Source organism: Sphingomonas sp. S2-65, assembly GCF_021513175.1.
Lineage (GTDB): Bacteria > Pseudomonadota > Alphaproteobacteria > Sphingomonadales > Sphingomonadaceae > Sphingomonas.
The window spans coordinates 1,154,863-1,211,247 of the sequence record NZ_CP090953.1 but is presented as its reverse complement, the minus strand read 5'-3'; the positions used below and the strand labels follow the sequence as shown (position 1 = coordinate 1,211,247).

General features: G+C 67.1%; 57 protein-coding genes and 1 pseudogene (2 of these 58 cut by a window edge). 46 read left to right on the top strand and 12 right to left on the bottom strand.

Annotation, left to right across the window (positions count from 1 at the left end):
* A protein-coding gene (locus tag LZ586_RS05660; protein ID WP_235078692.1) for a putative bifunctional diguanylate cyclase/phosphodiesterase crosses the window boundary here: on the bottom strand, positions 1–886 show its start. Its footprint begins 1,472 nt before the window's first position; the window shows 886 of its 2,358 coding nt (coding positions 1–886); the start codon lies at positions 884–886; its stop codon lies beyond the left edge, outside the window.
* 103 nt (positions 887–989) lie between these two features.
* Positions 990–2,759, bottom strand: coding sequence for a fatty acyl-AMP ligase (locus LZ586_RS05655; RefSeq protein WP_413777319.1), 1,770 nt, complete (start codon positions 2,757–2,759; stop codon positions 990–992).
* Between the two features lie 118 nt (positions 2,760–2,877).
* On the opposite strand from LZ586_RS05655, the gene LZ586_RS05650 reads away from it, so the two are divergent.
* From LZ586_RS05650 to LZ586_RS18225, 5 genes and pseudogenes are all read left to right on the top strand, one after another.
* Positions 2,878–3,420, top strand: a complete 543-nt coding sequence (locus LZ586_RS05650) for a regulatory protein RecX (protein ID WP_235078691.1) — start codon at positions 2,878–2,880, stop codon at positions 3,418–3,420.
* Between the two features lie 141 nt (positions 3,421–3,561).
* A complete protein-coding gene (locus LZ586_RS05645; RefSeq protein ID WP_235078690.1) occupies positions 3,562–4,086 on the top strand; it encodes a cold-shock protein in 525 nt (174 codons plus the stop codon).
* Between the two features lie 124 nt (positions 4,087–4,210).
* Positions 4,211–4,588, top strand: coding sequence for a DUF192 domain-containing protein (locus tag LZ586_RS05640; RefSeq protein WP_413777318.1), 378 nt, complete (start codon positions 4,211–4,213; stop codon positions 4,586–4,588).
* Between the two features lie 79 nt (positions 4,589–4,667).
* Complete coding sequence (locus LZ586_RS05635; RefSeq protein ID WP_235078689.1) at positions 4,668–5,060, top strand: NADH:ubiquinone oxidoreductase subunit NDUFA12; 393 nt, start codon at positions 4,668–4,670, stop codon at positions 5,058–5,060.
* Positions 5,057–5,491 (top strand): annotated as a pseudogene (locus LZ586_RS18225) (DUF2155 domain-containing protein); the annotation flags it as partial. The gene LZ586_RS05635 and the pseudogene LZ586_RS18225, both read left to right, overlap by 4 nt.
* Before the next feature lie 35 nt (positions 5,492–5,526).
* Here the strand turns inward: LZ586_RS18225 and aat are convergent.
* The 4 genes from aat to LZ586_RS05610 form a co-directional block, all read right to left on the bottom strand.
* Positions 5,527–6,279 carry a leucyl/phenylalanyl-tRNA--protein transferase gene (aat, locus tag LZ586_RS05625; protein ID WP_235078688.1) on the bottom strand — a complete coding sequence of 251 codons (753 nt, stop codon included), beginning with the start codon at positions 6,277–6,279 and terminating at the stop codon, positions 5,527–5,529.
* A gap of 96 nt (positions 6,280–6,375) precedes the next feature.
* Complete coding sequence (locus tag LZ586_RS05620) at positions 6,376–6,759, bottom strand: hypothetical protein (protein WP_235078687.1); 384 nt, start codon at positions 6,757–6,759, stop codon at positions 6,376–6,378.
* Between the two features lie 176 nt (positions 6,760–6,935).
* Positions 6,936–8,267 (bottom strand): GAF domain-containing sensor histidine kinase, encoded by a 1,332-nt coding sequence (locus LZ586_RS05615; RefSeq protein WP_235078686.1) that lies wholly within the window; start codon positions 8,265–8,267, stop codon positions 6,936–6,938.
* Between the two features lie 95 nt (positions 8,268–8,362).
* Complete coding sequence (locus LZ586_RS05610; protein WP_235078685.1) at positions 8,363–8,863, bottom strand: DNA-deoxyinosine glycosylase; 501 nt, start codon at positions 8,861–8,863, stop codon at positions 8,363–8,365.
* A 21-nt stretch (positions 8,864–8,884) separates the two neighbouring features.
* Here LZ586_RS05610 and LZ586_RS05605 point away from each other — a divergent pair, with 21 nt between their 5' ends.
* The 21 genes from LZ586_RS05605 (at position 8,885) to LZ586_RS05505 (ending at position 32,809) form a co-directional block, all read left to right on the top strand.
* A complete protein-coding gene (locus tag LZ586_RS05605; protein ID WP_235078684.1) occupies positions 8,885–9,214 on the top strand; it encodes a DUF962 domain-containing protein in 330 nt (109 codons plus the stop codon).
* Between the two features lie 46 nt (positions 9,215–9,260).
* The gene (locus tag LZ586_RS05600; protein WP_235078683.1) at positions 9,261–10,253 is read left to right on the top strand and encodes a cysteine synthase A; all 993 of its coding nucleotides are present in this window, start codon (positions 9,261–9,263) and stop codon (positions 10,251–10,253) included.
* Between the two features lie 87 nt (positions 10,254–10,340).
* Positions 10,341–10,607, top strand: coding sequence for a hypothetical protein (locus tag LZ586_RS05595; RefSeq protein WP_235078682.1), 267 nt, complete (start codon positions 10,341–10,343; stop codon positions 10,605–10,607).
* 321 nt (positions 10,608–10,928) lie between these two features.
* On the top strand, positions 10,929–11,414 hold the full coding sequence (locus tag LZ586_RS05590) for a division/cell wall cluster transcriptional repressor MraZ (protein ID WP_235078681.1): 486 nt from the start codon (positions 10,929–10,931) through the stop codon (positions 11,412–11,414).
* On the top strand, positions 11,411–12,364 hold the full coding sequence (rsmH, locus tag LZ586_RS05585; RefSeq protein ID WP_235078680.1) for a 16S rRNA (cytosine(1402)-N(4))-methyltransferase RsmH: 954 nt from the start codon (positions 11,411–11,413) through the stop codon (positions 12,362–12,364). The genes LZ586_RS05590 and rsmH overlap by 4 nt, the downstream gene beginning before the upstream one ends.
* Positions 12,364–12,936 (top strand): hypothetical protein, encoded by a 573-nt coding sequence (locus tag LZ586_RS05580; RefSeq protein ID WP_235078679.1) that lies wholly within the window; start codon positions 12,364–12,366, stop codon positions 12,934–12,936. Before rsmH ends, LZ586_RS05580 begins: the two co-directional genes overlap by 1 nt.
* The gene (locus LZ586_RS05575; protein ID WP_235078678.1) at positions 12,933–14,639 is read left to right on the top strand and encodes a peptidoglycan D,D-transpeptidase FtsI family protein; all 1,707 of its coding nucleotides are present in this window, start codon (positions 12,933–12,935) and stop codon (positions 14,637–14,639) included. Before LZ586_RS05580 ends, LZ586_RS05575 begins: the two co-directional genes overlap by 4 nt.
* Positions 14,636–16,051 (top strand): UDP-N-acetylmuramoyl-L-alanyl-D-glutamate--2,6-diaminopimelate ligase, encoded by a 1,416-nt coding sequence (locus LZ586_RS05570; RefSeq protein WP_235078677.1) that lies wholly within the window; start codon positions 14,636–14,638, stop codon positions 16,049–16,051. Before LZ586_RS05575 ends, LZ586_RS05570 begins: the two co-directional genes overlap by 4 nt.
* Before the next feature lie 193 nt (positions 16,052–16,244).
* Positions 16,245–17,621, top strand: coding sequence for a UDP-N-acetylmuramoyl-tripeptide--D-alanyl-D-alanine ligase (locus LZ586_RS05565; RefSeq protein ID WP_235078676.1), 1,377 nt, complete (start codon positions 16,245–16,247; stop codon positions 17,619–17,621).
* Positions 17,621–18,691 carry a phospho-N-acetylmuramoyl-pentapeptide-transferase gene (mraY, locus tag LZ586_RS05560; RefSeq protein ID WP_235078675.1) on the top strand — a complete coding sequence of 357 codons (1,071 nt, stop codon included), beginning with the start codon at positions 17,621–17,623 and terminating at the stop codon, positions 18,689–18,691. The genes LZ586_RS05565 and mraY overlap by 1 nt, the downstream gene beginning before the upstream one ends.
* Positions 18,688–20,010: a UDP-N-acetylmuramoyl-L-alanine--D-glutamate ligase gene (gene murD, locus LZ586_RS05555; RefSeq protein ID WP_235078674.1), complete on the top strand. Its 1,323-nt coding sequence runs from the start codon at positions 18,688–18,690 to the stop codon at positions 20,008–20,010. Before mraY ends, murD begins: the two co-directional genes overlap by 4 nt.
* Positions 20,007–21,236, top strand: a complete 1,230-nt coding sequence (locus tag LZ586_RS05550; protein WP_235078673.1) for an FtsW/RodA/SpoVE family cell cycle protein — start codon at positions 20,007–20,009, stop codon at positions 21,234–21,236. The genes murD and LZ586_RS05550 overlap by 4 nt, the downstream gene beginning before the upstream one ends.
* Positions 21,233–22,384, top strand: coding sequence for an undecaprenyldiphospho-muramoylpentapeptide beta-N-acetylglucosaminyltransferase (gene murG, locus LZ586_RS05545; RefSeq protein ID WP_235078672.1), 1,152 nt, complete (start codon positions 21,233–21,235; stop codon positions 22,382–22,384). Before LZ586_RS05550 ends, murG begins: the two co-directional genes overlap by 4 nt.
* A 13-nt stretch (positions 22,385–22,397) precedes the next feature.
* The gene (gene murC, locus LZ586_RS05540) at positions 22,398–23,816 is read left to right on the top strand and encodes a UDP-N-acetylmuramate--L-alanine ligase (RefSeq protein WP_235078671.1); all 1,419 of its coding nucleotides are present in this window, start codon (positions 22,398–22,400) and stop codon (positions 23,814–23,816) included.
* Complete coding sequence (gene murB, locus LZ586_RS05535; RefSeq protein WP_235078670.1) at positions 23,813–24,712, top strand: UDP-N-acetylmuramate dehydrogenase; 900 nt, start codon at positions 23,813–23,815, stop codon at positions 24,710–24,712. The genes murC and murB overlap by 4 nt, the downstream gene beginning before the upstream one ends.
* A 5-nt stretch (positions 24,713–24,717) precedes the next feature.
* The gene (locus LZ586_RS05530) at positions 24,718–25,638 is read left to right on the top strand and encodes a D-alanine--D-alanine ligase (protein WP_413777329.1); all 921 of its coding nucleotides are present in this window, start codon (positions 24,718–24,720) and stop codon (positions 25,636–25,638) included.
* Positions 25,635–26,549, top strand: a complete 915-nt coding sequence (locus tag LZ586_RS05525) for a cell division protein FtsQ/DivIB (protein WP_235078669.1) — start codon at positions 25,635–25,637, stop codon at positions 26,547–26,549. Before LZ586_RS05530 ends, LZ586_RS05525 begins: the two co-directional genes overlap by 4 nt.
* 4 nt (positions 26,550–26,553) lie before the next feature.
* On the top strand, positions 26,554–27,813 hold the full coding sequence (ftsA, locus tag LZ586_RS05520) for a cell division protein FtsA (protein WP_235078668.1): 1,260 nt from the start codon (positions 26,554–26,556) through the stop codon (positions 27,811–27,813).
* A gap of 107 nt (positions 27,814–27,920) precedes the next feature.
* Positions 27,921–29,429 (top strand): cell division protein FtsZ, encoded by a 1,509-nt coding sequence (ftsZ, locus tag LZ586_RS05515; protein WP_235078667.1) that lies wholly within the window; start codon positions 27,921–27,923, stop codon positions 29,427–29,429.
* Positions 29,430–29,522: 93 nt separating this feature from the next.
* Positions 29,523–31,646 carry an SPOR domain-containing protein gene (locus LZ586_RS05510; protein ID WP_235078666.1) on the top strand — a complete coding sequence of 708 codons (2,124 nt, stop codon included), beginning with the start codon at positions 29,523–29,525 and terminating at the stop codon, positions 31,644–31,646.
* Positions 31,643–32,809 (top strand): deoxyguanosinetriphosphate triphosphohydrolase, encoded by a 1,167-nt coding sequence (locus LZ586_RS05505; RefSeq protein ID WP_261346035.1) that lies wholly within the window; start codon positions 31,643–31,645, stop codon positions 32,807–32,809. The genes LZ586_RS05510 and LZ586_RS05505 overlap by 4 nt, the downstream gene beginning before the upstream one ends.
* Positions 32,810–32,846: 37 nt before the next feature.
* Here LZ586_RS05505 and LZ586_RS05500 read toward each other — a convergent pair whose 3' ends face one another.
* Positions 32,847–33,119, bottom strand: a complete 273-nt coding sequence (locus tag LZ586_RS05500; protein WP_235078664.1) for a hypothetical protein — start codon at positions 33,117–33,119, stop codon at positions 32,847–32,849.
* Positions 33,120–33,350: 231 nt separating this feature from the next.
* Between LZ586_RS05500 and argS the strand changes: the two genes are divergently transcribed.
* The 8 genes from argS to tatC all read left to right on the top strand — a co-directional run bounded on the left by argS (position 33,351) and on the right by tatC (position 39,925).
* Positions 33,351–35,075 carry an arginine--tRNA ligase gene (gene argS / locus LZ586_RS05495; RefSeq protein ID WP_235078663.1) on the top strand — a complete coding sequence of 575 codons (1,725 nt, stop codon included), beginning with the start codon at positions 33,351–33,353 and terminating at the stop codon, positions 35,073–35,075.
* 1 nt (position 35,076) lies between these two features.
* Positions 35,077–35,796: an SPOR domain-containing protein gene (locus LZ586_RS05490; protein ID WP_235078662.1), complete on the top strand. Its 720-nt coding sequence runs from the start codon at positions 35,077–35,079 to the stop codon at positions 35,794–35,796.
* 10 nt (positions 35,797–35,806) lie between these two features.
* A complete protein-coding gene (gene nagZ, locus LZ586_RS05485) occupies positions 35,807–36,814 on the top strand; it encodes a beta-N-acetylhexosaminidase (RefSeq protein ID WP_235078661.1) in 1,008 nt (335 codons plus the stop codon).
* Positions 36,815–37,033: 219 nt separating this feature from the next.
* Positions 37,034–37,768 carry a segregation and condensation protein A gene (locus tag LZ586_RS05480; protein ID WP_235078660.1) on the top strand — a complete coding sequence of 245 codons (735 nt, stop codon included), beginning with the start codon at positions 37,034–37,036 and terminating at the stop codon, positions 37,766–37,768.
* Positions 37,765–38,343, top strand: coding sequence for an SMC-Scp complex subunit ScpB (scpB, locus tag LZ586_RS05475; protein WP_235078659.1), 579 nt, complete (start codon positions 37,765–37,767; stop codon positions 38,341–38,343). Before LZ586_RS05480 ends, scpB begins: the two co-directional genes overlap by 4 nt.
* 106 nt (positions 38,344–38,449) lie before the next feature.
* Entirely contained in the window at positions 38,450–38,689 is a 240-nt protein-coding gene (locus LZ586_RS05470; RefSeq protein ID WP_235078658.1) for a twin-arginine translocase TatA/TatE family subunit, read from the top strand.
* Positions 38,690–38,750: 61 nt separating this feature from the next.
* Complete coding sequence (gene tatB / locus LZ586_RS05465) at positions 38,751–39,161, top strand: Sec-independent protein translocase protein TatB (protein WP_235078657.1); 411 nt, start codon at positions 38,751–38,753, stop codon at positions 39,159–39,161.
* Positions 39,158–39,925: a twin-arginine translocase subunit TatC gene (tatC, locus tag LZ586_RS05460; RefSeq protein ID WP_235078656.1), complete on the top strand. Its 768-nt coding sequence runs from the start codon at positions 39,158–39,160 to the stop codon at positions 39,923–39,925. The genes tatB and tatC overlap by 4 nt, the downstream gene beginning before the upstream one ends.
* Positions 39,926–39,964: 39 nt before the next feature.
* On the opposite strand, the gene LZ586_RS05455 is transcribed toward tatC, so the two are convergent.
* The 3 genes from LZ586_RS05455 to LZ586_RS05445 all read right to left on the bottom strand — a co-directional run bounded on the left by LZ586_RS05455 (position 39,965) and on the right by LZ586_RS05445 (position 42,155).
* Positions 39,965–40,099 carry an entericidin A/B family lipoprotein gene (locus LZ586_RS05455; RefSeq protein WP_235078655.1) on the bottom strand — a complete coding sequence of 45 codons (135 nt, stop codon included), beginning with the start codon at positions 40,097–40,099 and terminating at the stop codon, positions 39,965–39,967.
* 311 nt (positions 40,100–40,410) lie between these two features.
* Positions 40,411–41,979: a sensor histidine kinase gene (locus LZ586_RS05450; RefSeq protein ID WP_235078654.1), complete on the bottom strand. Its 1,569-nt coding sequence runs from the start codon at positions 41,977–41,979 to the stop codon at positions 40,411–40,413.
* Positions 41,980–41,987: 8 nt separating this feature from the next.
* Positions 41,988–42,155, bottom strand: a complete 168-nt coding sequence (locus LZ586_RS05445) for a NepR family anti-sigma factor (RefSeq protein WP_235078653.1) — start codon at positions 42,153–42,155, stop codon at positions 41,988–41,990.
* A gap of 276 nt (positions 42,156–42,431) precedes the next feature.
* Between LZ586_RS05445 and LZ586_RS05440 the strand changes: the two genes are divergently transcribed.
* The 12 genes from LZ586_RS05440 to LZ586_RS05385 all read left to right on the top strand — a co-directional run bounded on the left by LZ586_RS05440 (position 42,432) and on the right by LZ586_RS05385 (position 54,168).
* The gene (locus tag LZ586_RS05440; protein WP_235078652.1) at positions 42,432–43,229 is read left to right on the top strand and encodes a response regulator; all 798 of its coding nucleotides are present in this window, start codon (positions 42,432–42,434) and stop codon (positions 43,227–43,229) included.
* A gap of 89 nt (positions 43,230–43,318) precedes the next feature.
* Entirely contained in the window at positions 43,319–43,456 is a 138-nt protein-coding gene (locus LZ586_RS05435; RefSeq protein ID WP_235078651.1) for a hypothetical protein, read from the top strand.
* Between the two features lie 96 nt (positions 43,457–43,552).
* Positions 43,553–44,191, top strand: coding sequence for a sigma-70 family RNA polymerase sigma factor (locus tag LZ586_RS05430; RefSeq protein ID WP_235078650.1), 639 nt, complete (start codon positions 43,553–43,555; stop codon positions 44,189–44,191).
* A 329-nt stretch (positions 44,192–44,520) separates the two neighbouring features.
* Positions 44,521–47,205: a bifunctional [glutamine synthetase] adenylyltransferase/[glutamine synthetase]-adenylyl-L-tyrosine phosphorylase gene (locus LZ586_RS05425; protein WP_235078649.1), complete on the top strand. Its 2,685-nt coding sequence runs from the start codon at positions 44,521–44,523 to the stop codon at positions 47,203–47,205.
* A gap of 12 nt (positions 47,206–47,217) precedes the next feature.
* On the top strand, positions 47,218–47,691 hold the full coding sequence (locus LZ586_RS05420) for a peroxiredoxin (protein WP_235078648.1): 474 nt from the start codon (positions 47,218–47,220) through the stop codon (positions 47,689–47,691).
* Positions 47,688–48,482 carry a ferritin-like domain-containing protein gene (locus LZ586_RS05415; RefSeq protein ID WP_261346034.1) on the top strand — a complete coding sequence of 265 codons (795 nt, stop codon included), beginning with the start codon at positions 47,688–47,690 and terminating at the stop codon, positions 48,480–48,482. Before LZ586_RS05420 ends, LZ586_RS05415 begins: the two co-directional genes overlap by 4 nt.
* 117 nt (positions 48,483–48,599) lie before the next feature.
* Positions 48,600–49,313, top strand: coding sequence for a M23 family metallopeptidase (locus LZ586_RS05410; protein WP_235078647.1), 714 nt, complete (start codon positions 48,600–48,602; stop codon positions 49,311–49,313).
* Positions 49,314–49,377: 64 nt separating this feature from the next.
* Positions 49,378–49,719, top strand: a complete 342-nt coding sequence (gene erpA / locus LZ586_RS05405) for an iron-sulfur cluster insertion protein ErpA (RefSeq protein WP_235078646.1) — start codon at positions 49,378–49,380, stop codon at positions 49,717–49,719.
* Positions 49,720–49,721: 2 nt separating this feature from the next.
* Complete coding sequence (xth, locus tag LZ586_RS05400) at positions 49,722–50,495, top strand: exodeoxyribonuclease III (RefSeq protein ID WP_235078645.1); 774 nt, start codon at positions 49,722–49,724, stop codon at positions 50,493–50,495.
* A gap of 226 nt (positions 50,496–50,721) precedes the next feature.
* A complete protein-coding gene (locus LZ586_RS05395) occupies positions 50,722–50,988 on the top strand; it encodes a hypothetical protein (RefSeq protein ID WP_235078644.1) in 267 nt (88 codons plus the stop codon).
* Positions 50,989–51,141: 153 nt separating this feature from the next.
* Positions 51,142–52,242: a fatty acid desaturase family protein gene (locus LZ586_RS05390; protein WP_235078643.1), complete on the top strand. Its 1,101-nt coding sequence runs from the start codon at positions 51,142–51,144 to the stop codon at positions 52,240–52,242.
* A 156-nt stretch (positions 52,243–52,398) separates the two neighbouring features.
* Positions 52,399–54,168 carry a methyl-accepting chemotaxis protein gene (locus LZ586_RS05385; RefSeq protein ID WP_235078642.1) on the top strand — a complete coding sequence of 590 codons (1,770 nt, stop codon included), beginning with the start codon at positions 52,399–52,401 and terminating at the stop codon, positions 54,166–54,168.
* Positions 54,169–54,172: 4 nt separating this feature from the next.
* On the opposite strand, the gene lptG is transcribed toward LZ586_RS05385, so the two are convergent.
* Positions 54,173–55,264, bottom strand: coding sequence for an LPS export ABC transporter permease LptG (lptG, locus tag LZ586_RS05380; protein ID WP_235078641.1), 1,092 nt, complete (start codon positions 55,262–55,264; stop codon positions 54,173–54,175).
* Positions 55,261–56,385, bottom strand: the 3' portion of a protein-coding gene (gene lptF / locus LZ586_RS05375) for an LPS export ABC transporter permease LptF (RefSeq protein WP_235078640.1). 78 nt of this gene lie beyond the right edge of the window; only the last 1,125 of its 1,203 coding nucleotides appear in the window; its start codon lies beyond the right edge, outside the window — the gene reads right to left on this strand; it ends in the stop codon at positions 55,261–55,263. The genes lptG and lptF overlap by 4 nt, the downstream gene beginning before the upstream one ends.

Below are 56,385 nucleotides of genomic sequence, written 5' to 3'. Positions count from 1 at the left end.
GCTTCTCTGCGAGCGCGCGCAGGCCGGCGGAGAAGTTGCCGGCTTCCCAGGTCGGGCCGGCCAGGAGCTGGAGGAAGGGCATGCCGTTCATGGTGATCGGATCGACCCCGAGCGACACCGCGAAACGCGGATTGGCCCGGGCGATCCGGCGCTGGGCGTCGATTTCCCAGAGCCAGTCCGATCCGCTTTCCTCGAATTCGCGCAGCAGCAGGCTGACGGTCTCGTCGCGCTCTGCCAAGGCGATCTCGTTCGCCCGGATCACGACCAGCGATTTCCCGCGGACCAGTGTGGCCATGACGAGCAGCACCGTGAACAACGCAGCAGCAGCAGCCAGCACGGGCGAAGCGATCCGCAGCAGCGTGACGCTGATCGCCACCCCGATGCTCGACACGAAGGTGATGGTGGCCAGAGGAAGCGCCGCCATGGCCACCGCCGACGCGGTCATGATCAGGGACAGGATGATCCACAGGCCCAGTGCGGCCTGCGCATCGGCCCGGTAGCCATAGGCGATGGGGAGGACGGCCCAGATCAGCCCGAGCGCCGCGCCTTCGTAGAAGGTGTCGCGAACTTCCTTGAGCTCAGCGGTGACGGCGTCGCGGTTCCGTTTGGACAGACGGCGAAACGTCACGGTGCAACTGACCGCTGCAACCAGCGCGGACCAAGTGGCGAGCTGCCACAGCGGGACGAGCGGCGCGAGCAGCAGGGTAATCAGCGCGGCACCGACCAGATTGGCAGCGAGCATAAACAGTGCAAGCTGGCTGCCGGCATGCAGCTGGGCGGCCCGGATCGGCCCCCAATTGGTCGTGTCGGCCGGGTCGCGGAGGCCGAGCAAGGCGCGCGCGTCGATATGCGGCCGGGCGAACTGGGAGGAGATCTGGCTAGTCACCCGTCGACCCTAGCCGCGGGTGGTTAGCGATAAGTTGAATTCGCCGTCAAAGCGGGCTTTTTTTGCATCACTTTGATTGCAGGATAGCGCCGGGTGGCGCCCGTCAGGCGGCGATGTCGTAGGGCTTGATCTCACCGTTCAGATACAGGTTGCGCGCCTTCGCCCGGCTGAGCTTGCCGGAGCTGGTGCGGGGCAACGTACGCGGCGGGACGAGCTCGATGACGCAGTTCATGCCGGTGACCGAGCGGACGCGCTCGCGGATCTCGTCACGAAGCCGGACGCGCTCCTTTTCATCGGAGGTGCGGCACTGGACGAGCACCGCCGGCGTCTCTTCGCCGCCGGGCGTGGTGATCGCAAAGGCAGCGATGTCCCCCTGCTTGAACCCGGGCAGCTGCTCCACGGCCCATTCGATATCCTGGGGCCAATGATTCCGGCCGTTGACGATGATCATGTCCTTCGCCCGGCCGACGATGTAGACATACCCTTCCGAGATATAGCCCATATCGCCAGTATCGAGCCAACCATCCTTCATGCAGGCGTCCGTCGACTCAGGGTCACGGAAATAGCCGACCATGACCGAGGGGCCGCGGCACCAGACCTTGCCGATCGCCTTTTCCGGAAGGGGGGTGCCATCCTCTTCGCGGACTTCGACTTCCATGTCCTTCACGGGCCTGCCGCAATTGACGATGGCGCGGAAACGCTGCGGCCGCCCGGCACGCTCGCTGCCGCCGGAAAGCTGCGTTTCCTCGACCAGCTCAACGATGATGCCTTCGCCCGGGGGCATGATCGACACGGCCAAGGTGGCTTCGGCCAGGCCGTAGCTGGGCAGGAAGGCGCTCGCCTTGAACCCGGCATCGGCAAACGCATCCACGAAGGACTGCATCACGTCGGGACGGATCATGTCCGCACCGTTGCCGGCCACGCGCCAGCGCGACAAGTCAAACCGTTCGGACACACGCGTCTGGCTCGACATCCGGCGGGCGCAGATATCGTAGCCGAAGGTAGGCGAGTAGGAGAGCGTGGTGCCGGTGTTGCGGCTGATGAGGTCGAGCCAGGCGAGCGGGCGCCGGGCGAAGTCCTCGGTCTTCAGGTAATCGGTCGAGACCTGGTTGGCGACGACCGAGAGGAAACAGCCGACCAGCCCCATGTCGTGGTACCATGGCAGCCACGAGACGCAGCGGTCGGTTTCCTCCAGCTGCATGCCGTGGCTGTGCGCCGACAGGTTGTTGAGCAGCGCGTGATGCGTGATCGCCACACCATGCGGGAAGCGCGTCGAACCGCTGGAATACTGCAGATAGGCAATGTCGCCGCTGTTCGCCTGGGGCAGCGCGGTCTCCAAAGCGGTACGGGTGCTGAACTCCGACCAGTCGATGCCGGCGACATCCGACAGGTGCGCAGCCTCTGCGCACATCGCGCCGATCTCGGGCGGATAGATCAGCATGCTGGGATCGCAGCTGTCGAGCTGGACGCGCAGCTGGTCGATATAGGACTGCGCGCCCCCAAAGCTGGTCGGCAGCGGAAGCGGCACGGGCCATGCGCCGGCATAGATGACGCCGAAGAACAGCGAGGCGAACTCCGCACCCGTTTCTGCCACCAGAGCAATGCGATCCTGTGGCTTCACGCCGGCTGCGATCAGGCGATAGGCCTGGAGCAGCGCGTCCTGGCGAAGCTCGGAAAACGGGTAGGGACGCACGAGATTGCCGCGCGCATCGTGAAAGTTCAGGCCGCGCCGACCTGAGGCCGCATAGTCCAGCGCCGCACCGAGCGTGTCGAAGTCCGCAAAACGACGCGGCAGAGCATCCTCAGTAGCAGTGGGGGCGAGCATTGCGGCCGCGGCCTGGCTCTCAAGCGATACCTTAACGTCCAAATCCATTCTTTATCTCATGCCCCTGCATGCTGCAGACCTTGTCGCCCCGCCACGCATTAAATGCGTCGGCTCTGCTATGCACTATCGTTCAAAATCGGATGCTAGTGTGGCACAATCATGACGCATGCCCCGTATCAGAGCCAAGCCCCCTCCACTAGACCATCCGAGCCTGGAACGGCTCGCGCTTCGTTATGTCGAGCGATTTGCGACGACACGGGCGCGGCTTGCGGACTATCTGCGCCGGAAGCTGCGCGAGCGCGGCTGGGGCGAGGACGGGCCGCCGCGGCCCGACGAGATCGCCGACCGCATGGCTGAACTAGGCTATGTCAACGACCGCCTGTTCGCCGAAGCCAAGGCGGGCGCGATGGCGCGTCGCGGCCTGGGCAGCCGGCGCGTGGGCGAGGCGCTGCGCCATTCCGGCATCGTGGGGGAGGACGCTGAGCATGTCGCCCCGATCGTCGAAGCGGATGCAGTACCCAGCGCGCTCGCATTTGCCCGCCGCAAGCGGATCGGGCCTTTCGCCACGACGCAAGCCGAACGCCCGCTTCGGGAAAAACAGCTCGGCGCCATGCTACGCGCGGGGCACCGGCTGGACCTGTCGCGCACGATCGTCGGCATGGCACCGGGAGAAGATGTCGAATGGATGCTTGTCTCCGATCGGGACTGATAAACACAAAGCAGTTCCATTCCAGGAAACTGCTGTGTTATCGTTGGCCCTGGGGGGATAAGAATAATGCGTGCTGATCCACAGCTTGCGCCACGTGACGAGCGCGTCTTTCGTTCGGCGGCTGTCGATTCTGGCGTTTCCTTGACGGCCCACAGCGCCGATTCGGAAGGCGTCGCGTACTGGGCCGTGGTTAAATGGTTCGACGTAACGCGCGGCTTCGGTTTCCTGGTCGCCGATGACCCGAGTGTTGGGGACATCCTGATCCACTTCAGCGTGTTGCAGGACCATGGCAGGCGTAGTCTGCCTGAGGGCGCGCGCGTCGATTGCATCGCAGTGCAGCGCCAGCGCGGATGGCAGGCCAAGGAAATCCGTTCGATCGACCTGAGCAACGCGATCGAGCCGGTTAAGCGTCAGGGCGACCGCGTCGACCGTGTCAAGCTGATCGACACAGCAAGCCCCTTCGTCGACGTCACCGTGAAGTGGTTCAACCGCCTGAAAGGCTATGGCTTCGTAGTGCGGGACAGCGACATGGCCGATGTGTTCGTGCACATGGAGACACTGCGGTACGGGCAACTGGATGAGGTCGAGCCGGGGCAGCCGCTGCGTGCGAGGATCGTCGAGAGCGACAAAGGGCCGCTCGCCGTGGCCATCGAAAGGATCGGTTGAATTGCCGGCACGCATCGGACGATGGGCAGTAACGATTGCGACGGGGGCAGCGCTCGCGTGCGGAGCAGCCGGCGCCAGCGCGTTCATGCCGCAACATACGCAGACGGCGGCCGCTCAAACGCTTGTGACGATTGAGACGCGCGGCGGGCAGAGGCAGTTCCGCGTCGAGATCGCCCGCACCCGCGCCCAGCAGGATCGCGGGCTGATGTTCCGTACCGAGATACCGGCCAATGGCGGCATGCTGTTCACTCCCTATCCGGCGGAAGGGCCGCCACGCGAAGCGAGCTTCTGGATGAAGAACACGCCCAGTCCGCTCGACATCCTGTTCATCCGGCGCGACGGCACCGTAGCGGCGATTGCAGCCAGCGTGGCGCCGTTTTCGGAAACGCCGGTGAAGTCGGGCGAAGTCGTCGCCTCGGTGCTCGAGATCAACGGCGGCAAGGCGGCCGAGCTTGGTATCGCGGTGGGCGACAAGGTTCGTTGGACGCCAGCGCGGAAATAAGTCCCGCCCTCACTGCGCGGCGGGGTCGAACCGCGTATCGGCGGTTGCCCGCCACGACATCCCGGAGTATCGGCGGCGCATGGGTCTATTGAAGTCGATCTTCACTTGGTGGGAAGGCGCCACCATCGGTACCTCGCTTGGTCTGCGTGGCAAGTCCAAGATCGGCGAGGATTCGCTTGGCAACATCTATTACAGCGGCGGCAAGGACCCGAATGGGTTGATCCGGCGCTGGGTGATCTACAACGGTCCCAATGATGCAAGCCGCATCCCACCCGAATGGTTCAGCTGGCTGCATCATCAGATCGATGAAGCGCCCGACCAGGCGCTGCCGCCGAAGCGCGAATGGGAAAAGCCTTGGGAGCCGAACCGGACGGGCACCCAACTTGCGTATCGCCCTCCTGGCGCGCTTGAAGCGGGCGGGCATCGGGCACGTTCCACCGGCGATTACGAGGCTTGGACCCCCGACGCATGAGGCTCGGATCCGCAGGCGCAGCGGCGCTGCTGCTGCTGCTGGGGCTCGGTGCATGCAGCGGCAAAGGCGATGACGTCGCCAACAATGCTGCCGACGATCTCGTCATCACCAGTGGCGAGGGCGATGCCGCGACGAGCGCGGCCGAAATCGTGTCGGTCGAGGCGGGCACCAGCACATTGAACGCCTCGGCCACGCCGATGAACGAGCGCGTGGCGGTGCTGGGCATCCTCAACAAGCGCAATGGCGAGGCGCGCGAATTCAAGCTGAAGCCGGGGCAGGCGGGCCGGATCGGCGACGTGATCGTGCGGCTGCGCGCTTGCGAGCGAACGGCACCTTGGGAGGCCGACCAGCTAACCGGCGCGTTCATCCAAGTCGATGTGCTGCAGCTCGACAGAAGCTGGCGGCGCGTATTTTCGGGCTGGCTGTACAAGGAACGGCCGTCTCTGAACGTCGTGCAGCACCCGATCTACGATGTCTGGCCCAAAAGCTGCGCGATGACGTTCCGCGATAGCGGTCCCAATACCGTACCGGCTCCCACCGCCGGTTCGGGAGCGGGCAATCGGTCGAGTGCGAAGAAGTCGCCCTCGACCAGGGGCGCGCCAGAAGCGAGCCCCGCCGAGCCGTCGCCGAGTGCGCCGCTCAGCAACGCGGCATAGTCGTCGCGGCTGATCTCCACCGCGCCGAGCGAGGAGAGGTGCTCGGTCTGGAACTGACAGTCGAGCAGATCGAACCCGCCAGCTTTCAGTCGGGCGACCAGATGCGCGAACGCGACTTTCGACGCGTCTCGAACCCGGGTGACCATCGACTCGCCGAAAAACGCGCGGCCCAGCGCCAGACCGTACAGGCCGCCGGCAAGCCGCTCCCCATCCCAGCACTCGATCGAGTGGGCGAAGCCGCGGCGGTGCAGATCCAAGAAGACGCGCTCGATCGGACCATTGATCCAGGTCTCAGGGCGATCCTGCGCGGCTTCGGCGCAGAGCTGAAGGATGCGCTCGAACTCGGTGTCGACGGTGACGCGGAACCGTTCCGAGAGGATCGTCTTGCGCAGCGAGCGCGAGAGGTGGAAGCGGTCGAGCGGCATCACCCCGCGCAGCTTCGGTTCGACCCAATAGACACTGGAGGCCAACCGATGATCCGCCATCGGGAACACGCCCATCGCATAGGCGCGCAGCACCAATTCTGGGTCCAGGTCGGCCGGCGGGGCTTGGCGGTGGCTCATGATAGCGTCAGGCTCTGCTGCTGAGACGCATCGTCGCACGAAAAAGGGCCCGCGGGATAGCCCGCGAGCCCTGTGTTTTCCGATCCGCCAGCGTGATCAGGCGTGGCAGTTCTTGGAACCGGCGCCGGGGAGCGACACATCGACGTTCTTCGGGGAGCCGGTGAGCTTGTAGCCGCCTTCGGCGACATAAGGCTGACCTGGTTCGGGAGCCTTGAGCATGGTGGCCTTGCCAGCCTTCTCAGTCTTCACCTGAACCTGCTTGTCGCCCTGGAAGAACTCGACAAACAGGAGGCTGTTGTCGTTGCAGCGCAGCGTGACGCTGGACGCGATCGCCGGCGGAAGCTCTACGGGAGCCGCGTTGGCGAGCTGCGACGCCATCGGATCGGGCGCGGTGCTGCTCACTTCCTCTGGCTTGTTATTACATGCCGCAAGCGAAAGGAGCGTTGCGGCGGCGGCTGCAAAGAGGGAGGCGTTCTTCATGACGAGAGCTGCTTTCCTTAGGGAGCGGTGAAAGGTCAAGCGATTCCAAGCGGGGCGCAGACCGAATCTTGTGCGACGCAGCGTGATAGGATCAGATTTTTACAGCAGGATGTCTGGCCGGGCCGGCGACTTTAAAGTCGCTGGCGCATCAGCGATATAGTTGGCCGGGAAGCGGATCAGCCGGCGATTGCCTGCGAGCGGGACGCGGCCGTAGCGGGAACGGTGAAGGCGAAGGTCATTCCTCCCTCCGGCATGTGCTCCACGCGCAGAGTGCCGCCATGCCCCTCGACCAAGGTACGGGAAAGCGAGAATCCCAGCTCCACACCGTCACGCGATATGGTGGAGCCGGATAATACCAGCGCCGCGAGAAACGCTTCGGGCCCATCGCCGCGGTCGTGGCCTACGCGGAATTCGATCTCCTCGGGGCTGATGCGGCAGGTCTCCACCGAAATCACTGCGTTCCGTGCAGTGCGAGTCACGTCGACCAGGTTTCGCAGGAGGTTCGACAGGACCTGAACGATCTGGATGTGGTCGACTAGCGCTTCCGTCGCGTTCTCGCCGATGCGTACACGGATTTCCGGAAGAGGGCCTGCCACGGCGGCGTTCACCAGCGCCGTCGCTTCGTGAACTATCGGTTCAAGGCGGTCGATCTCGAGGTCGAGCCCTTCACGTGACATCATCTTGCGGATCCGGCGGATGATCTCGCCCGCGCGCAACAGCTGCCCCTCCGCTTCGCGGGCATGATGGGCAATTTGGTCGGGCGTCGGCGATCGCGCCAGGCGCAGCGCCGATACGTAATTGGCAGCCGCTGCGAGTGGCTGGTTGAGCTCATGCGCGATCGTCGTCGCCACCGCGCCCATCGCGCTGGAGCGCGTGAGTTCGATGATGTGGCGCTCCATCTCCTGCTGCTGCGCGATCAGCCGGTCGCGCTCCGCCAGACCGACGCGGAGCGCGGTCTCGGTCGCGGAGCGATGTCGGGCAAGGCTGATATAGCTGGCGATCGCCTGAAGAAACTGGATCTCGCTGGCGTCGAAGCTGGTGGTGGTCCGCCGCCCGAAGCCGAGCGTGCCCAGTAGCTGGTTCTGGTGCAGCAGCGGAACGCCCAGATAGGCGTCGATGCCCATGTCGCGGATGAACTCGACCGCAGGGTCTTTCGATTGCTGTACCGCGTGCAGCACCTTGGGCACGCGGTCGCGCGCGACGCCGCCGCATACCGACTGGCCGACTTTGATATGACGAGCCTGCGCCGCGCGGTCCGCAGAGAGGCCGCCATGCGCTTCGAGAAGCAGACCCGAGCGTTCGTCGAACGTGTAGTAGAAGAACACGTCGAGCCGAAGTTCGGCCCTGATGGACGCGAACAGCCGATCGAGCGCGGGGGCAAGGTCAGTGGCCTGAAGCAGATCCGCCGCGAGTGCCGCGAGCAACTCCAAAAGCCGCAGGCGCGACGTTTCCTGCGTATCCTCCGGAAGTGCGCGGAGGGCCGGGAGCAGGGTATCGGCCAACAGCATCGTGCATTCCTTCCTTGGCATGAGCATATGCCTGCCAGGCCGATGCAGGTAGTCCGTAATCGTCCCGAGGTGGCGCCCTGATCTATGTGAGGGCACTAAGGCGAGAGATGCGTCCGCAGCGCTCTCCACTCCGGAAGCTTCGCCTCGATGCCGACGGTATGCAGCGGGCTGCTGGAGGGAAGCGGGACGATCGTGAACCGGTCCGCAGCCGGGCCCAACTGCTTCAACCCATGCTTGAACGCGGTGCCGCCGTTGAACGCGATCGCGCGGAGCAGGGGTAGGCTGTCGGCAAGCGCCGCGATGTCGTGGCGCTCGACATCGCGCATCGCGGCATCCGTGCTCCCGGTGCGGTGCGCGCTCGCGACGACGTCCCACAGGCCGACATGAGACTGCAGCAGAACCGCCAGCCGATCCGCGTAGGGAAGCGTAGCCAGATCGCAGTCCAAGGCTGCCGATATCAGGCGCCAGAACTGATTCTGCGGATGCGCGTAGTAGCGCCGCTCGGCCAGCGAGCGTTCCCCCGGCAGCGAACCGAGGATCAGCAACTGGACTCTGGCATCGATCACCGGAGGGAAGGAGTGCTTGCGCGCGTCCATGGCGCCCGATAGCCTGTCCCCATGGCCCGCACCATCACCCACTACCGGGATTTCTGGCCCTATTACCTTCAGGAACATGCCAAGCCGGCGACGCGCCGTCTGCATTATGCGGGGACGGCGCTGACCTTCCTGTTCCTGGCGCTGGCGATCCATTCGGGCGGATGGTGGTGGCTGGCACTGCCGCTGGCCGGGTACGGCTTTGCCTGGGGTGCGCATTTCGGAGTCGAGAAGAACCGGCCCGCCACGTTCACCTACCCGCTGTGGTCGCTGGCGTCCGACTATCGCATGTTCTTCCTGTGGCTGACCGGTCGGCTGGGGCCGCATCTCAAGCGCGCTGGCGTGGCGGCATAGTTTCGCTTGCTTGCGGTAGCGGGTCAGCGCTTCCTATGTAGCGGCAATGCATGTGACATCCGATACGCTCGCGCTCATTGGCAACACTCCGCTGGTGCGGCTGAAGGGGCCTAGCGAAGAAACCGGCTGCGACATCTATGCCAAATGCGAGTTCGCGAACCCTGGAGCCTCGGTCAAGGATCGTGCCGCGCTGTTCATCGTGCGCGATGCCGAAGAGCGCGGGCTGATCCAGCCAGGGGGCACGATCGTCGAGGGTACCGCGGGGAACACCGGCATCGGCATGGCGCTCGTAGCGAACGCCAAGGGCTACAAGACGATCATCGTCATGCCCGAGACGCAGAGCCGCGAGAAAATGGACACGCTCCGCGCGCTCGGTGCCGAGCTCGTCCTGGTGCCGGCGGCGGCATACTCCAATCCCGCGCACTTCGTGCACACCTCGCGCCGGATAGCCGAGGAGACGCCGAACGCGATCTGGGCAAACCAGTTCGACAACACTGCCAACCGCAAGGCGCATATCGTCGGCACCGCCGAAGAGATATGGAGCCAGATGGATGGCCGCATCGACGGTTTCACTTGCGCGGTGGGTACGGGTGGCACGCTGGCGGGAGTCGGCATGGGCCTGAAGGCGCGGGACGAGCGGGTATGCATCGCGCTCAGCGACCCGCACGGCGCGGCGCTGTATGATTACTATGCGTGCGGCGAGCTGAGGTCCGAAGGATCGTCGGTCGCCGAGGGCATCGGCCAGGGCAGGATCACCGGCAATCTGGAAGGCGCCCCCGTCGACACCCAGTTCCGCATATCGGACGAGGAGGGGCTCGCCTGGGTGCGGCGGCTGCTGACCGAAGAAGGACTGTGTCTCGGCCTTTCCTCGGGGATAAACGTGGCCGGGGCGGTACGGCTGGCGCGGCAGCTCGGCCCCGGCAAGCGGATCGTGACGATCCTGTGCGACACGGGTTTTCGCTATCTCTCGACGCTCTACAATCCGGAATGGCTGGCCGCCAAGGGACTGCCCGTGCCCGTGTCGCTGACGACGGACTGAGCGGTTCCGTAGACAAGGGGGTGGGGAGGTGTTACTTTTCCGCCACAGCTTATGAAGTCGGGATCGCACCAGGACTCTGCCCAAGCAATGCAGCGCCTCCGTGTCGGGTTGACCGGACTGGCGATCGTTCTGGTGCTTATTGGCCTGGCGAGCATTATCTTTTCCTCTGCCAATCGTGACGAGCCGGTCACCGCGGTGGGTGCGCCCAATGCCGAGGTCGTCGCCAACATGACCGACGATCTGTCGAACGGGGCTGCCGACAAGGGCAGGGACGAGCCCCTGGCCGAGCTGGGCGTGACGCCGAGCACTTCCTCCACTGCGGCGCCTAAGTCCGCGGAGTCGCCAAAGCGTTAGGCTTGGCTGTTGGTTTAGGCCGGCGCTTTATCTTCTTGTTGACGCGCGGGATCGCGGGCCGTGGCTCAAGCCGCGGCGGCATATGCGTGTGCGATCAGGAACTTAGCGCGAACATAGCGTGATTCAAGTGAAAACACGTGCCCAGAGTGGCGGAAAGTGGGGGTATTTCCCCTGAAATCCCCGGATTCTCCGTTGTCGCCCGCGAGCATCTAGGTTAGGAATGCGTGCAGGAAGACGATCCCTTCCGGTGAAAAGCCGGAGCCAGTCCGCGCCGGGATCGCGCGGACCGGAACGTCGGGGGCGATTCCAAAGGGGTGCGGCGTGGCGGACAGGGAGCTTTTCGAAGGATTTGCGCTCCAGGCGGTCGACCAGAAGGGTCGCGTCGCCATTCCCGCCGACCTGCGCGCCGCCGCCGAGCGCAACTCGGACATCCGCCAGATCGTCGTAGGGCTGCATCCCGACGATGCGTGCCTGTCCGCGCACGACCTGAGCTGGTCCAAGGAAAAATACGACCGCATCGACCGCCGCGAACAGCAGGCGTCGGACCGCGGCGAGACCACCGACGCCAGCGCCAAGCGCCGTGCCTTCGGCCAGGTCGAGAAGGCGCCGTTCGACGATAGCGGCCGCTTCGTGCTCCCGCCCTTCTTCAAGATGAAGGCCAAGATCGGCAAATGGGCGTTCTTCAACGGATCGGGCGAGACGTTCGACATCTGGGCACCCGAAGTGCTGATGGCCGACGAGAATGCCGACGCCGGCCTGCGCGAAATCTGCGCCTTCCTGTGCGAGAGCAAGGGAGTGAAGCTGTGAGCGCGCCCGGCCAGCCGCACATCCCGGTTTTGCTCGACGAAGTGCTCGACGGGCTCGCCATCCAGACCGGTGAGCGCCACGTCGACGCGACCTTCGGCGCGGGCGGATACACCAGAGCGATCCTCGCGCAGGGTGCCGAGGTGGCCGCTTTCGATCGTGACCCCTCCGCGATCGAAGGCGGCCAATCCATCGTCGCCGAGCATGACGGCAGGCTGGTGCTGATCGAGGCGCCGTTCAGCCAGCTGGCCGACGAGCTGGAGCGGCGCGGGCTGGCGCCGGTCGACGGGGTGACGTTGGACATCGGCGTGTCGTCGATGCAGCTCGACCAGGCCGAGCGTGGTTTTTCGATCCAGCAGGACGGGCCGCTCGACATGCGCATGAGCCAGGCCGGCGAGAGCGCCGAAGAATGGCTGAACACCGCCGACGAGGCGGCGATCGCCGACGTGCTGTTTCAATATGGCGAGGAACCGCGGTCGCGGCGCGTGGCGCGGGCGATCGTATCCGCAAGGCCCCTTAAGCGGACTTCCGAACTGGCGAACGTGGTTAGGAAAGCCTTAAACCACAAGCCGCATGACAAGAAGGACCCGGCAACCCGGGTGTTTCAGGCAATCCGCATCCACCTGAACCGCGAGCTGGACGAACTCACGGAAGGGCTGGCCGCGGCCGAGCGCGTGCTGAAGCCTGGCGGCCGGCTGGCGGTGGTGACGTTCCACAGCCTGGAGGACCGGCTGGTGAAGCGGTTCCTGCGCGAGCGCAGCGGCAGCGAGCCCGCGGGTTCGCGGCACCGCCCGGCGGTCGGCCCGCGGGCGGAACCGAGTTTCGAGACGCCCGCAAAGGCCGTTCGGCCGAGCGAGGCGGAGTTGGCGCGTAATCCGCGCGCACGGTCGGCGACGTTGCGCGTGGCGCGTCGCACGGCCGCGGCGCCGTGGTCCAGTGAGGGAGTGGCGTAATGGCGATGAATCGCTTCAGGGGTGTGGGATGGTTCCTGTGCGGCGTCGTGGTGGCGCCCGCCTGCTATCTGGTGAATTCGCACGGCGCCGCCGAGCAGGCGAAGCTCAACGCGACCAAGGCCGCGATCGTCGCCGCGCAGAAGGACATCCGCCAGCTCGAGACCGAGTTCAACACGCGCGCCAACCTGGCCCAGCTGGAGCGCTGGAACGGCGAAGTGCTGGCACTGGCCGCGCCCGACGCCCAGCAGTTCCTTCCCGGCGAGACAGCGCTGGCAAGCCTGGACCAGATGCCGGGTGAGGCGACGTTGCAGACCGCCGCATTGGTCGTGCCGACCGGCGTGACCCCAGCCCCGATCGCCGCGGCGCCGGCCGTCACGCCGCAGCCGGTGCAGGGTGCTCAGCCCGGCGCGGTGCCCGTGAAGGCAGTCGCGCAAGCGAGCGGGGACATCAAGAAGCTGATGAAGAAGGCGAGTGGCCAGGCGGTAGCCATGGCCGAGACGGGCGTGCTGAGTGCATCGACTCTAGACGACCTCGCCAAGCTGGCGAAGCGCGAGAAGCTGGCACTGCGTTGATCGTCGTCGTCGCCCCGCCGGCCCGGCAGGGCCGCACGGGCGGTGCCCGGCAGGCGCTCGTCGCCGTTGCCCAGCTGCGCCTGATGGTGCTGTCGCTGCTGTTCGGCGCGGGCATGCTGGTGGTGATCGCCAAGCTGGCGCTGCTGGCGCTGTGGGCCCAGCCGGCGACGGCGCGCGACATCAATGCCGGGCTGATCCCGCCGCGCGGCGACATCGTCGACCGGAACGGCGCGCCGCTGGCGCGCACCATCGACGCATGGACGATCGCGATCCACCCGAACCAGGTGATCGGCGACAAGGCGGCATTGGCCCAGAAGCTGGCCGAGCTGATCCCGGATCAGACCGCCGCGCGCTATCAGGCGATCCTAAATTCCGGCAGCGGCTTTGCCTTTCTGAAGCGCCGGGCGCTGCCCGAGCTGGTCAGCGCAGTGAACGCGCTGGGCGAGCCGGCGATCGAGTTCCAGCGCGAGCCCGACCGGCTGTACCCCCAATCGACGATGGCCGCGCATGTGCTGGGCTTCATCGATTCCAACGGTCATGGCGTGGCGGGCATGGAAAAGGTGCTGGAGAAGCGCCTGTCCGATCCGGCGCTGCGCAGCCAGCCGGTCGCCCTGTCGATCGACGCGCGCGTGCAGGCGGCGATGGAGAGCGAGCTGGGCGGGGCGATGAACACGTTCCAGGCGCGCGGCGCGGCCGGGATCGTGCTGGACGTACGCACCGGCGAAGTGATGGCGATGGTGTCGCTGCCGACGTTCAATCCGAATGCGATTCGGGGCATTCCGCCGCGCAACAACGTGACCCAGAGCGTGTACGAGCTTGGATCGACCTTCAAGCCGCTGGCAGTCGCGGGTTCGATCGATGCGGGGCTGATGCCGTCGATGGCGCGCCGGTTCGACGCGACGCATCCGCTTCAGGTCGGGCGCTTCCGGATCAGCGACGATCCGGGCGACGAGACCTTTCGCTGGCTTACCGTGCCCGAAGTGCTGATCTATTCGTCCAACATCGCCACCGCGCGGATCGCCGACGAGATGGGGGCCGCGCGGATGCAGAGCCTGTTCCAGCGGCTGGGGTTCGACCAGCGCGCGCAAATCGAGCTGGGGGACGGCGCCAAGCCGCTCTGGCCGACCTATTGGGCGCGGACCACGGTGATGACGACTGCCTATGGCCATGGCATCGCAGTGACGCCGCTGCACCTGGCCAATGCCTATGCCGCGATGGTCAATGGCGGCACGCTGCGCCCGGCGACGCTGCTGAAGGTTGCGCCCGGCAAGGAAGTCGCCGGCACGCGGGTAATGAACGAGGCCACCAGCCGCCGCATGCGCCAGATGCTGCGGCTGATCGTGCTGAAGGGCACCGGCCGGATGGGCGAGGCCAAGGGCTATCGGCTGGGCGGGAAGACCGGCACCGCCGAGGCTGCGTCGGCCGGCGGATATGACAAGGGCCGCAACGTTTCCACCTTCGCCGCGGCTTTCCCGATCGACGCGCCGCGCTATGTGGTGGTGGCCATGCTCGACTCGCCGCAACGCACCGCCACCGTTTCCCGCACCACCGCCGCCTGGACCGCGTCGCCGGTGGTCAGCCGGGTGGTGAGCCGGACCGGATCGATCCTGGGCGTGACGCCCGACAACAGCCGCGACATCGAACTGGGCGACCTGATGCCGCTGCTCTGGGCGGGGCCGGCCGGCACGAAGGCGGCGCGATGAAGCTGGGTAGCCTGACCGGCGAGGGCCAGGACGCCCTCGTCACCGGGTTCGCGATCGACCACCGCAAGGTCGCGCCGGGAACGATCTTCGGTGCGTTCTTGGGCGCGCGGGTGAACGGCGAAGACTATATCGCCGATGCGGTGCGATCGGGCGCGGTCGCGGTGGTGGCGCGGCGCGAGGCGGTGGTCGAGGGCGCAGTGCATATCGCCAGCGACAATCCGCGCGAGGCGTTCGCACGGCTGGCGGCGGCGTTCTTCGCGCCGTTCCCGCAAATGTCGGTCGCGGTGACCGGGACCAACGGCAAGACCTCCACCGTGGAGATGACTCGCCAGCTGTGGCGGATGGCCGGGCATCACGCCGCGTCGATCGGGACGCTGGGCGTCACCACCGCCGACGAGCGGGTGAGCACCGGGCTGACCACGCCGGACATCGTCACTTTCCTGTCCAACGTCGCCGGGCTGGCACGCGAGGGCGTCAGCCATGTCGCGTTCGAAGCCTCGTCGCACGGGCTGTCGCAATATCGCACCGAGGGGCTGGCGGTGCGCGCGGCGGCGTTCACCAATCTGAGCCGCGACCATCTCGACTATCACGGCGACATGGCCGCCTATTTCTGCGCGAAGCTGCGGCTGTTCGCCGATGTGCTCGACTCCGACGGCACGGCGGTGGTGTGGGCCGACGATCCGCATGCGCCGCGCGTCGAGGAACTGGCGCGGATGCGCGGCAACCGGCTGATCACGGTGGGCGAGCATGGCACGACGCTGAAGCTGGTGTCGCGCACGCCGACGTTGCTGGGCCAGGGGCTGGTGATCGAGGCGGAGGGCGCTACGCACAAGGTAAACCTGCCGCTGATCGGCGCGTATCAGGCGGCGAACGCGCTGGTCGCCGCAGGATTGGTGATCGCGAGCGGCGGCAATGTCGCGGCGACGCTCGCCAATCTGGCGCGGTTGCAGCCGGTGCGCGGGCGGCTGGAGCGGGCGGTGATCACCGCCGCGGGCGCGCCGGTCTATGTCGATTATGCCCATACCCCCGATGCGGTGGAGGCGGCGATCGCGGCGCTCAAGCCGCATGCCGAGGGTCGGCTGATCCTGGTGCTGGGCGCCGGTGGCGACCGCGACCCCGGCAAGCGCGAGCCGATGGGGCGCGCCGCGGCTGCCGGCGCGGACGTGGTGATCGTCACCGACGACAACCCGCGCGGCGAAGACCCGGCGGCGATCCGGCGCGAGATGCTCAAGGGCGCCCCCGAGGCGCAGGAGATCGGCGACCGGCGCGCGGCGATCGCCGCGGCGATCGGCACGGCCGGGGCGGGCGACATCGTGCTGCTGGCCGGCAAGGGACATGAGCAGGGGCAGGTCGTCGGCGACCTGGTGCTGCCGTTCGATGATGTCGCCGTCGCGCGCGAGTGCGCGGCGTGAGGGTTTTTGCCGATGATGCCCTCCCCCTTTGCGGGGGAGGGAGGGGCCCGCTGCCGCAGGCACTGGGAGGGAGAGGGGTGCGATTTGCGACGCAAATCGCGCGGCGCATGCGCGCCGCTCACCCTCTCCAAGCTGCGCTAGCGAGCGAGCTCGCAAGCTACGCTATCCTCCCCCGTCTAGGGGGAGGAGGGGCATGACGCCGCTTTGGACCTCCGAGGAAATTGCTGCCGCGACGGGTGGAAGTCCTTCCGCGGACTTCGCCGCCACCGGCGTAACCTTCGACTCGCGCGAAGTCGGTCCCGGCGACCTGTTCCTGGCGCTCAAGGGCGAGGCGACCGACGGGCATCGCTTCGTCGCGCAGGCCTTTGCCAGCGGCGCGGCGGGGGCGATCGTGTCCGATGCGGTCGAGGGGCCGCAGGTGCGGGTTGCCGATACGACCGCCGCGCTCGACGCGCTGGGGCGGGCGGCGCGGGCGCGGATGGCCGGCACGGTGATCGGCGTCACCGGATCGGTGGGCAAGACCGGGACCAAGGAGGCGCTGTTCGCGGCGCTCGACCGGGTGGAGCCGGGCTGTGCGCATCGTTCGGTCAAGAGCTACAACAACCATACCGGCGTGCCGCTGAGCCTGGCGCGGATGCCGGCGGCGACGCGCTTCGGCGTGTTCGAGATGGGGATGAACCACGCCGGCGAGCTGGCGCAGCTCACCCGGCTGGTGCGGCCGCACGTGGCGATCGTCACCACCATCGCGCCGGCGCATATGGGTTTCTTCGCGTCCGAAGAAGCGATCGCCGATGCAAAGGGCGAGATCTTCCAGGGGCTGGAGCCTGGCGGCACCGCAGTGGTGCCGTTCGACAGCCCACACCGCGACCGGCTGATCGACGCGGCGCGGCCGCATGCGGGGCGCATCGTGACCTTTGGCCTGGGCAAGGGCGCGGACTATCGCGCGGTCGAGACGATGCGGCTGCCGAGCGGCGGCACGTTCGTGTCGGCGCGTTTCGGCGAGCGCGAGCTGAGCTTCACCGTGTCGCAGCCAGGCGCGCACTGGGTGTCGAACGCGATGGCGATCCTGGTGGCGGTGGACGCGGCGGGCGGCGACCTGGAGATGGCGGGGCTGGCGCTGGCCGAGATGGGCGGGCTGGCCGGGCGCGGTGCGCGGATGACGGTGCGGGTGGGTGACGGCGAGGCGCTGGTCGTCGACGAGAGCTACAACGCCAATCCGGCGTCGATGCGCGCGACGCTGGCGGTGCTGGCGCAGGAGGCCGGGCGCAAGCTGGTGGTGCTGGGCGAGATGCGCGAGCTGGGCGCGCATTCGGCGGCGTTCCATGCCGAACTGGCCGCACCGATCGCGGCCGCCGGGGTGGCGCAGGCGATCCTGGTCGGCGACGAGATGGGGCCGCTTGCGAAGGCGCTTGAGGGCCGGATCGATTTCGTCCATGTGCCCGACGCCGCGCAGGCGCGCGAACGGCTGGAAGCCGTGCTGGCGCCGGGAGACGCGGTTCTCGTCAAGGGTTCGAATGGCGTGCGGCTGTCCACATTGGTGGCGGCGCTGGCGGAAAGGGCTGTTGCCTAATGCTGTACCTGATCGCGGAGCATCTGGGCTTCCCCGGTATCCTCAACCTGATCCGGTATCTGACCTTTCGCACCGGCGCGGCCGTGGCGACGGCGCTGCTGCTGGGGCTGATCATCGGGCCGCGCTTCATCGGCTGGCTGCGGGTGCGGCAGGGCAAGGGGCAGCCGATCCGCGCCGATGGGCCGCAGAGCCACCTGGCCAAGCGCGGCACGCCGACGATGGGCGGGCTGATGATCCTGACCGCGCTGACCGTGTCGCTGCTGCTGTGGATGGACCTGAGCAACCCTTATGTCTGGGCGTGCATGTTCGTGACCTGCGGGTTCGGGATGATCGGGTTCCTCGACGACTATGACAAGGTGCGCAAGGCGAGCACCGCGGGGGTTTCGGGGCGGACGCGGCTGCTGGGCGAGTTCATCATCGCGGGGATCGCGAGCTGGATCATCATCTCGCAGGGCTCGACCGAATTATACGTGCCGTTCCTGAGCGGGGTGCATCCGGACCTGGGCTATTTCTACATCGTCTTTGCCGCCTTCACGATCGTGGCGTTCGGCAATGCGGTCAACCTGACCGACGGGCTCGACGGGCTCGCGTCGATGCCGGTGATCATCGCCAGCCTGGCGTTCATGGTGATCGTCTACCTGACCGGCAACGTGAAGTTCGCGACCTATCTGGGCATCCCGCACGTTCCGGGATCGGGCGAGCTGGCGATCTTCTGCGGCGCGATCATCGGTGCGGGGCTGGCGTTCCTGTGGTTCAATGCGCCGCCCGCGGCGGTGTTCATGGGCGACACCGGCAGCCTGGCGCTGGGCGGGGCGCTGGGCACGATCGCCGTGACTTCGCACCACGAGCTGGTGCTCGGCATCATCGGCGGGCTGTTCGTGGTCGAGGCGATGAGCGTCATCATCCAGGTGTTCTTCTTCAAGCGCACCGGCAAGCGGGTGTTCAAGATGGCGCCGATCCACCACCATTTCGAACAGCTCGGCTGGTCGGAGCCGACGGTGGTGATCCGCTTCTGGATCATCGCCTTCGTGCTGGCGCTGGCGGGGCTCTCCACGCTGAAGCTGCGGTGATCACGAGCACCGCCTGGCGCGGCAAACGCTATGCAGTGCTCGGGCTTGCCCGCTCCGGGCTTGCGACTGTGCATGCCCTGGTGGCTAGCGGGGCCGAGGTTGTTGTCTGGGATTCTAGCGAGGCGGCTCGGGCCGCACTGCCCCTCTCCCCGACCCTCTCCCCTGAAGGGGAGAGGGAGATTGTTGTTGCCGATCCGTTGACGTTGGACCTTACGGGTTTTGCCGGGGTGGTCGTGTCACCGGGGGTGCCGCTCAACACCCATCCGATCGCGGCGCATGCGGCGGCGTTCGGGGTGCCGGTGATTGGCGACATCGAGCTGTTCGCGCAGGCGCGCGGTGGGCTGCCGGGGCACCAGGTGGTGGGGATCACTGGGACCAACGGGAAGTCGACCACGACCGCGCTGATCGATCATATCTGCCGCACCGCCGGGCGGCCCAGCCTTGCCGGGGGCAATATCGGGCTGCCGATCCTTGGGCGCGATCCGCTGCCGGAAGGGGGCGTGTATGTGCTCGAGCTGTCGAGTTACCAGATCGACCTGACGCGGACCCTGGATTGCGACGTGGCGGTGCTGCTCAACATCACGCCGGATCACCTCGACCGCTATGACGGGTTCGAAGGCTATGCCGCGTCCAAGGCGCGGCTGTTCGCGATGCAGTCGGTGGGGCATGGCGCGGTGATCGGGATCGGCGATGCGGCCTCGGCGGCAATCGCGCGCGGGCTGGCGACCTCGGGTCGTTCGGCGGACCTGACCAAGATCGCTCCGGGCGTGTGCATGGACCAGTCGCGCTGGCCGGCATTGCAGGGGCCCCACAACGCCCAGAACGCACTGGCGGCGATCGCCGTGTGCCAGGCATTGGGGATCGAGCAGGCGGCGATCGACCGCGGGCTGGAGAGCTTCGGCGGACTGCCGCACCGCATGGAACGCGTCGCCACGCGCGAGGGCGTGCTGTTCGTCAACGACAGCAAGGCGACCAACCCGACCTCGACCGCGCCGGCACTCGCCGCGTTCGACCGCATCCACTGGATCGTCGGCGGGCTGGCGAAGACCGATGATCTCGACGCCTGCCGTCCCGGCTTCGGGCATGTGGCGAAGGCTTACACCATCGGCGAGGCGAGCGACCGGTTTGCCGAGCTGCTGGCCGGCGACATGCCGGTGGAGCGCGCGGGCACGCTGGAGGCAGCCGTCCGCAGCGCCGCCGCGCAGGCGCGGCCAGGCGAAACCGTGCTGTTATCGCCGGCCTGCGCGTCGTTCGACCAGTTCAAGGATTATGAGGCGCGCGGCCAGGCGTTCCGGGATGCCGTGGAAGCGCTCGGATGAACAAGCCAGCCGAGACACAGGCCGTCAGCACCGAGGTAAAACGTCGCGTTTCCAACCAACTGAGCCGTGCCAACACCTCGCGCGCGGGCATGTGGTTCTGGGAAGTCGACCGCATGCTGCTGTTGCTGGCGATGCTGCTGATCGCGATCGGCCTGGTCGCGGTGGCGGCGGCTTCGCCGGCGACGGCGCGGCGCTATTCGGGTGCGGGGCATGTCGTGCCCGCAATGTATTATTTCTGGCGCCAGCTGATGTGGGTCGGCGTGTCGATGCCGGTGCTGATCGGCGTGTCGATGCTGCCGGTCACGCTGGCGCGGCGGCTGTCGCTGCTGGGCGCCGCGTTCTTCCTGTTCCTGCTGCTGCTGGTGCCGTTCATCGGCCACGAGACCAATGGCGCGCGGCGCTGGATCAGCCTGGGCTTTTCGGACCTGCAACCGTCCGAATTCCTGAAGCCGCTGTTCATCGTGTCAACCGCGTGGATGCTATCGTTCCGCGCCAAGGACCCCGAATTGCCGGTGTTGTTCATCACCGGCGGGGTGACGGCGCTGGTCGGCGTGCTGCTGATGATGCAGCCCGATTTCGGGCAGACGATCGTGTTCGGGCTGGTGTGGGTGATCCTGCTGGTGGTGTCGGGCATCTCGCCCGCGGCGATCGGCGGGCTGGCGGGAACCGCGGTCGCGGGCGTCGTGGCGGCATATCTGTTCTACGACACCGCGCGCACCCGCATCGACAATTTCCTGTTCCCGACCAAGGAAGCGGCGCTCGCCGACCGATACCAGGTCGAGATGGCGCACGACACGCTGACCGCCGGCGGGTTCACCGGCACCGGGCCGGGCAGCGGCCAGATGAAGTTCCGCCTGCCCGAGGCGCATACCGACTATATCTTCTCGGTCATCGGCGAGGAGTTCGGGCTGCTCGCCTGCGCGGTGATCGTCGTGCTGTATGCCGCGATCGTCATCCGGGTGCTGATGAAGCAGCTCGACGAGGAAGACGCGTTCAAGCTGCTCGCGGCCTCCGGCCTTGCCGCGCAGTTCGGCGTGCAGGCGCTGATCAACATGGCGGTGAACACCGGCATCGCCCCGTCCAAGGGCATGACGCTGCCGTTCATCAGCTATGGAGGATCGTCGATGATCGCGCTGTCGATCGGCTTTGGCCTGCTGCTCGCTTTCACGCGGCGAAACCCGTATCTGAAGCGATCATCCTATCGGGGGCGTTGGAGCAACACATGACGAACGCGCGCAGCTATGTCCTGGCAGCGGGGGGAACCGGCGGGCATATGGTGCCGGCCGCGGCGCTGGCGGCGGAGCTTGCCAGCCGCGGCCACCATGTCGCGCTGGTGAGCGATGACCGGGGCGTGCGCTTTCCCGGACTGTTCGAGGATGTCGAGACGCATGTCCTGCCGGCCGGGCGCCTGGGTGGCGGGCCGCTGGGCTATGTTCGTGCGATGCGCAACGTCGTGGCGGGACGGTCGATGGCGTTGCGGCTGTACCGTGAGCTGAAGCCGGCCGCCGTGATCGGCTTTGGCGGCTATCCGGCGCTGCCGTCGCTGCTGGCGGCGTTCCGTGCGGACATTCCCACCGTGATCCATGAGCAGAACGCGGTGCTTGGCCGCGTGAACCGGTTCGTTGCCGGGCGCGTGAAGGCGATCGCCACGTCCTATGACCAGGTCGAGCGGATGAAGCCGGGCTGGGCCGCCAAGACCCATCTGGTCGGCAATCCGGTGCGCGAGGCGGTGCTGGCGCTGCGCGAGCGGCCCTATCCCGCGCTGGACGAGGAAGGCATTTTCCGCGTGCTGGTCACCGGCGGAAGCCAGGGCGCGACCGTGCTGAGCCAGGTGGTGCCCGATGGCCTGGCGCTGCTGCCGGTGCATTTCCGCCGCCGGCTGCAAGTGACGCATCAAGCGCGGATCGAGGATATCGACGCGGTGCGCGCCAAATATCAGGCGCATGAGATCCCCGCCGACCTGTCGACCTATATCGCCGACATGCCCGAGGCACTGGCCTGGGCGCATGTGGTGATCGCGCGGGCAGGGGCGTCGACCATCGCCGAGCTTACCGCCGCCGGCCGTCCGGCGATCCTGGTGCCGCTGCCCACCGCGACCGACGATCACCAGACCGCCAATGCGCGCGAGATCACCAAGGCGGGTGGTGCGCGCACCATCACGCAAAAGGCGTTCACCGCGGCCGAACTGGCCAAGCAGATCCAGAAGCTGGGCCTCGACACCCAGGGGCTGGAGAATGCGGCGTCGCGCGCGCGCAGCTGCGGCCGCCCGCATGCCGCGAGCGACTTGGCCGACCTGGTGGAATCGATTCACGCGCCGACCGCGCCGATCGCGATCCGCCGCAAGGCATTTCAGGGAAGGCTTGCGCACGCATGAGGGTTTTCGGCGCATGAAGGGTGTCGCAACCGACATCGGCACGATCCACTTCGTCGGGATCGGCGGCATTGGCATGTCGGGCATCGCCGAGGTGATGCACAATCTTGGATATCAGGTGCAGGGTTCGGACGTGGCCGAGGGCTATGTCGTCCAGGGGCTGCGCGACCGCGGCATACCGGTGACGATCGGGCACAAGGCCGACAATCTGGGCGACGCGGCGGTGGTCGTCACCTCGACGGCGATCGTGCGGACCAACCCCGAGGTCGAGGCCGCTTATGAGCGCCGCATTCCGGTGGTGCGTCGCGCGGAGATGCTCGCCGAGCTGATGCGGCTCAAGTCCACCGTCGCGGTGGCGGGGACGCACGGCAAGACGACGACGACTTCGATGGTCGCGGCGCTGCTCGACGCCGGCCATGTCGACCCCACCGTGATCAACGGCGGGATCATCAACCAATATGGCTCCAACGCCCGGCTTGGCGACAGCGACTGGATGGTGGTCGAGGCCGACGAGAGCGACGGCAGCTTCCTGCGGCTGGATGGCACGATCGCAGTCGTCACCAACATCGATCCCGAGCATCTCGACCATTATGGCTCGTTCGACCGCGCCAAGGACGCCTATGTCGAGTTCGTCGAGAACGTGCCCTTTTATGGCGCGGCCTTGCTGTGCCTCGACCATCCCGAAGTGCAGGCGATCATCCCGCGCGTGCGCGACCGGCGGATCGTGACCTATGGCTTCGCCGCCAGCGCCGACGTGCGCGGCGTGAACGTCACCCCCTATCTGGGCGGCAACCGCTTCGAGGTCATCATTCGCCAGCGCGACGGCAGCACGCGGTCGATCGAGAATATCGACTTGCCGATGCCCGGCCGCCACAATGTCCAGAACGCGCTGGCCGCAATCGGCGTGGCGCTGGAGCTGGGCATTCCCGATGCCACGATCCAGCAGGGCTTCGCCCAGTTCGGCGGCGTGAAGCGGCGCTTCACCAAGGTCGGCGAAGTCGACGGGATCACCGTGATCGACGATTATGGCCACCATCCGGTGGAGATCCGCGCGGTGCTGTCGGCGGCGCGGGAAAGCGCGCAGGGCCGCGTGATCGCAGTCATGCAGCCGCATCGCTATTCGCGCCTCGAGGGGCTGATGGACGACTTCGCCCAGGCGTTCAACGACGCCGACATGGTGCTGGTGACGCCGGTCTATGCCGCGGGCGAGCATCCGCGCGAAGGCGTGTCGGCCGAGGCGCTGGTCGAGGGCGTGAAGCGGCGCGGGCACCGATCGGCGGCTGTGGTCGACGACGCCGACGCGCTGGCGCGGGTGCTGGCCGAGGCGGCGGTGCCCGGCGACCTGGTGGTGTGCCTGGGCGCCGGCGACATCACCAAATGGGCCGCGGGCCTGGCCGAGGGCATCGCCCAGGCGCGTGCAGGCGTCACGGCGTGAGCGTCTGCTACGCGCTTCCCCCGGTGCGCGGGCGATTGACGCAGGGGGCGCCGCTTGCCCCTCTGGTCTGGTTCAAGGCGGGCGGCGCGGCGGAATGGCTGTTCGAGCCGGCGGATGTAGAGGACCTTAGCAGCTTCCTGTTCGCCCTAGATCCTTCGGTGCCGGTGATGGGGCTGGGGCTGGGTTCGAACATGATCGTGCGCGACGGCGGCGTGCCCGGCGTGGTGATCCGGCTGGGCAAGCCGTTCGCCAAGGTCGAGCGCGTGGACGCGGTGACGCTGCGCTGCGGCGGGGGGGCGAGCGGGATCCTGGTGTCGTCGAGCGCGCGCGATGCGGGCATCGGCGGCGTCGAGTTCCTGCGTTCGATCCCCGGCACGGTCGGCGGCTTCGTGCGGATGAATGGCGGCGCGTACGGGCGCGAGACCAAGGACGTGCTGGTCGAGTGCGACGTGGTGCTGCGATCGGGTGAGCGGCGGACGCTGGCGCTGGCCGAGCTTGGCTATACCTATCGCCACAGCGACCTTCCCGAAGGCGCGATCGTCGTCTCGGCGACGTTCCGCGGGCATAATGAGGAACCGGCGGTCGTGCAGGCGGAGATGGACCGCATCGCCGCCGCCCGCGAGGAATCGCAGCCGCTGCGGTCCAAGACCGGCGGATCGACCTTCAAGAACCCGGACGGGCACAAGGCCTGGGCGCTGGTCGATGCGGCCGGGTGCCGGGGCTTGCGGCGGGGGGACGCGCAGGTCAGCGAGAAGCACTGCAATTTCCTGCTCAACCTGGGCAATGCCAGTTCGGCGGACATCGAGGCGCTGGGCGAAGAGGTGCGGGACAAGGTGAAGGCGCAGTCGGGCGTTACGCTCGAATGGGAAATCCAGCGAGTTGGGGTAGAGAAGTGACGCAGTTGCACATCGCCGTGCTGATGGGCGGGTGGTCCGCCGAACGCGAGGTTTCGCTGATGTCGGGCAATGGCGTCGCCGATGCGCTGGAAGCGCGCGGGCACAAGGTGACCCGGGTCGACATGGACCGCGACGTGGCGGTGACCCTGGCAGGGTTGAAGCCCGACCTGGTGTTCAACGCGCTGCATGGGACCCCTGGCGAGGACGGGACCATTCAGGGCATGCTCGACCTGATGGGCATTGCTTATACGCATTCCGGGCTGGTCACGTCGGTGATCGCGATCGACAAGCAGCTGACCAAGCAGGCGCTGGTGCCCCACGGCGTGCCGATGCCGGGCGGGCGGATGGTGCGCAGCGCCGAGCTGTTCGAGCGCGATCCGCTGCCGCGGCCTTATGTGCTCAAGCCGGTGAACGAGGGATCGTCGGTCGGCGTGGCGATCGTCACCGCCGAGGGCAATTACGGCTCGCCGATCGCGCCGGGCGCCAAGGGGCCGTGGCAGGAGTTCGACGAGCTGCTCGCCGAGCCGTTCATCCGCGGGCGCGAGCTGACCACCGCAGTGCTGGGCGACCAGGCGCTGGGGGTCACCGAGCTGAAGCCCAAGAGCGGCTTCTATGATTATGACTCGAAGTACACCGACGGGCTGACCGAGCATGTGTTTCCCGCGCAGATCCCCGACGAGGTCACCGAGGCGTGCAAGCGCATCGCGCTGGAATCGCACCGGCTGCTGGGGTGCAAGGGCGCGTCGCGGTCCGACTTCCGCTGGGACGACAGCCAGGGCGTCGAGGGGCTGTTCCTGCTGGAAGTGAATACCCAGCCGGGGATGACTCCGCTCAGTCTGGTTCCGGAGCAGGCGAAGCATCTGGGCATCAGCTATGGCGAGCTGGTGCAGCGGATCGTCGACGAAGCTCTGGGAGCGGCCGCTTGAGCCGCAGGCCCGTCCAGCGGACCGCGACCCGTCGCGGGGCGACGCCCAAGGCGCGCAAGGCGCCGGCGCGCCGGCCCAAGCGTCCGGGCATGCTAGAACAGGCGGTCGCCGCGCTGCCGTTCAGCGAGAAGACGCTGCAGGGAATCGCGACCTGGAGCATCGTCGGCGCGGTGGGTGCGGCGGTGCTGGCGCTTGGCGTGTGGGCCGGCATTCCCGGGATGGTCGGCGTCGCGGCGGCCAATACGCTGGGCGACCTGGGGCTGAAGGTCGATCAGATCCAGGTCGACGGCAACAAGCGCATGGATAAGACGACGATCATCGCCGAAGCGCTCGACGGTGAGCACAGCCGTGCGATGCCCCTGGTGGATCTGAAGGCGATCCGGGAGCGGTTGCTCCAATATCCCTGGGTGCAGGATGCGCGGGTGTCGCGGCGGCTGCCGGACACGCTGCGGGTGTTCATCGTCGAGCGGGAGCCCGCGGCGGTGTGGCAGAACCACGGGCAGCTGATGCTGGTGGACACCGCGGGCGTGCCGCTGGAGCCGGTGTCGCGCGAGGCGATGCCCGAGCTGCCGCTGCTGGTCGGCGACGGCGCCAATTCGCAGGAGCCTGCGCGGCGGACGCTGCTCGACGCGGCGCCGGCGCTCAAGCCGCTGGTGCGCGCGGCGACGTGGATCGGGAACCGGCGCTGGGACTTGACCTTCAGCACCGGCGAGAAGCTGCAGCTGCCCGAAGGCGACGATGAGTCGCGTGCGGCGCTGCGCAAGTTCGCCGAACTGGACGGCGAGCAGCGGCTGCTCGGCAAGGGCAGCATCCGCTTCGACATGCGGGTGCCGGGCAACATGGTGGTGCAGCGGCGCATGGCGCCAGCCGTGGCGGCAACGGCCGCCGATGCGACGAAATCAGGGGAGTAGGGCAATGGCGAAGGTTCCGACCGAAGGGTTGATCACCGCACTGGACGTGGGCTCGTCCAAGGTTTCGGCGCTGATCGCGCAGCGCACCGACAGCGGCTCGCTGGTGGTGCTGGGCACCGGGCAGCGCGAGAGCCGGGGCGTCAAGCGCGGCTATGTCGCCGACATGCGCGCGACCGAGATCGCGATCCGCGAGGCGGTGGAGCAGGCGGAGCGCATCGCCGGGATCAACATCGAGGATGTGTGGGTCAGCTTCTCGGCGGGCGGCCTGGTGTCCGACGTGGTCAAGCTCGAGGCCGATCTGGGCGGCCACCGAGTCGAACAGGCGGACATCGACGAACTGCTCAAGGCGGGACGCGACGCCATCGACCCGCAGGGCAAGATGGTGCTGCATGCGCAACCCACCCGCTACACCGTCGACGGCCTCGCTGGCGTGAAGCGCCCGCTGGGTCTGCACGCCGACCGGCTAGGCGTCGACATCCATGTCGTCTCGACCGACGGCTCGCCGGTCCGCAACCTGGACCTGTGCGTCCGCTCGGCGCATCTCGAAGTGCGGTCGATCATCGCCGCGCCGGTGGCGACCGGGCTTGCCTGCCTGACCGAGGAAGAGCGCGAGCTGGGCGTGGCGCTGGTCGAGATCGGCGCGGGCGTGACCAACGTATCGGTGTTCGCCGGCGGCGTGCTGGCGGGGTTGGCGTCGATCCCGATGGGATCGGCGGACGTCACCGACGACATCGCTTCGGCGTTCGGCACGGCGCGGCAATGGGCGGAGCGCACCAAGTGCTTCCACGGATCGGCCAACCTGTCCCCACGCGACAACCGCGAGACGATCGACGTCCAGCCCGCGACGCAGGAGGAAAGCGTCGAGGGGATGCGCATCACCAAGGCGCAGCTGAACGGGATCATCCGCCAGCGGCTGGAGCGGCTGATGGGCGAGATCCAGAAGGAGCTCAAGAAGCTGGGCTTCCAGGACCCGGTCGGTCGGCAGATCGTGCTGACCGGCGGTGGCGCCGAGCTGAAGGGCATCGCCGACTATGCGCAGCAGGCGCTGGGCAGCGCCGTGCGTGTCGGCCGACCGCGCGGACTGGCGGCACTGCCCGAGGCGCATTCGGGGCCCGCTTTCGCAACGCTGGCGGGGCTGGCGCGGTTCGCCGCGTCCGATCCGATCGACCTGCGCAGCCTGGAACCCGCGCATCAGATGGTCACCCGGGCCAGTCCCGGCGCGGTGCTGCAGCGGCTGATGGCGGCGTTTAGGGCAAATTATTAAAGAAATGCGGCACGAGGCGCGGGTTTAGGCTAGAGTCGCTCCGAGCCTTGGTGCAGAAAAGGTTTCAAACGCGCCGTCACCGTGCAGCCGGCGCAGGGAGATCGTAGATGAGTATTGAGTTTCTTCCCGCAGAAGTCGACGAACTGACGCCCAAGATCACGGTGATCGGCGTCGGTGGCGCGGGTGGCAATGCGATCGCGAACATGATCCGCGCGGACGTTCAGGGCGTCGAGTTCCTGGTCGCCAACACTGACGCGCAGGCGCTGAAGCAGTCGGCGGCGCCCCAGCGAATCCAGCTGGGTGCCAAGATAACGCAAGGTCTGGGCGCCGGGTCGCGGCCAGAGATCGGCCGCGCGGCGGCCGAAGAGACCATCGATGACGTGCAGAAGTCGCTGGAAGGCGCGCATATGTGCTTCATCGCCGCGGGAATGGGCGGCGGCACCGGCACGGGTGCGGCGCCGGTGATCGCCAAGGCGGCGCGCGACATGGGCATCCTGACGGTGGGTGTCGTGACCAAGCCGTTCGCCTTCGAAGGTAAGCGCCGCCAGGCGAGCGCGGATGCCGGCATCGAAGAGCTGCAGAAATATGTCGATACGCTTATCGTCATCCCGAACCAGAACCTGTTCCTGATCGCCAACGCCAACACCACCTTCAAGCAGGCCTTCGAAATGGCCGATGAAGTGCTGCAGCAGGGCGTGCGCGGAATCACCGACCTGATGGTCATGCCGGGCCTCATCAACCTCGACTTCGCCGACGTCCGTTCGGTGATGCAGGAGATGGGCAAGGCGATGATGGGCACCGGCGAGGCGGACGGCGACGACCGCGCGCTGATCGCGGCGCAGAAGGCGATCGCCAACCCGCTGCTGGACGGTGTGAGCATGAACGGCGCCAAGGGCGTGATCGTGTCGATCACCGGCGGCGAGGACATGCGCCTGCTCGAAGTCGACGAGGCCGCGAACCACATCCGCGAGCTCGTGGATCCCGACGCGAACATCATCTGGGGTTCGGCATTCAACCCCGAGCTGGAAGGCCGCATCCGCGTGTCGGTGGTCGCGACCGGCATCGACGCCGATGCGCAGGCGAAGCCCGCACCGGCCGCCGTCGAACAGCCGCGCGTGTTTTCCTTCTCAAGCCCGCGCCGCAACGCGCCGGCGGTAGCCCCGGAACCGGAGCCCGCACCCGCAGCGCCCGAACCCGGCTTCTCGGACCAGGTATTCGCCAGCGCGCCGGAACCCGCCCCGCAGGCACCCGAAGCGCCGCGCGTTCCCGAAGCCTATGACCCGGCACCCGCGCCGGCGCCGCAGCCGGCGACCAGGGCCGACGACGTGGACGATTCGGACGAGCTGCTGCTCGGTTCGGACAATGCCGTGCCGCCGCCGCTGGCGCCCCAGGCACCGGCTCCCACCGCGACTCCGCCCGAGTTCGGCAATCGCCGTCGCTGGCTGACCGGCGCGGAGGAGGAAGAGGCGCCTCAGGCCAAGCCTGGCCGCCGCTCCGGTGGCACCTTGTTCGAGCGCATGGCATCGGCTTCGCGCGGCGCCAAGCCGACCGGCGAGGACGACGACAAGGACCCGCTCGACATCCCCCGCTTCCTGCGCAGCCAGAACAATCAGTAAGCAGGCGTTGGTCGCTGGCCGGGCTCGCTTGAGCGCGCGGCCGGCGACCTGTCAGTGGCCGTTAAGCCACCGCCGTGCTTATGCTGCCGCAACATGATCCGGATTTCCCTGTTGCACTCGGCGGCGCTGGCGATGGCCTTGACCGTCGCGGCCGCGCCCGCCGGCGCGCAGACCATGATGGTCGCGGCGCCGAATCCCGACGCGGATCGTCTGACCCAGACGATGCGTACACTTGCCGCGGACCCGCGTGACCTGTCCGCGCTCGTGGAGGCGGGCAGGCTCAGCACCCGGTTGAACGACACGCCGGCCGCGCTGGCGTTTTTCCAGCGCGCCGAATCGGTGTCGCCGGGCGATCCGCGGATTGCCGCCGGACGGGCCGCGGTGCTTGTGCGGTTGAAGCGCCCCGGCGAAGCGTTGCGGCTGTTCCAGTCCGCGGAAGCGCGCGGAGCCTCGATCCGCGACTATGCCGCCGATCGCGGCTTCGCTTATGATCTGCTCGGCCAGCCGGGCCTGGCCCAGGCCGATTACAAGCTGGCGATGCAACGCGAGCGCGACGACGAACTGGTCCGCCGCTACGCGCTCTCCCTCGGCATCAGCGGGCAGGTCGATCAGGCGAATGCGCTGCTCGACCCGCTGCTACGCCGCAGCGACCGCGCGGCCTGGCGGGCGCGCGCGTTCATTCTGGCGATGAACGGAGACATGGCCGGCGCCGAGCGGATCGCCACCAGCATGATGCCGGGAAACATGGCGCCTTCGCTGGTGCCGTTCTTCCGCCGACTGGGGGGCCTGACGCCCGCAGACCGCGCCTTTGCAGTGCATTTCGGCGAGCTCTCGCCGACTCAGGCGCGGTTGGCGGACGCCCGGCTCGCACCGAATTTGCCGCATTATGTTCCAGAGCAGCGCCCGGTGCAGGTCGCCGCACGGCAGGCGCCGGCGCCCGCCGCGAGGACCCGCGATCGCCGCTCGGCGCGTGATCGGCGCCGCCAGGAACCGGTGGTAGTGGCCGCCGCGACTCCGGTGAACGCCCGGCTACTCGCTGCGCCGGCTCCCCAGCCGATGCCGCCGCCCGCGCCGGCCCAGCCGGTCTTTGCCCAGCAGCGTACGCCGATCGTGCAGCCCTTGCCGGCTCCGGCGCCTACACCGTCGCCGGTAACGGCCCCGGTGGTGGTCGCGATGCGAGAGCCTGCGGCATCGTCCGCGATTGCGCCGGCGCGCACGCCAGTGCCTACCCGCGAGGTAGTGCCTGCGCCGGCGACGAGCGCTGCCACCTTGCCCGCTGCAAATCCCACTCCCACTCCGACCCCGTCGGCGCCGGTCCAACTCGCCAGCACGACGCCGCCGATCGTCCGTTCCGCGATCGTCGCGCCGTCGCCCAGCACGCCGGCAGCGTCGGCGCCTGCGCCCGTCGTCACCCAGCCAAGCGCCGCGACGCCGTCGCTAGAGTCTGCCGCGGCTCGACGGCCTGAGCCTGCGGTGACGCCGCCGCCGGTGGCGGTGGTGCAGCCCTCGACATCCCCGGCACCCGCCATTGTCGAGACCCGAGTTGCCGCTGCAGCCCCCGAGCCGGCACCGCCTGGGCCGGTAGCCGTGGGCCAGGAGGATTCGGTTCTCGCCTCGATCGTTGCCAATCTGACGATCCCGGCCGCGGAACTGGAAGCCGCGAACTCGATGGCGCTGCCGGTGCCCACGGTAGCGACCGTGCCACCCCCGGCGCCGCCGCCGGTGGAAGCGCCCGAGCCTGTCAAGCCGAGGGCCAAGGCCGAGCCGGCCAAGCTCGCGTCCGCGCGGGCGGACGACGCCTCCAAGCCCGCGGCGATCAAGGGCACAAAGACGGGCAAGACCGCCGACACCAAGATCAAGCCCGACGCGAAGGCTGATGCCAAGGCCAAGCTGGATGCAAAGGCCAAAGCCGACGCGAAGGCGAAACCCGCGGCCAAGCCGGACCCTGAGCGGGTATGGGTCCAGGTCGCAGGCGGCGCGAATGCCGGCGATCTCGCCAAGGCCTGGAAGTCCGTCGCCGCCAAGGCGCCGGCGCAGCTGCGCGGCAAGTCCGGCTGGTGGACGCCGGTGCGGGCGAGCAATCGTTTGCTGACCGGCCCCTTCAAGACCGAGGCCGAAGGTCAGGCCTTTGTGAACAGCCTCGCCAAGGCCGGCGTATCCGGCTTCGTCTTCACCTCCGAGGCGGGGCAGAAGGTCAACAAGATCGGCGACAAGTGATCGGCCATGCAGCGTGGGCGTGCATGCCCGATCAAAGCCGGGGCCGGAAGCATGCGGAGTTGGGTGGCGAGGTTCGCGGACCGCGCGACGCCTTTCAGCGCGACCGCGACCGCATCATCCATTCGATCAGCTTCCGCCGGCTGCGCCACAAGACCCAGGTCTTCATGGCGCCCGACGGCGATCATTTCCGCGTCCGGCTGACGCACAGCCTGGAAGTCGCGCAGATAGGCCGCACGGTCGCACGCACGCTAGGGCTCAACGAGGATCTGACCGAAGCGCTGTGCCTGGCGCACGATATCGGTCATCCCCCGTTCGGGCATGCCGGCGAGGACGCGCTGGAACGGGCGCTGGAGGGGCAGGGCGGCTTCGATCATAACGGCCATACCCTGCGCACGCTGACGTCGCTGGAGCGGCCTTATCCCGGGTGGGACGGGCTCAACCTGACCTGGGACACGCTGGAAGGGCTGGCCAAGCACAATGGCCCGATCGCGCGGCCCGAATGGGCACTGGCGACGGTCGACGCGGAAATCGGGCTGGAGCTGGACCAATGGCCCTCGCTGGAGGCGCAGGTGGCGGCGATCGCCGACGACATCGCCTATGACAATCACGACATCGATGACGGATTGCGCGCGGGGCTGCTGACGCTGGACCAGCTGATGATCCTGCCGATCGTCGCCGATGGGTGGCGCCGGGTGCAGGCGAAGTTCCCGCGGGTGCCGGCCGAGAGGCTGGTCGGCGAGCTGATCCGCTCGCAGATCGGCGAAATGGTCAACGACCTGATCGAGGCGACGCGGAGCCGGCTGGAGGCGCTGGAGATCGGTTCGGTCGAGGATGTGCGCGGGGCAGGGCAGGTGCTGGCGATGTTCTCCGAACCGATGCGCGACGCCGAGCGCGACTTGAAGCGCTTCATGTACGCCAATCTGTACCACCATCCGAGCCAGCTTGCCGCAGCCGAGGCCGCGAACGCAGTGGTGGCGGGACTGTTCGCTGCCTATGCTGCTGATCCGGGGCTGATGCCGGACGCGTGGCGCAGCGGGTTGCCGGAGGCCGAGCCGTGGCGCAGCCGGCACATTGCCGATTTCATCGCCGGGATGACCGACCGCTATGCCATTGCCCGCTACCGCGAGGTGGTCGGCCCGGTCGACTTGCCCGAGGGGTTCTGACGGGACCTTCGCGGCGAAACGAAGGTCCCGTCCGCCATCAGCGCTGGGCGACCTGGACCGTGTTCAGGCCCTTGGGTGCGCGGAACGATACCGGGTTGGCGGCGACATGGCCCTTCACCCAGCCATTCTTCACCGTCAGCCGGAACTTGCCGCCTTGCGATGCATGCCCCTCGAGGACGCGCGCATCGCCTTGGATGGTCGTGGTGTAGCTGTAGGTCACCCCGTCGCGAGTGAAGCTGCGTTCCTGCGCGAGCGCCGGAGAGGCGAATGCGAGAGTGGCGGCAGCTGCTGCGAAAATGAACTTCGTCACGATCTTTCTCCTTCAGTGTCCGAAAGAGCCAGACCGGCATCCCTGTTATGTTCTGGGAGCAATTATGTTGCGCCGCACCATGTGGAGCAATCGCAAAGCGCGGTGGCTGCGATTGCGCCTGACGCAATCCTCCGTGTGGTCGAGGTCCGGCTGAGGCTTGGATGGGCAAGAGGTGACGGCGGGCGGCCACTACGCTAAGAGCCCGCGCTTCCTCCGCAGTTGGAATCGTGAATGACGCTCTACACTCGTTTCGCCGCGCATCTGAACCTCGCGCTGGATGCGCTCGTCCTCGCCGGGGACTTGCCCGCGGGGCTGGAGCGACGCGCGGTTACGGTAGAGCCGCCGCGCGACGTGACTCATGGCGACCTGGCGACCAACGCGGCGATGGTGCTCGCCAAGCCGGCCAAGACCAACCCGCGCGCGCTGGCCGAGAAGATCGCCGCCGAGCTGGAGAAGCTGGACGAGGTTTCGGCGGTGTCGGTGGCCGGGCCGGGCTTCATCAACCTGACATTGAGCGACGACACCTGGCGCGGCGAACTGACCGAGATCCTCGACACCGCGGACGCCTATGGCCGGTCCACGGTCGGCGAAGGCGCCACCGTCAATGTCGAATATGTCTCGGCCAATCCGACCGGGCCGATGCACATGGGGCATTGCCGCGGCGCGGTGGTGGGCGATGCGCTTGCCAGCCTGCTCGAGTTCGTCGGGCACAAGGTGATCCGCGAATATTATGTCAACGACGCGGGCGGCCAGGTCGACGTGCTCGCCCGCTCGGCGCAGCTGCGCTACCGCGAGGCGCTGGGCGAGACGATCGAGATCCCCGAGGGCCTGTATCCGGGCGAGTATCTGAAGCCGATCGGTGCCAAGCTGGCGGCGGAACATGGCGACAGGTTCGTCGGCGCGCCGGAGAGCGAATGGCTGGCGCTGTTCCGCAAGGAAGCGGTCGCCGCCATGCTGGTGATGATCAAGGACGATCTGGCCTTGCTCGGCATCCATCACGACCTGTTCTCGTCCGAGGCCGAGCTGCAGGCGGCGGGCAAGCCGGAACAGGCCGAGGCGTGGCTGCGCGAGCGCGGCTATGTCTATGACGGGGTGCTGGAAGCGCCCAAGGGCGAGACGCCCGAGGATTGGGAGCCGGTCGAGCTGCCGCTGTTCCGCTCGACGCAGTTCGGCGACGACCAGGACCGCCCGATCAAGAAGTCGAACGGCAGCTGGACCTATTTCGGCGCGGATCTCGCTTATCATTTCCAGAAGGCGCAGTCGGCGGACCAGCTGATCGACATCTGGGGCGCGGACCATGCCGGCACGGTCAAGCGCATCGTCGCGGCAGTGCAGGCGCTGACCGGCGGCGAGACCAAGTTCGACGTCAAGCTGGTGCAGATGGTGCGCCTGCTGCGCGCGGGCGAGCCGGTGAAGATGTCCAAGCGCGCGGGCAATTTCGTCACGCTCGCCGATGTCGTCAACGAAGTCGGCAAGGACGTGGTCCGCTTCACCATGCTGACGCGCAAGGCCGACGCGCAGATGGACTTCGACTTCGCCAAGGTGGTGGAGGCGTCGAAGGACAACCCGGTATTCTATGTGCAATATGCGCATGCCCGGGTGCACTCGCTCCATCGCAAGGCGGCGGAGGCCGGAATCACGTGCGGCGCGGTCGACCTGTCCCTGCTTGATACAGAGGACCTGGCGCTGGTGAAGCTCGCCGCGCAGTTCCCGCGGGTGGTGGAGGGTGCCGCTTCGGCACGCGAACCGCACCGGATCGCGTTCTATCTCTATGACTTGGCGGGCCTTTTCCACGCGCAGTGGAACGCCGGCAATGATCGGCCCGAGCGCCGCTACCTGCTGGTCGATCAGCCGGAGCTCACTTGCGCACGGCTTTTCTTGGCGCGCGGGATCGGGCAGATCATCCGCAACGGCCTGGCGCTGATGGGCGTCGAGGCCGTGCAGGAGATGCACTGAGATGAGCGTGCGGTCAGGGGATAGCGTCGCCGAGGAAGATCGGCTGCCGTGGCTGGAGACGGTGGAGGAGGAATATGTCGAGCGACGTTCCTTTGGCCGGATCCTGCTGGTTCTCCTGATCCTGGTCGTACTGCTGGTGATCGGTGCGCTCGCCTATCGCTGGTACGACCAGCAGCGCGGGGGCACCGGCAATGGTCAGCTGATCGAGGCGCCGCAGGGCGACTACAAGACCAAGCCGCAGGAGCCGGGCGGCATGAAGGTGGAGGGGCAGGGCGACACCGTCTTCACCACCAGCCAGGGTGCCGAAAGCAATTCCAGCATCAATGTCGGCGCGCTTCCCGAGGATCCGGTGCAGGGCACGCCGGCCCCGCAGCAACGCCCCGGGCAGCCGGGCAGCCGCACCGCCAAGATCGAAGTACCCGCCGCCGCAACCGTGACGCCGGTGCGCCCCGCCGCACAGGCAGCAGAGCGCCCGGGGGCGGGTTCCGGCTCATTGATCCAGCTGGGCGCGTTCCCGAACGAGGGCGGCGCCAATACCGCCTGGGCTCGGCTGTCGAAGCGGTTCGGCTATCTCGCGACCTTCGGCAAGTCGGTGGAGCGCGCGGAAAAGGACGGCAAGGCGATCTTCCGGCTGCGGGTGAACGCCGGCAGCAACGGCCAGGCGCGCGAGATTTGCGGACGGCTCAAGGTTGCGGGTGAAAGCTGCTTCGTGACGAGCTAAAGGCTCGGCCATGAAACCGGTCATCTTCGCCATCGCCGGCGCCGAACTCAGCGCGGACGAGCGTGCCTTTTTCCGCGACGCCGATCCGCTCGGCTATATCCTGTTCAAGCGCAACTGTGTCGACCGTGCGCAGATGAAGGCGCTGACGGACGATCTTCGCATGCTGTCCGGCCGCGACGACCTGCCGATCCTGATCGATCAGGAGGGCGGGCGGGTGAGCCGCATGGTGCCTCCCGAGTGGCCGGCGTTTCCGCCGGGACTGGCATTCGACCGGCTTTACGATCTGGCGCCGATTTCCGCGATCGAAGCGGTACTCGCCAATGCCGAGGCGCTTGGCACCATGCTCGCCGAGGTGGGCGTGAACGTGAATTGCGCGCCGCTGCTCGACGTGCGCCAGCCCGACGTGACCCCTGCGATCGGGGACCGCGCCTTTGGCGGCGACCCGATGCGCGTCTCTGCCCTGGGTCAGGCGATGCTGGCAGGCATGCAGCGGGCCGGGGTGGTCGGGATCATCAAGCATATGCCGGGGCACGGCCGGGCACTGGTCGACAGCCATTACGAGCTGCCACGCGTGCGGGCGGATGCCGCGGCGCTGGAACTCGATCTGGAGCCGTTCCAGCGGCTGCGTGAGGCACCGATGGCGATGACCTGCCATGTTGTGTTCGACGCGTGGGACGCGGAGCGGCCGGCGACGATCTCGCCAACCGTCATCAAGGACATTGTGCGCGGGCAGATCGGGTTCGACGGCCTGCTGATGACCGATGATATCGACATGAAGGCGCTATCCGGCACCGCGGGCGAGAAGGGTGCGGCGGCGCTGGCGGCGGGTTGCGATGTGGTGCTCGACTGTTGGGCACGGATGCCCGAGATGGTCGAGATCGCAGGGCGGATCGGCGACGCGCCGCCAGCGTGCGTGGCGCGGCTGGCGCGGGCGATGGCGAGCGTTGCCGAGGCGGCGCCGAGCGACGCGTTCGAGGCGCTGATCGCGAAGCGGGACGAGTTGCTCGGGCTGGCATAGCCCCCACCGACAACCCGAACTCGCCAACTTCCCTTCGTCACCCCGGCCTTGAGCCGGGGTCCCGCTACCTTCGACTTGCGGAAGAAGAAGCGGGATCCCGGCTCAAGGCCGGGATGACGAAGGTATAGGGGCATATCGAAGTCAGCGGCCTGTCGCTGGGCGGAGGGTTGAGGCTGCCCCTCTTGCGACAGGCGCGTTTTGGCTGCTTAACCTGGCGCAATGAGCGACGACGCCGCCGATACCCTCAAGATCGAGATCGAAGGCTGGGAAGGCCCGCTCGACCTGTTGCTGGCGCTTGCCCGCAACCAGAAGGTCGATCTGCGCCAGATCTCGATCCTGGAACTGGTGGAGCAGTATCTCGGCTTCGTGAACCAGGCGCGCGCGCTGCGCCTGGAACTTGCCGCGGACTATCTGGTGATGGCGGCGTGGCTGGCTTATCTGAAATCGGCGCTGCTGCTGCCGCGCAACCCGGAGGAAACGCCCAGTCCCGAGGACCTGGCGCTGCGGCTGCAGATACGGCTGGAGCGGCTGAACGCGATGCGCGAGGCGGGCGCCCGGCTGGTCGCCCGCGACCGCATGGGCCGCGACGTGTTTCTCCGCGCGGCACCCGAGGGGCTTCGCGTGGTTCGCCAGGCACGCTGGGAAGCCGAGATCTACGACCTGATCGCCGCTTATGGCCGGATCAGCGCGCGCACCCGGCCGGTGATGCATGTCGTTGCCCAGCGCGACGTGATGACGCTGGAGGAAGCGATCGAGCGGGTGTCCGCGCTTGTCGGCACGCGGATCGACTGGAGCATTATCGACAGCTTCCTGCCTGACGAAGCGCGCGGGAGCTATCGCAAGTCGGCGCTCGCCTCGTCCTTCGTCGCGGTGCTCGAGCTCGCGCGGCAGGGCAAAGTCGAGCTTCGGCAGAAGTCGGCCTTTGCGCCGCTCTATGTCCGATCGCTGATGTGACATCGTTCGACGACCTGTCGCGCGCGGTCGAGGCCGTGCTGTTCGCGGCCGAGCACCCGCTCGGCATCGACGAACTGCGCGCGCATGTTGGTGCCGATGCGGACGTGCGTGCAGCCCTGGCCGGGCTCGAGCAGGTCTATTCCGGCCGCGGCATCGAACTGGTCCGGCGCGGCGAGCGCTGGCACTTCCAGACGGCAGCCGACCTGGCGCACCTGTTGCGGCGCGACCGCGAGGACAGCCGCAAGCTGAGCCGCGCCGGCATCGAGACGCTGGCGATCATTGCCTATCATGAGCCGGTCACCCGCGCCGAGATCGAGGCGATCCGCGGCGTGCAGATCTCCAAGGGAACGATCGACGTCCTGATGGAAGCGGGGTGGGTGCGGCCGGCGGGGCGGCGCGAAGTACCTGGACGGCCGCTAATGTATGCGACCACCCAAGGCTTTCTCAGCCATTTCGGGCTGGCGAGTCGCCGCGACCTGCCTGGCATCGACGATCTCAAGGCCGCCGGGCTGCTGGATCCGGTCGATCTGGCGTTCGAACAAGAGACAAGCGAAACTGTAACCGAAGGCGAATAGGGCACCCGCACCACATCGCCGGCCCGGCATTCGCCCGTGCGGGCCCAACAGCCGTTGCCGGACACGCATACGAGGCCTAGATAGGCGTCGACAAAGGAGATTTTCCATGGGTAGCATGAGCCTGATGCACTGGCTGATCGTCGGCATCCTGGTCATTTTATTGTTCGGAGGCAGCCGCTTCTCGAACATGATGGGTGACGTTGCCAAGGGCATCAAGCAGTTCAAGAAGGGCATGGCCGAGGACGACGACGCACCCAAGCCCGTCGAGCCGACTCGCATCGAGGGGCGCCCGGTAGCCGACCCGCCGCTGCAGACCGAGGCCGAGCGCGTTCGCGAAGAGCGCTGAGTCGTCCATCTTGTTCGTTGATACGCGCGCCGATCGCGGCGCGCGCGTGAGGCAGTGCTGAATGTTCGACGTCGCGCCGACCGAGTTGCTGCTAGTTGCCGTGGTGGCATTGCTCGTGATCGGGCCCAAAGACCTGCCCCGCGCGATGCATTTCGTCGGCAAGTGGGTGGGCAAGGCGCGCGGCGTCGCTCGCCAGTTCCGATCGGGCATGGACACCATGATCCGCGAGGCCGAACTGGCCGAGATGGAAAAGCAATGGGCAGCCGAGAACGAACGGATCATGCGCGAGCATCCGCCGGCGCCGTCGCTGTCGGCACCCGAGGCCGAATCCGCCGACGGCGCGGATATGCACGATCTTCCCCCCTTGATGGTGGCGCAGCCCGACATCAGGCCTGAGCCAGTGGCGGCGGAAGCGCCGGTGTCCGAGGTCGAGGAACCGAAAACCCGCGGTCAAGGCGAGCATCCGCTGTGAGGGACATCGACGACACCCAAGCGCCGTTGCTTGAGCATCTGGTCGAGTTGCGCCGCCGCCTCTTGTGGTCGCTGGCCGCACTGGTGATCGCGTTCGGCGGCTGCCTCTATTTCGCCCGCAAGATCTTTGCCGTGTTGGTGGCACCACTCAAGGCAGCCGGGCAGGTGACGGTCATCAATACTCAGGTGTTCGGCGGCTTTCTGGTGGAGATCAAGATCGCATTCTTCGCCGCGCTGATGATCGCATTTCCGGTGATCGCCAATCAACTTTGGCAGTTCATTGCGCCGGGCCTGTACAAGAAGGAAAAGCAGGCGCTGTTCCCGTTCCTGCTCGCGACTCCGGTACTGTTCATCGCCGGGGCGTGCATGGCCTATTTCGTCGCGATCCCGGTCGCGCTGAAGTTCCTGCTGAGCTTCCAGGGCGAGCTGGGAGGCGTGACGCAACAGGCACTCCCCGACGTGAACGACTATCTGAAATTCGTGATGCAGTTCATCTTCGGGTTCGGGCTGTCGTTCCTGCTGCCGATCCTGCTGATGCTGCTCGAGCATGCCGGCATCGTCACGTATGAACAGCTTAAGGGCGCCTGGCGCTATGCCGTGGTCGGCGCGTTCGCGCTGTCGGCGGTGCTTACTCCGCCCGATGTCGGATCGCAGCTGCTGCTCGCGGTGCCGCTGGTGCTGCTGTATTTCCTGGCGCTGGTGGCAATTCGCTTCACGCGATCGCGGCGCGATCGTGCAGCCGCTTCCGAGGCCGCCTCTTCCTGACGGGGAACGCCCCTCTCCGTGAGGAGAGGGGCGGACGGCTTACTTGTTGTTGTCGGCTGCGCCGGCAACCGCATCGCCGGCCGACGAGACGTCGCGGCCCGCGCCTTCGATGGTGTTGCACGCCGAGATGAGCATCGCGCTTGCGAGCGCGGCACATGCAAAGATCTTACGCATTCGAATTCTCCAAACTCGCCTAAAAGGACGGGGGAGAAATGCGCGGGAGCACAAGATCGTTCCGCCTCAGGCACGAGTTGGCGCAGCGCGACCACTGGCGAGCGCGCTCTTTCCGAACTGGCGATTTTAGAGAGGGGAAAGTGTTAGGCCCGGAAGCGTCACCGGGGGGGGAGGGTTGACGCTTCCGGGCCCATGTCTTGGATAGCGAGAGCGGGGGGGCAAAAGGTCGCTATCCGAATATGAGAACGAGGCTCGCGCTTACCGGTTCCGGCCCCCGACCTCTTTTTTCGCGATTTTTTAGGTGCCGTTCGTCAGGGCCGGCCGGTGATCGCGATTTCAGCTTCGTAGACGCCGATCAGCGGGTCGTGGTGCAGCTTCGTGCGCAGCTGGCGCGCCAGCCCGGCGATCACGCGGCCGTAGCGCGCCTCCAGCAGGGCCTCCATCGCCGTGCTCTCGACAAGCGCCGGCGAGCCCACGCGCATCGTCGCGCGGTCGCCTGCCTCATTGCCCTTCATCGCGATCCGGATCTGGGCGGCGGGATTGCAGCTCATCGCCAGCTCGACCAGCTCGGTAATCAGGAAGGCGATCGCGATGGCGACGTCCTGGTTGACCAGCAGCGGCTCGATCTCGAGCGTGATGCCGAGGCCGGAGGCGCGGTCGGGCGCGGTCGCGCGGATATTGGCGGCAAGTTCGCCCACCACCGCGCGCACGTCGAGCCCGCGATTTTCCTCCATCTCGGCATAATGATGCCGGTGCACCACCGCCAGGGCGTCGACGCGCCGCTGGATCGAGGCATAGGCTTCGCTCGCCTCGACGCTCTTGGCGCCGCGCGCGTGGAAATTGATGAGGCTGGCGATCACCTGGAGGTTGTTCTTGACGCGGTGATGCACTTCGCGGGTAAGCCGCGTCTGCCGCACAAGGCCTTCGGCGAGGTCGGTCTCGTGCACCTGCACGGTCTGGGTTATCTGGCGGAACGTCTCGCCCAGGTCGCGGATCTCCTGCGCCGGCAGGTTGCCGAGCCGCTTCATGTCCAGCAATTCGCCCGGCTTGTAGCTGCCGACGCCCGCCCGGAGCCGGCGGAGCGGCCGGATCAGCAGGCGGTCGACGACGAACCAGCCGATCATCGCCGCGGCGATCCACATCAGCACCAGCAGCACCGTGGTCACGATCAGCGGCGACGTGATCGGTGCACCGGGCGTCCGCATCTCCAGCGTCAGCTCGCCCACCGACAGCGAAGTGTCGACCTTGTCCACCCGGCTCAAGGGGCCATGGCGATCCAGGCCGCGCAGCTCGAGCTGGTTGCCGTCGTGGAGCAGCCACGCGCCATATTCGGGCACGAAACCGCTCGGGCGGATCAGCGCGCTGAGGCTGGCGACCGGGTAGGAGACGGCGGCCGAGGCGCCGGCGGTGCCGCCGATTTGCAACAGCAGCCCGGTCGCGGTGAAGGAGGCGCGCACTTCGAAGGGCTTGAGCGGCTCGGCCTTGGCGATCGTCAGCCGCTGGCCGCACAATATCTGTCCGCGCGCATCGAGCACACTGAAACGGGTGCCTGCCTGCGAGGCGAAGGTGCCGACCAGCCGGGTGCAGCTCGGCGCGTCCTGAGGATTCTGCTCCAGCGCGGCCACTGCCTGGCTCATCTGGCTGGCATGGTTGGCGAGCACGTTTTCGAGGACCGCGGAGCTCTCCTGGGCCAGGGCCTCGAGCCGGCGCCGCGCCTCGCTGTCGGCGTCGCGGGTGGTCTGGAGGGTGGTGAGCGCCGCGATGAGGGCGAGGGGGAACAGCGCGCCGAGCAGGATCAGGAATACTTTGGCGCCGGTTGGCACGCGCGTCAGCGTTGCCGCGACGCCCCTGGGTCGCGACTCCTGATCCGGAATGGTCATGCGGTTAACTAATCGAGCTTTTTGAGCAGGTCGAGCAGATCGTCCGGCACCGTCTCGCTCAGCGTTTCGTCATACGCCTGGCGCAGTGCGCCGCCGACGTCTCGGCTCGGCTTGCCGGCGTCCGCGCCATCTTTACCCCTGGGCGGATTTTTCGTTTCGTCTTTCGCGGAACGCACCAACTTCCCCCTGCGGGCCCGAATTCGAGCTCGGACTATGAACGACTGACCATAAACGCAAGCGCCCCGTTGACGCCACTGAGGCGGAGCACAAGCGACCGCGGGGTGCATGCGCACCACTCGGCTCGGGCGATGAAACCAAATAGCGGATCGATTGTTCCACACCCGATGCGAAATCCGGGGAGGGGCTCCTTCGGACGGCAGTATCTGTTGCAATAGCTGCGTTGGAGGACGACTAAGACGCCCCCTGCGCACCCGAAGGAGAATTCGTCGCTTATGTCGCTTGGACAGCAACTCGCGCCCCACCTTCCCCTGTTGCGGCGCTATGCGCGCGCACTGACCGGAAGTCAGGCGGAAGGCGACCGGTACGTCCGCGCCGCTTTGGAGGCGATCGTGGCCGCCCCCGACCAGTTTCCGCGGGACGTGCACCCGCGCCTGGGTCTCTACCGTACGTTTCAGGCGATCTGGCAGTCGACTCATCTCGAAGACGAGGATCTTCTCGACGATCAGTCGAACGAGGCCGAGGCGATCGCCCGCAAGCGGCTGTCGCGGCTGACGCCGCTGTCGCGTCAGGCGCTGCTGCTCACCACGGTCGAAGGCTTCAGCATCGAGGATGCGGGCTATCTGATCGAGGAAGATCCCGAAGCCGTGTCGACGCTGGTCACCGAGGCGGTCGCCGAGATCGAGCGCCAGACGCGCACCCGCGTGATGATCATCGAGGACGAGCCGCTGATCGCGATGGATCTGGAACAGATCGTCCGCGACCTGGGCCATGACGTCACCGGCGTCGCCGTGACCCGCGACGAGGCGGTAGCGCTGGCGATGGAGGATCGCCCAGGCCTGGTGCTGGCCGACATCCAGCTGGCCGACGACAGCTCGGGCATCGATGCGGTCAAGGACATCTTGGCCGAATTCAACGTGCCGGTGATCTTCATCACTGCCTTCCCCGAGCGTCTGCTCACCGGCGAGCGTCCCGAGCCGACCTTCCTCATCACCAAGCCGTTCCAGCGCGAAACGGTGAAGACGACGATCAGCCAGGCGCTGTTCTTCGACGAGGCGACGGTTCCAGCCTGAGCCACCCGCCTGAAGGAACCCGGCCCGAAAAAATCGGGCCGGGTTCCATATGATACGGACCCAAAACGGTAGTGAGGGGTTTACGCGGCATGGCTGAGAACGAAGAACCCATCCATGTGACCACCGACCAGGCCCGCGCCGGCGCCACGCCGCACATGACGCGGTACGTGCTGGGCATCGGGCTGGTGCTGGTAATCATTGCATTCGCAATCATTATTTGGTCCTGACCGGCCAGAGCAGCGTCAAAAACGCTGGCAATCGCCGACGCGCAGCCTATCTCCAACGAAGGCCGATCCCCGGCCCGCGTACCTGAACGGGACCGAATGACTCAGACCGAACTTCCCGGTGATCACGCGGAGGAACCGCGCGAGCACGTCTCGCTGTCTGATCCCGAATTCAAGAAGCAACTCGCCACGGTCATTCCGCATCTGCGCGCGTTCGGTCGTTCGCTTTCGGGGAGCCGTGACCTCGCGGACGATCTTGTCCAGGAAACGCTGCTGAAGGCTTGGGCCGCGCGCAAGCGCTTCCAGGCCGGCACCAACATGCGCGCCTGGACTTTCATCATCCTGCGCAACCTTTATCTGTCGCAGATGCGCCGCGCCCGCTTCAAGGGCGAGTGGGACGACCTCGTCGCCGACCGGCTGCTTGCGGCGCCCGCGAGCCAGGATCGCCATGTCGAGCTGTCGGACATGCAGCGTGCACTGCTCCACCTGCCGCAGCCGCAGCGTGAAGCGCTGATCCTCGTCGGCGCTGGCGGTTTCGCCTATGAGGAAGCCGCCGAGATCTGCAACGTCGCCGTCGGCACGATCAAGAGCCGCGTGGCCCGCGGGCGTGTCGCGCTCGAATCGCTGCTGACCGAAGGTCAGTTGCCGTCGCGCCGCGAGGCGCTTGCCAACCCGGGCGGCAAGAGCGCGCTTGATACGATCATGGGCGAAGTCGACGATCTCAGCCGGGATCGTTGATCGACCCGGGCTTCTTCCTGTCACGCGGGGAGACCCTGCTTGAGGGTAGGGGCTGTACTCGGCGGCCTCTGATCAGTGCGCGCGTTGCCCGCGGCTACTGAGCCGACGGAGAAGATCGATCATCTCCTGCGGGAGGTTCAGATCGCCAGCATAGGCTTTCTCCAGTGCCGCGCCGACCGCGTCGCTTACGCGGGGGCGCTCCACTCGATAGGCGGACGCTTTCGCATCGATTGCGGAGGAAGGCGGCAGATGAACCATGTCGACCAAACGAACTTGATCTGCATTTGTTGCTTGACAATGATCGATTCTTCTTGCGCCCTCGCGTGAACATGCCCGCTGCTTCCTATCCCGACCTGGCGAGCGTCGTGCTTCGTGCGCGGCGGCATTCGCCTTTTCTCGCGACGCTGCTCGACCGGGAGCCGTTTTCGACCGACGATCTGGCCCGGAGCCTGGCCGACCCGCTCGCCGCGGCGCGCAGCGTCGAAGGGAATGCGGGGGAGGGGCGCCGGCTGCGGTTGGAGCGGCGGCGGGTCGCTTTGCTGGTGGCGCTCGGCGATCTCAGCGGCATCTATGGTTTCGAGCAGGTCACCAGCCACCTCACCACCTTCGCAGACGACGCGTTAAACCGCGCCATCCGCGCCGCGCTGCTGGAGCGTACCCCCGACCAGGAACCCCGCGGCTTCGCCGCGATCGCATTGGGCAAGCAGGGGAGCCACGAACTCAATTACTCGTCAGACATCGACCCGCTGCTGATCTTCGACCCCGATCTGCTGCCGCGGCGCGCGCGCGAGGAGCCCGGCGAGGCCGCGGTGCGGATCGGTCGGCGAGTGGTGGAACTGCTCCAGTCGCGCGATGCCGATGGCTATGTACTACGCGTCGACCTGCGGCTGCGACCGTCGCCCGAGGCGACGCCGATCGCGTTGCCGGTGGATGCTGCGATCTCCTATTATGAATCACAAGCCCTCCCCTGGGAGCGGGCGGCGTTCATCCGCGCGCGCGCCTGCGCCGGCGACCTGATGCTCGGCAACCGCTTCATGGAGGCGATCCGTCCGTTCGTGTGGCGCCGCGCACTCGATTACGGCACGATCCGCGAAATCCGCGACATTTCCCGCCGCATCCGCGATCATTACTCGCGGGCGCAGAAGTTCGGGCCTGGCTATGACCTCAAGCGCGGGCGGGGCGGGATCCGCGAAGTCGAGTTCTTCGCCCAGATCCACCAGCTCATCTATGGCGGTCGGGAGCCCGAGCTGCGGGCGCCCGCCACGCGCGACGCGCTTGCTGCGCTGGCCACCGCCGGCCGCATCGATCCGGACGAGGCGCAGGCCCTGGACCAGGCCTATGTGACGCTCCGCACGATCGAACACCGTCTGCAGATGGTGAACGACCTTCAGACTCATTCGCTTCCCGCCGAGACCGCGGCGTTGGACAATGTCGCCGCGTTGCACGGGCTGGGGGGCGGCGGCGACCTGCTCGACCTGCTGCGCCCGCATGTCGTTCGGGTCGGCGGTATCTACGACGCGCTGGCGGGCGAGGAGAGTGCCGATCTTCCCACCATGTCGGACCGGCTCACCGACCGGCTTGCCGCTGCGGGCTTCAAGCAAACCGAAGGCCCTGCGCGCATCATCGAGAGCTGGCGCGCGGGCACCTATCCTGCACTTCGCAGTGGCCAGGCACGCGAAGCACTCGAAGCGTTGCTGCCCGGGCTGGTAGAGGCATTCGGCCAGGCGCCCGACAGCATCCACGCGATCACCCGGTTCGATGCGATGCTCTCTGGACTGCCGAGCGCGATCAACTTCTTTCGCCTGCTCGAAGCGCAGCCGGCGCTCACCCGGCTGCTGAGCAGCATCCTCTGCCACGCGCCGACGCTTGCCGAGCAGCTTGGCCGGCGCGCCGAACTGCTGGACGGGCTGATCGACGCGAGCGCGTTGGAGCCGATGCCGGGCGTCGACATCCTGGTGCGCCAGATGTCGGCACGCGAACGCGGCGCCGACTATCAATGGCAGCTCGAGCATGTCCGCCGGCTGGTCAACGAGAAGCGCTTCGCTCTGGGAGCGCAGATCATCGCCGGGGCAAGCGATCCGCTTGAAGTATCCGCCGGCTATGCCAGGGTCGCCGAAGCCGCGATCGAAGTGCTTGCCTCCGCGACCGTCGAGGAATTTGCGCGTGCCCATGGCCGTGTCGCGGGCAGCGAGCTGGTGATCCTGGCGCTCGGCCGGATGGGTGGGCAGGCGCTGACCCACGCCTCAGACCTCGACCTCATCTACCTCTTCACCGGAGATTATGCCGCCGAGTCCGATGGCGCCAAGCCGCTCGGCGCGGTGACCTATTACAACCGGCTTGCCCAGCGCGTCACCGCCGCGCTGTCGGTGCCGACCGCCGCCGGGCCATTGTATGAAGTCGATACGCGGTTGCGCCCTTCGGGTGCCCAGGGGCCGCTATCGGTGTCGCTCGACGGCTTCTCCCGCTACCAGCGCGAGGACGCGTGGACCTGGGAGCATATGGCGCTCACGCGGGCGCGGCCGGTCTTCGGCTCGGCCACGGCGCGCACGTCGGTGCAGGCGAGCGTCGATGCCGTATTGCAAGGCGCGCGGCCCGAGCGGCCGATCCTCGCGGAGGCGGTGAAGATGCGCGCCGAGATGGCCGCGCACAAGCCGCCGGCAGGGCCGCTCGATGCCAAGCTGCTCGACGGCGGGCTGGTCGATCTGGAATTCGCCACGCATGTCCTCCAGCTCGAACATCGCACGGCCTTCGCTCCTCAGCTCCGGCCGGCGATCGCGCAGTTGGTCGCCCAGAACCTGATGCCGCCGACGATGGTTCCCGCCTACGATCTGCTCGCCCGGTTGCTGGTGACTCTCCGCCTCGTGGCACCCGATGCCCAGCCACCGGGTACGGAGACCCAGGCGCTGATCGCCCGCGCGCTGGGCCTGACCGACTGGCACGAAGTGATTGAATCGTTCGAGCGCACGCGTCAGGAGGTCGCCGCCTGCTGGGCGGACGTCCGTGCTAGCGCCTAAGGGAGGAACATCATGGCCATCGAGGAAGGCGACGCGCTGCCTGCGCTGACGCTGGAGGGCGCGGACGGCCAACCCCTTCCGCTCGCCGATTTCAAGGGCGCCCCCTTCATCCTGTACTTCTACCCCAAGGACGACACCGCCGGCTGCACCCGCGAGGCGCAGGACTTTTCCGCGTTGCTGCCGGAGTTTACCGCGGCCGGGGCCCGGCTGCTCGGCGTTTCGAAGGACAGCGCCGAGCGTCACCGCAAGTTCACGGCCAAATATGCGCTGAGCGTGCCGCTCGCCACCGATGCCGATGGCGCCGTGATGGAAGCGTTCGGCGTCTGGGGCGAGAAGCAGCTTTATGGCCGCCGATACATGGGGGTCGACCGATCCACCTTCCTGTTCGCCGCCGATGGCACGCTGCATCGCGCCTGGCGCAAGGTGAAGGTGCCGAACCATGCCGAGCAGGTGCTGGCTGCGGTGAAGGCGCTGGTAGCGGCGTGACCAGCGTCGCCCAGGCAGCCTGTCGCGTGCTGACGGCCGTCGATCCACGCGACAAGATCATGGCTGCGCGCCGGGCCGCGCGTGATTGGCGGCTGGGCAGGCTGGCGTTCGCGTTCGACGTGCCGATGCCTGACCGCCCGGCCCGGCCCGACCGCCCGGAGCTCCTGCCGCCCAACCGCATGCCCAAGCGTGGCAAGGGAGGGTCCGAGCGGGGCCGCATCGCGCTGATCCACGCGCTCGCCCATATCGAGTTTTCCGCGATCGATTTGGCGTTCGACGCGGTTGGCCGCTTCGGGAGTCGGTTCCCGCGCGGCTTCACCGACGACTGGATGGCCGTGGGCGCAGACGAGGCGATGCACTTTGCATTGCTCGACCGGCGGCTGCGCCAGCTCGGCAGTCATTATGGCGCGATGCCGGCGCATGCCGGCCTGTGGGACGCCGCCGCGGCTACCGCGCAGGATCGCAAGGCGCGGCTGGCGGTCGTGCCGATGGTGCTGGAAGCGCGCGGGCTCGACGTTACGCCGGCGACGATCGACCGCTTCTCCGACGCGGGCGATCTGCCGACGCGCCGCATCCTTCAGCGCATCCTAGACGACGAGGTCCGTCATGTTCGTGCGGGCACCGTGTGGTTCGAATCAGCCTGTGGCGAGGAGGGGCTCGCCCCCGAAACGACCTGGCAAGATCTTGTACGCACGCACTTTCGCGGGCTGATCAAAGGTCCGTTCAACGCTTCGGCGCGCAACGCAGCCGGTCTGACGCGGGAATATTACGCGCCTCTTGCCGATCAGTGACTCCTCTGGGCAAACAGACTGCACACGTCCGAGCGGAGGGGTTTGCGAGGACATCGGGTTTATTCGAAGCGTACACCGGGTCGCATCGGTGCGTGCTTCCATGACTTCCGGGGATTCATGGCTATCGCGTCCTACAGCATCAATGCGGACCTCGCCGAGCGGTTCCGTGCTTTCGTAATCAAGGGCAATAAGGCGGCGCTGGCGGGTCTCACCGCGGCCACGCTCCTGATCTGCGCCACCGATGTCGCACAGGCCGCCGATGTTCCCGCGGCAGGTGCTGCCGGGGCGAGCGACGCGGCTGCCGCCGTCGAGAATTCCGACGCGCAGTTCCGCACGCTGTTCGACACCTGGAAGAAGCTCGACGGTCCGGAGCCGACGGTAATCTCGGTCCCGTCGATGGAGCCGGTCGACAAGGTGGTGTTCACCTCGCACTTCGGCGTGCGCTCCGACCCGTTCCGCGGCACCGCCGCGATGCATGCCGGCGTCGACATTCCCGGTGCGATCGGCACGCCGATCTACGCCACCGCGGACGGCGTCATTTCGCATGCCGGCCGCCAGGGCGGATACGGGAACCTCGTGCAGATCAACCATGGCCGGGGCCTCGAAACCCGCTATGGCCACCTGTCGAAGATCCTGGTGGCCGACAACACCAAGGTCCATCGCGGCCAGCTGATCGGCCTGATGGGCTCCACCGGCCGCTCGACCGGCAGCCACCTTCATTATGAAGTCCGCATGGACGGGCGCGCGGTGAACCCGGTGCCGTTCCTCCAGAGCGGCGAATATGTCGCTACGGTCCAGCCGCTCGGCGGCGTCGGCGGCCCCACCAACTGATACCGGCTGACGAGGGATGCCGCGGTCCATTGCCTGAGGCCGCGCGCTTCCCTATCTCGACGTTATGGCCACGCTTCTTCAACCCGACGTCTCGCTGTCCGCCGCCGCTGCGATCCGCGTAGCGGCGATCGCCGGCAAGCAGGCCAAGCCCGCCATTCTGCGCCTCTCGGTCGAAGGGGGAGGGTGTTCCGGCTTCCAGTACCGCTTCGGCATGGCCGACACGGTCGAACCCGACGACATCGTCGCGGAAACCGATGGCGTAAAGCTGGTGGTGGACCCGATCAGCCTTGATCTCGTCCGTGGAGCGCAAGTCGACTTCATCGACAATCTGGGCGGCGCGCATTTCGCCGTCACCAATCCCAACGCGGCCTCGGGCTGCGGCTGCGGCACCAGCTTCTCGGTCTGAGCGTGCCCAAGATCGTCACGTACAACGTCAACGGGATCAAGGCGCGGCTCGAGCGGCTCGTCGAATATCTCGATGAACAAAAGCCCGACATCGTCTGTCTGCAGGAACTGAAGAGCAGCGACGAGACGCTGCCGGTGAAGGACATCGAGGCGGCGGGATATGGCGCGGTGTGGCACGGGCAGAAGGGGTTCAACGGCGTCGCCGTGCTTGCCCGCGATGCCCAGCCGGTTGAGCGCCAGCGCGGGCTCGCCGGCGAGGCCGACGACGCGCACAGCCGCTATATCGAAGTCGAAGTCGGCGACCTGATCGTCGCGTCGATCTATTTGCCTAATGGCAACCCGCAGCCCGGACCCAAGTTCGACTATAAGCTGCGCTGGATGGATCGTCTCGCCGGGCGTGCCCGCGCGCTGCTGGCGGAGGAGCGGCCGGTGGTGCTCGCCGGCGACTATAACGTCATTCCACAGGACGATGACAGCTTCTCGGTGCCGGCGATGGCGAGCGATGCGCTGATGCAGCCCGAGTCGCGGCAGCGCTATCGCATGCTGCTGGCGCAGGGCTGGACCGACGCGCTGCGCACCCGCTATCCGCGTGGCGGCGTCTGGACCTTTTGGGACTATCAGGCGGGCTGCTGGCAGCGCGACGCGGGCTTCCGCATCGACCATCTGCTGCTAAGCCCGCAAGCTGCGGACCGGCTGACCGGAGCCGGAGTTGACAAGGCGTATCGCGGGCGCGAACGTGCCAGCGACCATGCGCCGACCTGGGTCAGCTTGCGCTAGCAATATCGCGCCGTCCGATTTCGGACAGGCAGGTGTCCGCTTATCGATCGATATCCTGCAGGCGCCGCCAACTATTGGCGTGTATTACCTGGATGTGGCGGCGCGCCAAGCGCCGCGTTTGGCTAACCCATTGTGTTTGCTCAACTCACGTGTTTGGCACGGCTAATGCACTACACCTTGGGACAGGCAAATGTGCCTGTCGGTTCTGCAAGGTTAGGAAATCGGCATGTTCAGCAATCGCATCCTCGGCCGGGTCGGCGTGACCCTCCTCGCGGCTGTCGCTACCATCGGCACCACCGGCGCATATGCAGCGGCTGGCGACCCCAGCAAGGCCGCGAAGCCGGTTGTGGTCGCGACGGCCCAGGCGCCCAGCACCACCAAATATTGCGTCGTCGACACGCTGACCGGCTCGCGTGTCCCGCGCAAGCAGTGCCGCACGCGCACAGACTGGATCGCGAACCACGGGTTCGATCCGCTCGCCGCGAAGAAGTAACCTGGACACGGCCGGCGGCGCCCGCACCGCTTGACCTGCGGGCGCCGCGTCGGTCCTTTGGCAGTGGTTCCCGAAGGCTCGCCTGGCGGGCAATGCGGCCTACCCCTTAAACTGCCAACATATAGCCACTATCTCCGTGCAATGGGCACGGCTATGAACTCTTCTTTCGCTTTGAATCTGCGCGAGACCGCGGCTGCTGCCGGGGCGTCCCGCACCGGTACGCCGCGGGCGGCGGACGACAAGGCGCTGATGCGCGCTGCGGCTGAGGTCGCGCGCGATCTGCACAAGCCGCGTCCGGCGATCTTCTGGGGCGACATGATAGGCTCCGCCTTGCTCGGCTATGGTGGGTTGGCGATTGCCGCCACCGCCTCGTCGACTGGCCTGGCGATTGCCGCGGCCATCGTGTCGATGCTGGCGCTGTATCGCGCGGCGATGTTCATCCACGAGATCAGCCACATGAAGCATAGTTCGGTGCCGGGCTTCCGCCTGGGCTGGAACCTGCTCGTCGGCGTGCCGCTGATGGTGCCGTCCTTCATGTATGAAGGCGTGCACAACCTTCATCATGCGCGGACGCGCTATGGCACGGTCGACGATCCCGAATACCTGCCGCTCGCGCTGATGAAGCCGCATACTCTTCCGCTGTTCGTTCTGGTCGCGCTGCTCGCGCCAATCGGCCTGCTGCTGCGCTACGCTGTCCTCACGCCGCTGTCGCTGATCGTGCCGGGGCTGCGCAAGGTGCTGATCGAGCGCTATTCGGGCCTCGTCATCAATCCCGCTTTCCGCCGTCGCGCGCCCGAGGGTGCGGCACGCACGCAGATGCTCATCCAGGAAGCAGCGACCAGCATCTGGGCGATCGCCTTGCTGGCGATGGTCGCCACCCGGATCATCCCGCTTCACGCATTCGCGGTGTATCTTGGCATCGTCGCGGGGATCACGCTGATCAACCAAATCCGCACGCTGGTAGCGCATCTGTGGGAGAATGAGGGCGAGGCCATGAGCGTCACCGCGCAGTATCTCGACAGCGTCAACGTGCCGCCGCCGGCGCTGCTGCCCGCGCTGTGGGCCCCGGTCGGGCTGCGCTACCATGCGCTGCACCACTTGCTGCCCAGCGTGCCCTATCACAACCTGGGCGCGGCGCACCGCCGCTTGAGCGCGATACTCGAAGCCAATTCGCCGTATCACAAGGCGAGCTATGCCGGCCTGCCCGGCCTGGTGGGCAGGCTTGCAGCCAGCACCATGGGCACACGCCGCTAAGGCGGTGGCTTAAAGGAATGTCGAAGGGCCGGCCCGGTGGGTCGGCCCTTTCGTTTTGGCGCTTCGCCGCCCTATCTTCATAAAATCGCAGCAGATCCCTGTATCTGGCCGCGCGCCCTCTATGATGAAACAGGCATAAGGGGGAGTACGTAGGCCATGTCGATCGCCAACCTGGTGCGTGCCGGCAGTGCGGCACTGCTCGCTCTCCTGCTGTTGGCAGGCGTGCTCGCCGCGACGCGGATCGATGCGATCCGCATGGGCGGCACCGTCCAGCTCAGGTCGCGCCAGACCGCCGATCTGATCGCCGACATCCTGCCTCCGCCCGAATATGTCATCGAACCCTATCTCGAGGCGACGCTTCTGCTTGATCAGCCGCAGCGGCTCGCCGAGACGCGTGCCCGCCTCAAGAAGCTGCGCGCCGATTACGACACGCGGCATGCCTATTGGGCAGCCTCCGACGCAGACCCTGAGCTGAAGCAGGGCATCGTCGAGGCGACCCACACGCCGGCCGCGGCCTTTTGGGCGGAACTCGAAGACCGCTTCCTTCCAGCCATGGCACGGGGCGACCGCGATGCCGCCAGCCAGAGCTATGCGGCGCTCACGGCGCGCTACACGGAGCACCGCACAGAGGTCGACAAGCTCGTGACGCAGGCGACTGCATATCAAGGCGATCTGGAGAGCGGCGCCGCCAGCCTGCTCAAGACGACGATTATCCTGCTGAGCGTGTTGGGTGTCGCCTTGCTGGCGCTGGTTGCCGGTTCGGCGTTCATCCTGCTGCGACGCGTAGCCCGGCCGCTGCTCGACGTGTCGGACGCGACCGCTCGGCTGGCGGCTGGTGCGGAAGCAGTGGTGCCGCACCGAGACCGGCAGGACGAACTCGGCCGCATCGCCAACGCCGTCGAACAGTTCCGCCTCGCCTCCACCCTGCGCGCGGAGTCCGACGCCGAAACGGCACGCCAACAGGCGCACGTCACCGGAGCGCTGAGCCAAAGCCTAACCGCGCTGCGCGGCGGCAACCTGACCCAGACAATCGATAGCGGCTTCCCCGCCGACTATGAGGCGCTTCGCACCGACTTCAACGAAGCCGTCGATGCGCTGCGCGAGATGATGTCCGCGGTGCGCCAGAGCGCGGGGGGCATCGACACGGGCTCGCGCGAGATCGCCGCGGCGTCCGAGGATCTTGCGCGGCGTACCGAGGCAAGCGCCTCCAGCCTGGCCGAAACGCGCTCCGCGATCGAGCAGATCGAAGCACGCCTCAAGGCGGGGATCGAAACCGCCCGCGGCACCGCCTCGCGAGCGGACGTGGCCTATTCGGCAGTCGCAAAGGGCCGCAACGCCGCCGATCAGGCAGTCTCGGCAATGGATCGGGTAAGCGCCAGCGCCGACGATATCGGCAGCGTGATCGAGGGCCTCGACAAGATCGCGTTCCAGACCCGCGTCCTGTCGATGAATGCGACAGTAGAAGCGGGAAGGGCGGGAGAGGCCGGGCGGGGCTTCGCCGTCGTCGCCGACCTGGTGAGTGCGCTTGCCCAGCGCGCCGAGGGCGAGGCCAAGCGCGTGCGCGATCTCATCACCATCACCAGCGACGAGATCCGCGGCGCGGTGGTGAGCGTCCGCCAGACCGACGCCGCGCTCGGCACGATTTCCGAAGAGGTCTCCGGCGTCCGCGATCTGCTAGGCGTGATGAGCGTCGACAACGCGGCGCAATCGGCGGCGGTCACTCAGATCGCGACTTCGGTCGTTGCCATGGACGAGACCACGCAGCAGAACGCCGCGATGGTCGAGCAGACCTCGGCGGCAGCACGCAACCTTTCGGCCGAAGTGGCGGCGCTCGCCGACCGCGCGGCCGCGTTCAAGGTGGACTTCACCGCCGCTGAGCCGTCGGCGCGGCGAGCACCGTTCGCTTCAATCCGCCTGAGCGGATGACGCATTATTCCTCGGTGCGGAGGAGCACCAGTTCGCCGATCAGCGCGAACAGCAGGAACGGTGCCCAGGCGGCGAGGAAGGGAGGGTAGGCGCCAAGGCTTCCCATCGACAGCGCGAAGTTGTCGGAGACGAAGTACAGGAAGCCCAGCGCCATGCCGATCACGGCGCGCACGAACAACTTGCCCGATCGCGCGATGCCGAACGCGGCCACCGCGCCGAGCAGCGGCATCAGGATGGCCGAGAGCGGCCCCGAAAGCTTGTGCCACAGCGCGCCTTCGAGTGCCTTGGTCGGGCGCCCGGCGAGCTGGAGGTCGTCGATCGCTTCCTTGAGCTGAGTGAAGGGCAGGCTTTCCGCGTCGACCGAGGCGAGAGTGAACTGGTCCGGACGAATGTTGTCCGCGATATGGAGGCTGCCGACTGCCGTGGTCTCCCCCGTGTCGACGTTGAACCGCTGGCCGACGCCAATCCGCCAGCCATTGCCGTCACGCACGCCGCGATCTGCGGTCAGGATCGAGCGCAGCCTTCGGCCGGTCCGCTCATAGATCTTGATGCCGTGCAGCTGAACGGCGTCGCCTCTGCCCTTGACCTGCGTCACCTGCATCAGATTGTCGCCGTCGCGGACCCAGACGTTGGCGCGGTCGCCGCGGTCGATCGGCAGCGGGCCATATTCGACCTTTTTCCATTGCTCCAGCGTGCCGGTGGCGCGCGCGACGATCCGCTCGTTGAACCCGAAGGAGACGATCGCCACGCCCAGTGCGGTGACCATCAACGGCGCCAGCACCTGGTGCGCCGAAAGCCCTGAGGCCTTGAGCGCCACGACTTCGCTGTTCGCATTCATCGTGATCAGCGTCAGGATGGTGCCGAGCAGCACCGAAAACGGCAAAAAGGTCGATACGATCTGCGGCACCCGCAATCCGACATAGCGCCACACCTGGTCGCTGCCATTGCCCTGCACCGCCAGGATCTTGCCCGACTCGCTCAGCAGATCGAGGGCCTGAAGGATGATCACCAGCGCCGCCAGGATGGCGAAGGTGCGCGTCAGGAACATCCGGCCCATGTAGATCGACATGGTGCGCGACGGGAAAAAGCTGCTCATGCCGGGATCTCCAGCGTCTTGCGCCGCTTGCCCGGTAGCCGCCGCTTGAGCATGCCCCACACTTTCGACAGCCCCTTCTCCAATGCGCCGAGCGGCTGGCCGCCAGGCACATAGGCGACCGTATAGTACATCCAGAAGGTCAGCCCGGCGAAGACGGAGAACGGCACCCACAGCGCGATGACCGGATCGATCCGTCCCAGGCTGCCGATCGCCTGCCCATATTCGTTGATCTTGTGATAGGTGACGATCGCGACGATCGACAGGAACACGCCCAGCGCCGACGTCGACCGCTTGGGCGGTATGCCCAGCGCCGCCGCCAGCATCGGCAGCAGGAACATCGAAACCACCTCCGCCAGCCGGAAGTGGAAAGCGGCGCGGCTAGTATCGCGCTCCTGCTCGGACCGGCCATGATCCTTGCCGACCCGCACCAGCTCGGGCAGCGTCTGTTCCAAATTCTTGCCGCCCCGCGCGCGGAACGCTTCGTATTTGGGGAGAGGGATCGGCAGGCTGTGCGAACTGAACGTCAGCACGCGCGGCGTCGGCGAGTTCTTGTCGCGGTGCACCAGCGTGCCGTTGGTCAGCGCGAAGATGATCGTGTCGGGATCGTCCGAGCGGAAGAACTGCCCCTTCTCGGCGGTCACCGCCAGCGGGCCTTCGGGCGTGGTCATCTGGACGAAGATGCCCGACAGGTCGCGTCCGCCCTCCTGGCTGCTCTCGATGCGGAGCGTCATCTTGTCGCCGAAATTGGTGAACTCGCCGACCTTGATCGACGCGCCCAGAGCGCCCGAGCGGAGTTCGAAGCGCAGCTGCTCGTAATTATAGCGTGCCCAGGGCTGGATATAGCCGACGATCGCCAGGTTCAGCAGCGCCAGCGCCACTGCGTACATGTACGGCACGCGCAGCAGCCGGGTGTAGCTGACGCCGACCGCGCGGAGCACGTCGAGCTCGGACGAAGTGGCCAGCCGGCGAAAGGCGAGCAGCACGCCCAGCATCAGCCCGATCGGGATGCCGAGCCCCAGATATTCGGGCAGCAAATTGGCGAGCATCCGCCACACCACGCTGACCGGTCCACCCTCGGTGGCGACGAAATCGAACAGCCTGCGGATACGGTCGAGCACCAG

Bases quoted from the DNA above. Each gene is read 5' to 3' on its own strand.
- LZ586_RS05655 (WP_413777319.1), bottom strand. From the start codon at position 2,759: ATGGATTTGGACGTTAAGGTATCGCTTGAGAGCCAGGCCGCGGCCGCA.
- LZ586_RS05650 (WP_235078691.1), top strand. From the start codon at position 2,878: ATGCCCCGTATCAGAGCCAAGCCCCCTCCACTAGACCATCCGAGCCTG.
- LZ586_RS05635 (WP_235078689.1), top strand. From the start codon at position 4,668: ATGGGTCTATTGAAGTCGATCTTCACTTGGTGGGAAGGCGCCACCATC.
- aat (WP_235078688.1), bottom strand. From the start codon at position 6,279: ATGAGCCACCGCCAAGCCCCGCCGGCCGACCTGGACCCAGAATTGGTG.
- LZ586_RS05620 (WP_235078687.1), bottom strand. From the start codon at position 6,759: ATGAAGAACGCCTCCCTCTTTGCAGCCGCCGCCGCAACGCTCCTTTCG.
- LZ586_RS05615 (WP_235078686.1), bottom strand. From the start codon at position 8,267: ATGCTGTTGGCCGATACCCTGCTCCCGGCCCTCCGCGCACTTCCGGAG.
- LZ586_RS05610 (WP_235078685.1), bottom strand. From the start codon at position 8,863: ATGGACGCGCGCAAGCACTCCTTCCCTCCGGTGATCGATGCCAGAGTC.
- LZ586_RS05605 (WP_235078684.1), top strand. From the start codon at position 8,885: ATGGCCCGCACCATCACCCACTACCGGGATTTCTGGCCCTATTACCTT.
- LZ586_RS05600 (WP_235078683.1), top strand. From the start codon at position 9,261: ATGCATGTGACATCCGATACGCTCGCGCTCATTGGCAACACTCCGCTG.
- LZ586_RS05595 (WP_235078682.1), top strand. From the start codon at position 10,341: ATGCAGCGCCTCCGTGTCGGGTTGACCGGACTGGCGATCGTTCTGGTG.
- LZ586_RS05580 (WP_235078679.1), top strand. From the start codon at position 12,364: ATGGCGATGAATCGCTTCAGGGGTGTGGGATGGTTCCTGTGCGGCGTC.
- LZ586_RS05570 (WP_235078677.1), top strand. From the start codon at position 14,636: ATGAAGCTGGGTAGCCTGACCGGCGAGGGCCAGGACGCCCTCGTCACC.
- LZ586_RS05565 (WP_235078676.1), top strand. From the start codon at position 16,245: ATGACGCCGCTTTGGACCTCCGAGGAAATTGCTGCCGCGACGGGTGGA.
- mraY (WP_235078675.1), top strand. From the start codon at position 17,621: ATGCTGTACCTGATCGCGGAGCATCTGGGCTTCCCCGGTATCCTCAAC.
- LZ586_RS05550 (WP_235078673.1), top strand. From the start codon at position 20,007: ATGAACAAGCCAGCCGAGACACAGGCCGTCAGCACCGAGGTAAAACGT.
- murG (WP_235078672.1), top strand. From the start codon at position 21,233: ATGACGAACGCGCGCAGCTATGTCCTGGCAGCGGGGGGAACCGGCGGG.
- murC (WP_235078671.1), top strand. From the start codon at position 22,398: ATGAAGGGTGTCGCAACCGACATCGGCACGATCCACTTCGTCGGGATC.
- ftsA (WP_235078668.1), top strand. From the start codon at position 26,554: ATGGCGAAGGTTCCGACCGAAGGGTTGATCACCGCACTGGACGTGGGC.
- ftsZ (WP_235078667.1), top strand. From the start codon at position 27,921: ATGAGTATTGAGTTTCTTCCCGCAGAAGTCGACGAACTGACGCCCAAG.
- LZ586_RS05510 (WP_235078666.1), top strand. From the start codon at position 29,523: ATGATCCGGATTTCCCTGTTGCACTCGGCGGCGCTGGCGATGGCCTTG.
- argS (WP_235078663.1), top strand. From the start codon at position 33,351: ATGACGCTCTACACTCGTTTCGCCGCGCATCTGAACCTCGCGCTGGAT.
- LZ586_RS05490 (WP_235078662.1), top strand. From the start codon at position 35,077: ATGAGCGTGCGGTCAGGGGATAGCGTCGCCGAGGAAGATCGGCTGCCG.
- nagZ (WP_235078661.1), top strand. From the start codon at position 35,807: ATGAAACCGGTCATCTTCGCCATCGCCGGCGCCGAACTCAGCGCGGAC.
- LZ586_RS05480 (WP_235078660.1), top strand. From the start codon at position 37,034: ATGAGCGACGACGCCGCCGATACCCTCAAGATCGAGATCGAAGGCTGG.
- LZ586_RS05470 (WP_235078658.1), top strand. From the start codon at position 38,450: ATGGGTAGCATGAGCCTGATGCACTGGCTGATCGTCGGCATCCTGGTC.
- tatB (WP_235078657.1), top strand. From the start codon at position 38,751: ATGTTCGACGTCGCGCCGACCGAGTTGCTGCTAGTTGCCGTGGTGGCA.
- LZ586_RS05455 (WP_235078655.1), bottom strand. From the start codon at position 40,099: ATGCGTAAGATCTTTGCATGTGCCGCGCTCGCAAGCGCGATGCTCATC.
- LZ586_RS05450 (WP_235078654.1), bottom strand. From the start codon at position 41,979: ATGACCATTCCGGATCAGGAGTCGCGACCCAGGGGCGTCGCGGCAACG.
- LZ586_RS05440 (WP_235078652.1), top strand. From the start codon at position 42,432: ATGTCGCTTGGACAGCAACTCGCGCCCCACCTTCCCCTGTTGCGGCGC.
- LZ586_RS05435 (WP_235078651.1), top strand. From the start codon at position 43,319: ATGGCTGAGAACGAAGAACCCATCCATGTGACCACCGACCAGGCCCGC.
- LZ586_RS05430 (WP_235078650.1), top strand. From the start codon at position 43,553: ATGACTCAGACCGAACTTCCCGGTGATCACGCGGAGGAACCGCGCGAG.
- LZ586_RS05425 (WP_235078649.1), top strand. From the start codon at position 44,521: ATGCCCGCTGCTTCCTATCCCGACCTGGCGAGCGTCGTGCTTCGTGCG.
- LZ586_RS05420 (WP_235078648.1), top strand. From the start codon at position 47,218: ATGGCCATCGAGGAAGGCGACGCGCTGCCTGCGCTGACGCTGGAGGGC.
- LZ586_RS05410 (WP_235078647.1), top strand. From the start codon at position 48,600: ATGGCTATCGCGTCCTACAGCATCAATGCGGACCTCGCCGAGCGGTTC.
- erpA (WP_235078646.1), top strand. From the start codon at position 49,378: ATGGCCACGCTTCTTCAACCCGACGTCTCGCTGTCCGCCGCCGCTGCG.
- LZ586_RS05395 (WP_235078644.1), top strand. From the start codon at position 50,722: ATGTTCAGCAATCGCATCCTCGGCCGGGTCGGCGTGACCCTCCTCGCG.
- LZ586_RS05390 (WP_235078643.1), top strand. From the start codon at position 51,142: ATGAACTCTTCTTTCGCTTTGAATCTGCGCGAGACCGCGGCTGCTGCC.
- LZ586_RS05385 (WP_235078642.1), top strand. From the start codon at position 52,399: ATGTCGATCGCCAACCTGGTGCGTGCCGGCAGTGCGGCACTGCTCGCT.
- lptG (WP_235078641.1), bottom strand. From the start codon at position 55,264: ATGAGCAGCTTTTTCCCGTCGCGCACCATGTCGATCTACATGGGCCGG.